Genomic DNA, 52,968 nt, shown 5'->3' on the forward strand with positions numbered 1-52,968 from the left:
GAGCCGACCGGCACGGGGAGGCCGATCCTGGCAAGGGGCAAGCCTTGCCCTCAGTTATGGATGGCGGCCCACACGTTCAGGGTGGAAGCGAACACCAGCCAGGCAACATAGGGCAGCAGCAGCAACCCGGCCGCCCGGCTGATGGGGCCGAAGTACAGGACAGTCACGGTGACAGCCGCGATCAGCGCAAGGATGATGGCCAAAGCCAGCCACAGCGCGGCGGTGCCCAGGACGGGGTACAGGCTAAAGAACACCGGAGTCCAGGCAAGGTTCAGGCCCAACTGGACCCCATAGGCCGCCAGCGCGGGCCTGGTCCCGGAAGTCCGTCTGCGCCACACCAGCCAGGCGGCCACCGCCATGGCCGCGTACAGCACCGTCCACACCGGCCCGAACAGCCAGTTGGGCGGCGACCACGGCGCCTTGTCGGCTGTGGCGTACCAGCCGTCCACGTTGCTGACGGTGGAAAACCCGCCGAGCGCCGCGACCAGGAAGGACGCCGCCAGGAAGCCGGCCAGCGCTGCCGCCTGGACACCTGCGCCGTATGGCTGTTCCGTTCGCTCCGGCGAGGACTCCACCCCATCATTCGGCTGCATGGTTCCACCCTTGCCAACGGCCCGACCCCAGTCAAGGCAGGCACGGGCGGGGCCCTGCTGGAAAGCCGGGACGGCATCAGGCTTTAGACTTGAGGCTGCATGTCCGCACGCAGACACGAGTACCGAACCGCGCACGAAACCGATTGGACACGGCCCCCTTGCGAGAATTCACCGCACGATTCGCCACAGCCGAGGAAATTGAAAACTGGGACAAGCACGTCACGGCCAACCCCAACGGGGGCAACATGCTGCAGTCCGCCGCGTATGCCTCGGTCAAGAACGGCAGCGGCTGGAAGGTCCGGTTCCTGGTGCTGGAGGACGGGGAAACAGCCAGCTACAACCTGGTGCTCGAAAAGAGTTTCCCGCTGCTCGGCCGCCTTTGGTACCTCATCAAGGGCCCGGACCTGGCCGCAGCGGGCGACCTGAAGGCTGCGCTGGAAGCGTGCGCAGCCTTCGTCCGCAGCCGGAAGCTCAACGTCTTCACCATCAAGATCGAGCCGGACTTCGTGGACTCCGAAGAGACCCGGGCGGACCTGCGTGCCGCCGGGCTGGTCAAGGCACCGAACATCCAGTCCAACGACTCCACCGCGCTGCTGGACATTTCCGGCCCGGAAGAGGCCGTGTTCAAGGCCATCTCCTCCCGCGCCCGCAACGCCATCCGCCGCGCCGAACGGGAAGGCTGCGACGTGGTCCGCAAGGAACATGGCCCGGAAACCTACCGGGCCCTGTATGACCTCATGGCGGACACCGTCAACGCCAAGGGCTCCATGCCACTGCGCAGCTACGAGTACTACGCCGCTTTCTGGGCCGAGTTCTGCAACCGCGGCCAGGGCAATTTCTTCTTCACGTACGAGGACGGAAAGCCCAGTGTGGGAGCGTTCGTCATCAATTACGGGGCAAAAGCCACCTACAAGGACGGCGGCTCCACCCAGAACCGCAAGCAGTACGGCGATTCCCACCTGGTGCAGTGGGCAGCCATCCGGCGCATGCAGGAGCTGGGCTGCACGGAATACGACTTCTGCGGCACACCGCCCGCTGCCCGGATCAAGGACAAGACCCACAACCTGTACGGCATGGGGATGTTCAAGACCAGCTTCACCAAGACGGTCACCGATTTTGTGGGATGCCACGACTACGTTCTCTCCCCATTGAAACACCGGCTCTGGGTTAGCGGAGCCGAGAAGGTGTTCCGCCGGATCGAAACCGCCCGCACCGGCCAGCAGTTCTACTGACCGTGGGCAGGAGCGCCGCTGGCTGCCTGCCCAACCCCGACCGACCCCGCCCGCTGCCCGCCGTTGCCAGGCCACCTATCCGTGAAGAAGGTAACTCCTTGAATGCAATCCCCGCCGCCGATCTCGAGTTCGCCCTGCTCAGCGACGCCGAATTCGAGCAGTTCGCGCTGAAGCACCCGCAGAACAGCTTTCTCCAGTCCGTTGACTTTGCCCGGTTCCAGCGCGCCAGGGGACAGCTGGTTGAGCTCTTCGGAGTCCGGCAGGACGGTGAACTGGTGGCAGCAGGGAAGCTGAACTACACCACCACCCGGCTGGGGTACACAGTGTGCGAATGCGCCAAGGGACCCCTGATGGACTACACGGACGCTGACCTGGTGCGCGCCGTCGTCGCCCTCCTCCGCAAACGCGCGGCGGAGCGCAAGGCCGCCGAGCTGCGGATCTCCCCGAACCTCAGGTACATCGCGCGTGACGCCGACGGCGCCGAACATCCAGAGGTCGAGGACAACAGGCCGCTGGTGGCGCAGCTCGGCGGGCTGGGCTTCCGGCACCAGGGCCTGGACATGGACTTCGTGAACGTGAACTGGATGTTCATCAAGAACCTCGAAGGCATCCAGGACGCGGAAGAACTGATCATGGGCACCAGCTACCGGACCCGGAAGGCCATCCGGAAAGCCGAGAAAAATGGCGTCTTCCTGGAACAGGCAACCCTGGATACCCTGGACGAGTTTTACGGCGCACTGAGCCGGGCCGGTGATGAAAAGGGTTTTGTATACCGGGAGCGCGCCTACTACGAGCAGTTGCTCCGGACCACATCGCCTGAGTTCACCAAGCTGATGATGGCCAAGATCGACATCCCCGCATACCGGAAGTCCATCACGGAGCGGCTTGCCGCGGAATCGGCCACCGCCGATGAACTGCGCCAGGACGTAGCAGCCACCGGCAGCAAGAAAAAGAACAACCGGCTCAAAGTGGTCCAGGACCTTGTGGACAGCTACGAACGAAGCCTGAAGGACATCGAGCGCTTTCCTGATTCCGTGGGTGTGGCCACGGTGGCTGCCATCCACTTCGTCTGCTACGGCGACGAGGTGGTCTGCGTTATCGGCGGCACCGTCCAGGACTACATCTACTTCAACGGCGCTACCTCCCTCTACTGGGGGATGATGCTCCACGCCCTCGAAAAGGGGTACCCGCGGTATAACTTCTACGGCACGTTCGGCATCTCCGGCCAGGACGAAGAAGGCCACGGGGGCTACGAGTTCAAAAAGGGCTTTGGCGGGGAAGTTGTGCAGCTCGTCGGTGACTTCGTGCTGCCCGTCCGCCCCGCCGTGTTCCATGCCAACAGGCTGGCCCGGACGGCGGCAGGCGCGGCGCGCACCGTGCTGGGCAAGCTGCCGCCCAAGCGCTCCGCCTGACGCCGCCTGCACACCACCAACGGGAGGAGGGACCATGACTGACCGCCCCGAACACCCCGGCTCCGGATCCCCGAAGGCCAGGGCGCATACGGACGGCCTGCCCAAAACCGAGCCGTTGACCCCCTCCCAGCTGCGGCAGAACGCTGCGGCCAGGAGGATGCTGCGGCGCCTGGTCCAGGGCGAAAACCCGCCCACGGCGCCCTTGAGCATCGTGGACAGGCTCACCGGCAGCCCCTATGCGAATCCGATGATCCAGGTGGGAGGGGTGGACACCTCCGCCCGCAAAACACTGGACTTCGCCCTGCACCTGGCGGAAACCATGTTCCGCTACGGGGCGGGCGCCCTGGAGGTGGAAACCAGCATCATTGCCGTCACCGCGGCGCTGGGGCTGAAGAACATCGAGGTGGACATCACCAACCAGTCCGTCGGCATCAACTACGCCCCCAAGGACCAGACGCCCATAGCACTCCTGCGGGTGGTCCGCTCCTGGACCAACAACTACGCCGGCCTGGCCAAGGTCCACCAGCTGGTGACCGACATCGTCGCCGGGGGAGTGGGCAGGGACGAGGCCATCCGGCGGCTGGATGAGGCGATCACCAGCCCCAAGCCGTTCCCGCGCTGGATGGTCACGGCGGCCTTCGGCATTTTCGCTGCGGCATTCGTCGCCGTGCTGGGCGGCGGGCCGGCCTCCTCTGCCATTGCGTTCGCAGCCAACATCGGCATCAGCCTGCTGGCCCGCCAACTGGGCCGCTGGCGGGTGCCGGACTTCTTCATTACCGCCAGCTGCTCTTTTGTGGTGACGCAGCTGGCGCTGGTGCTCTGGCAGTTCGGGCTGACCACATCACCGGCCATTGTGGTGGTGGGCGGCATCCTCCTGCTCCTGCCCACGGGACGCCTTGTCTCCTCGGTGCAGGACGCCATCAACGGCTTCCCCGTCACTGCGGCGGGGCGTTTCCTGTCCACCCTGCTGACATTCGGTGCCATCGTGGCGGGCATCGCCGTCGCCTTCGTGGTGGGGGAACTGACGGGGATGCAGCGGATCGACGTCACGCAGACGTTCCCGCCCGCCTACGACCTGTGGGTGCTGGTCATCCTGGTGGCGGTGGCGGTGATGGCCATCGGGGTCACGGAACAAACCACGTGGCACCTCCTGCTTCCCACCGCGGCGGTGGGGGTCGCCGGCTACTTTGTCCTCCTGGGCGGTGGACTGCTGGGCATCGGGGACCGGTTCTCCCCAGCCCTGGCCGCCGTGGCCATTGGCCTGCTGGCCCGCGTCGTCGCCCTGAGGATGGGTGCACCCCAGCTGGTGGTGGCCGTGCCCGCGGCGCTGATCCTGCTGCCCGGCCTTACCATTTTCCGGTCCATGTACGTGCTCACCATCGAGGAAGCCGAGATCCTGCTGGGCGCCGGCGGGATGCTCAACGCGGGAGCCATCGTCCTGGGAACAGCCGGCGGGATCGTCCTTGGCGACACGCTGGCGCGGCCGCTGACCCGCAGCCTTGCCAGCAACGAGCGGCGGCGCGCACGCCGCCGCTGACCAGGGGTGGAGGCTAGATCTGCCCTACGGGGAGTTTCTTCTCAGCCTGGAAGTCGTCCTCAACGCGGCCCTTGGCCCAGTACCCTGACAGGGACACCTGCTTCCGGTCCAGGCCGCGCTGCTTGAAGAAGACGTCGCGCAGCTGCTTCATGTACCCGCGCTCGCCGTGGGCGAAGACGTCCACCCGGCCCTCGGGCCACTCCGCGTCCGCTACCGCCTGCACCAGGAGGCCGCTCTCGCCTGCAGGGACGCCGTTACGGAAAAGCCAGTTCAGCTTCACTCCTGCTGGGGCGGCAAACTGCTGGATGTCGGCGCCGGAATCAACTTCAAGGAAGGCGACGCCGGCGGCTTCGGCAGGCAGGGATTCGATGCATGCCGCGATGGCGGGCACCGCCGCCTCGTCCCCGGCGAACAGGTACCAGTCAGCGTCGGGGTTGGGGTTGTACGCCCCTCCCGGCCCCGTGAAAGTCAGGGTCTCGCCCGGCTGGGCCTTCGCCGCCCACGGTCCTGCCAGTCCTTCCTCGCCGTGGACCACAAAATCGATGGCAAGCTCCCTGGCCACGGGATCCACCCAGCGGAGGGTGTAAGTGCGCGTGAACGGCCATTGTTCCCGCGGCATGGTCTCCCGGATGCTCCACAAGTCCAGCGGGGAGGGGTACGTGACGCCCGGCTGCGGGAAAACAATCTTCACGTAGCGGTCCACGAAGCCGTTGTTGACGAAGTCCGCAAAACCGTCGCCGCCGGCAACAATCCGCACCATGTGGGGCGAGAGCTGTTCCCGGCGCAGCACTGCGAGGTTGACCTGCGGGCGGCTCTTCTTGGTGGCGCTGGTGGTGGCGGGAACAATGCTCATAAGGCAAGCCTAAGCTAGGCTACCGGCGGAAGCTCCCAGGTTACGTCCGGGGCACCCTGCTCCCGCAGCAGCGCGTTGACGCGGCTGAACGGCCGGGAACCAAAGAATCCGCGGGAGGCGGAGAGGGGGCTGGGGTGGGCGCTGGACACGGTCGGAACCCCGGGCAGCAGCGGACGCACGCTCTCTGCGTCCTTTCCCCACAGCACGGCAACCAGCGGCAACGGCGACCCGTCCGGGGCCCGCCGGCCGGCCACGGCCTTGACAGCCGCCGTCGTAATTTCCTCCCACCCCTTCCGGCGGTGGGAGCCTGCAGCGCCGGCCCTTACAGTCATCACGCGGTTCAGGAGCAGGACGCCCTGGCCAGCCCAGGCGGAGAGGTCGCCGTGGACCCGCGCGGGAATTCCCAGGTCCGCTTCCAGCTCCCGGTAGATATTCGCCAGGCTCCGAGGGATGGGCTGCACGTGCGGGTCAACGGCGAAGGCCAGCCCGACGGCGTGCCCCGGCGTGGGGTACGGATCCTGCCCCACCATCAGGACTTTCACGTCGGCGAGGGGCTGGCGGAATGCCCGCAGGACGTTCGACGGCGCCGGCAGCACCGGGTGCCCGGCCGCTTCTTCCCGGGCAAGGAAGGTGAGCACGTCCCGGAGTCCGCTTTCCACGCCCGCCAAGGCAGCTGCCCAGTCAGGCGTCATCAGCTCCGTCAGGGGCAGCTGCGCCAGCTCGGCGAAGCCTTGCCCGCGCGCCGGATCCTGCGCCAGTTCGAAAAGGGCATCTGATTCAAACACCGTCCCATTCTCGCAGGAGGACCGCCGGCCCGGTCCGGCAGGCCGCCCGGCGCGCAAATGACAATGGTGTTATTCGCCCGTAGCATGGGGGTCAGACATTTTACGTAACCAGCAAAGGAGAGTGCGCCGTGGCGGAACCAGCTCGGGAGCACCTGCCGGAGCAGGACCAACGGAACGTCCTCCTGCCGGATTTCGCGCTGCGGGATTCGCCGCTCAGCGAGCGTGACCAGCAGATACTCGCCCTGGAACGGCAGTGGTGGAAGTACGCCGGTGCCAAGGAACAGGCCATCCGGGAACTCTTCGATCTCTCCGCGACGCACTACTACCAGATCCTCAACGCGCTGATCGATACCGAGGATGCGCTGGCGCATGACCCCATGCTGGTCAAGAGATTGCGTAGACTACGTACGTCGCGTCACCGTGCACGCACTGCACGGCGCCTGGGGTCCGACGCATAAGACGCCCGTACTGAGTCTCAGCAGCAACACGCAAGGATGTCTCTTTCCCATGACCAAATACGCCCGCGATGAATTCGACAAGGTCCCGGAGACCGCGTCGCGACAAGGTGTCCATCGCACAGCCTCTGCTCCGTCACGGGTCCGGCTGTGGCCCATCCTGGCGGTGGGTTGCGTTGCCCTGGCCATCGGGCTGGTGTCCTTCCTGATCCTGCCCAAGCTCGGGTTCAGCGGACCGGCAAGCCAGGCCTCCTCAAGCCTCGAATCAACGCCGCTCGCCGGAACCGGGTCTACGCCCTCCGCCACCCCGGACACATCCTCCACCCCCTCGACGGAGCCTGAGCCCTCCGCCACGACAGAAGCCGCGGGGCCAGGGACGGTTCCCGCCGCCGGGGCTGGGTCCAGCATCCAGCCGACGCCGCAGGCTGCGTCCGTGGACAAGACACAGGCCGTGGCGGTCTACAACGCCGCCGGAACCGCCGGACTGGCAAGCCGCGTGGGCGGAACCGTGCGGGCCGACGGCTGGTCCCTGGGCCAGGTAGGGAACTGGGCAGGGGCGCCGCAGCAGGGCTCCACCATTTTCTACTCCGGGACAACCCAACGGGCCAACGCCGAAGCCCTCGCGGAACTCCTGGGCGTCCCTACCGTGGTGAACAGCACGGAATTCCAGGTTCCGCTTGTGGTTGTGCTGGGCCCGGGGTACCGCTAATCCCGGCACGCATTGGCTAGAGTAAATTCCAGGCTTCGGCCCCGGAACGGCGGCGCCGGCAGCATCCCGGACCTAACGGAAAGAGTGGTCACCATGGCACGAGGAACCGTCAAGTGGTTCAACGCGGAAAAGGGCTACGGCTTTATTACCGTTGACGGGTCCGGCGACGATGTCTTCGTGCACTGGTCCGCCATCCAGGGCGAAGGCTACCGGGCACTGGATGAAGGACAGCGCGTGGAACTTGAAGTGGGCGAAGGCGAAAAGGGCCCCCAGGCGGAAAGCGTCCGGCCAGCCGAGTGAAGCGTCTGTTTGTTCCCGCCGGGATGCGTCGTCCTGTTTTCGCCGCAGCCCTCTGCTGCACACTGGCCCTCACCGCCTGTTCCGGCGTCACCGGAAATGCACGCGTGGAAACAGCGGAGGCATCCGGGGACGGCACGCTGCGGATTGGCCTCATCCTGGACAACACCGGGGACAGCAGCTTCCTGAACCCGCCCCAGGCGGCCGCCGCCAAGCTCGCCGTCAAGGAAATCAACGCGGCCGGCGGGCACAAAGGCCGGCCCGTGGAACTGCTGCCCTTCGAGGCCGGCCAGGACGCGGCAGCACAAGCCCAGGCTTTGGTCCAGGCCAAGGCGGACGTGGTGATCGGCCCCACCGACTCCAGCCACGCCAAATCGGCCGTGGACATCCTCTCCAGGGCCAGGACGCCGCTGATCTCGCCGGCCAACACCGCGGCGGGGCTCAGCACCATCCCCAGCGGCGGGTACTACTTCCGGACGGCGGCCGCCGACGTCGCACAGGGGCCGGTGCTGGTTAAGCTCGCCAAGGACGCGGGCGCCGCCACCATCTCCGTCATGTTCCAGGAAGGTGCCTACGGCAGCGATGTCTCCGCCGCCGTCGCCGATTCCGCCCAACAGGCCGGCCTGGAAGTGGTTGCCACGGCGGGCTTCAAGCCGGGTGAAGCGGGAAACGCCGCCGCGGCCGCCCGCGCAGCGGACCCTGACGCCGTCATCCTGGTGGCGCGCGACGGCGCGCAGGGTGCCCTGGCTGAACTCAACAACGCGGCCGTTGCCGGTTCCAGGATCATCCTCAGCGACGGCGCATTCGGCCGGTACGCGTCCAAGCTGGGAACCAAGGCCCTGGAGGGTGCCCGGGCCGTGGTCCCCGGTGAGCTGCCAGCCGCAGCATTCCAGGAAAGGCTCCTCGGCATCGATCCCGGCCTGAAGGACGTGTCCTTCGCAGCGGAGACATACGACGCCGCGATCCTCGCGGCCCTGGCGGCGGCCAAAGCCGAGGACGACTCCGGCCGCTCCATCGCAGCAAACCTGGTTGCCGTCTCAGGCGGGACGGCTGCCGGGACCGCTGGCGGGACTGAATCGGCGCCGGGCACGCCCTGCCCCAGCTACAAGGAATGCCTGGCAGCGAAGGCTTCCGGTACGGGCATCAACTACGACGGCGAATCCGGCCCGGTTGCCTTCGACGCCAATGGCGACATCACCTCGGCAACGTTCACTGTGTTCACCTACGGGGCAGACAACAACCCGACGCCCAGCGGCCGCGAAACGGCGGGCCGCGCCGGCTGATCGCCCTCGGCGTAGAGGTGCCTGCCGCAACGCTTTAGGCGGCCTATTCGCTTGCACTCTCACGTGGGGAGTGCTAATTATTGACTTAGCACTCTGACGTACCGACTGCTAAGCAAAGCCTGGTTCCGGCCGGCGGCGCGCGGCACCGGGCGAGGAGCGAAGAAACACCTTACTGGAGTGAGACCCGCACCCGGAGGCATACAGAGGCCGCCGGCAAAGGGTCGTCCGTCGCGGGCACTGCAGCGAAGGTTCATTCTTAACGACTGTCCCGAAAGGACTATTGCCGTTATGGCCAAGATCATTGCATTTGATGAAGAGGCACGCCGCGGCCTTGAGCGGGGCCTGAATATCCTCGCCGACGCCGTTAAGGTCACCCTCGGCCCGCGTGGACGCAACGTCGTCCTCGAAAAGAAGTGGGGCGCCCCCACGATCACCAACGATGGTGTTTCCATCGCCAAGGAGATCGAGCTGGACGATCCCTACGAGAAGATCGGCGCCGAGCTGGTCAAGGAAGTTGCCAAGAAGACCGACGACGTCGCTGGCGACGGAACCACCACCGCTACCGTGCTGGCCCAGGCCCTGGTCAAGGAAGGCCTGCGCAACGTCGCCGCCGGCGCCGACCCGCTGTCCCTCAAGCGCGGCATCGAGAAGGCCGTTGAGGCCGTCACCGCCGAACTGCTGAACTCCGCCAAGGAAATCGAAACCAAGGAAGAGATCGCCGCCACGGCGTCCATCTCCGCCGGTGACGAAGAAATCGGCGCCCTCATTGCCGAAGCCCTGGACAAGGTGGGCAAGGAAGGCGTCATCACGGTCGAGGAATCCAACACCTTCGGCCTGGAGCTGGAGCTCACCGAAGGCATGCGCTTCGACAAGGGCTACATCTCCGCCTACTTCGTGACTGACGCTGAGCGCCAGGAGACGGTCCTCGAGGATCCGTACATCCTGATCGTCAACTCCAAGATCTCCAACGTCAAGGAACTGGTTGCAGTCCTCGAAAAGGTCATGCAGTCCAACAAGCCGCTGCTGATCATTGCCGAGGACATCGAGGGCGAGGCCCTGGCCACCCTGATCGTCAACAAGATCCGCGGCACCTTCAAGTCCGTCGCCGTCAAGGCCCCGGGCTTCGGTGACCGCCGCAAGGCGCAGCTTGCCGACATCGCTGTCCTCACCGGCGGCCAGGTCATCTCCGAGGAAGTCGGACTCAAGCTGGAAAACGCCGGCCTGGAACTCCTGGGCAAGGCACGCAAGGTTGTTGTCACCAAGGACGAGACCACCATCGTCGAAGGTGCCGGCGACGCCGACCAGATCGCTGGCCGCGTGTCCCAGATCCGCGCCGAGATCGAGAACTCCGATTCGGACTACGACCGCGAGAAGCTGCAGGAACGCCTGGCCAAGCTGGCCGGCGGCGTCGCAGTCATCAAGGCCGGTGCCGCAACCGAGGTTGAGCTCAAGGAGCGCAAGCACCGCATCGAAGACGCAGTGCGCAACGCCAAGGCTGCTGTTGAAGAAGGCATCGTTGCCGGTGGCGGCGTGGCCCTCATCCAGGCCGGCGCCAAGGCATTCGCCAACCTGCAGCTGTCCGGCGACGAGGCCACCGGTGCCAACATCGTCCGTGTTGCCATCGATGCTCCGCTGAAGCAGATCGCCTTCAACGCCGGCATGGAGCCGGGCGTTGTGGTGGACAAGGTCCGCGGCCTGCCCGCAGGACACGGCCTGAACGCCGCAACCGGCGAGTACGTCGACCTGCTGGCTGCCGGCGTGAACGACCCCGTCAAGGTAACCCGCTCTGCCCTGCAGAACGCGGCTTCCATTGCCGGCCTGTTCCTTACCACCGAAGCTGTGGTTGCCGACAAGCCGGAGAAGAACCCGGCCCCCGTTGGCGGCGGCGATGACATGGGCGGCATGGGCGGCTTCTAAGCCCTCCTGCCGGACTGTGTCCCGCTGAAACGAATGCGGCCCCCCTCTTTTGAGGGGGCCGCATTCGTGTTCCTTGGAAGCTGCTTACTTTTACTTCCGGGCACGGCCGTGCACCGGCTGCGCTGAAAGTCCGGATTGTCCGTCCGGTCTGGGAGGATGGACCGGTGACAATTACTGCAGCGGCCGACGGTTCGGCCTTGGGAAACCCCGGCCCGGCCGGCTGGGCCTGGTACGTGAACGATGATTGCTGGCGCGCCGGAGGGTGGCCCCACGGGACGAACAACCAGGGCGAGCTGATGGCGGTCCTGGATCTGCTGAGGGCCACGGCACACCTTCCCCAGGAGGACCTGCGGATCCTTTGCGACAGCCAGTATGTCATCAACTCGATCACCAAGTGGATGCCGGGATGGAAGCGCAAAGGCTGGCGCAAAGCCGACGGAAAGCCGGTCCTGAACGTGGATCTGCTCAAGGAACTGGACCGGGAGCTCGCCGGCCGGAAGTACACCTTCGAATGGGTCAAGGGGCATGCCGGGCATGACCTGAACGAAGCCGCGGACGAGCGGGCCCGGGCGGCAGCCACCGCCTTTCAGCAGGGGGTGGCCGCCCGCTCCGGGCCCGGTTTCCCCGGCGCGCACCATGCCGCATCGCACGCACCCCAGGCATCCCACGCGCCGGCGGCCAAAGACGCTGCGCGGGCACCCCGTGTTGCCGCCGCAGCGCCGGGCGCCTACGAGGAACCGGATTTGTTCAGCCAGCTGGACAACGGCACTTTCGGCGGGCCGGACACAGCGGTCCAGCCCGCCGCCGCCGTGCCGGAGGCCTTGGTGGAAGAACTGGAGCGTGAGCTGTTGGGCCCCTTGGTGCGCGGGGACATCGGCCGGACTGCTGTCCTGCTGCACCCCGATTTCATGGAAATTGGCAGCTCGGGCCGGGTGTGGACCCGGGACGCCATGATGATGGCGCTCGAAGACGACCCGGGGGAGCGCACGGAGATTGAGATTCTGGGCGCTGACCGTATTGGCGGTGACGCCGTCCTGCTGACGTACCGCAGCTACGCTCGCTCCGGCACCACCCTCCGAAGCTCACTGTGGGTGCTTGACGGAGGCCGCTGGCGACTGCGGTTCCACCAAGGCACTCCGGAGGCCTAGCCCCGGTTCAGCTGGCCGCTGGGTGTTTCCCCGTTCAGCTGAACCGCTGGGTGTTGCCCTGCTCCGCTTGGGCATAGGTGGCCGCGGCGGAGGCAAGCGCTGTGTTGATGGACGCCAACGAGGCTTCCACCCGTCCCTGGGTGATGGTCCATTCCGTGATGAGCGCCTGGAAATTGGTGGCGGCGGTGCCGCGCCACGACCCCTGGAGCTCGTCCAGCCCGCGTTTCATCGCCTGGACATCGGCGCTGATCCTGTCCACGGTCGCCTGGACGCTGGCGGACTTCAACTGAAGGAGTTCGGTATCGACGGAGATGATGCTCATGGCCGTGCCTTTCGCTCTAGCGGCAGCTTTTGCCTGGGGGCCCGGCTGGCCCGGGCCGCTGGGATCGAGCCTAGGGAGCAAACTCCTGGCACCGCCACGGTCCGGGGCTATATGTGGACAACTTCGCCGTCGCTGCCCTGTCCCGCCTCAGCGGTCTCGCCGCTATTCGCTGCGTCATCACGGTGCGGAAGGCTGACCACCAAGGTGGCGCCGCCGCCGTCGGTATTTTCCACCCTGACGGAACCGCCGTGGGACCCTACGATCGCAGCCACAATGGCAAGGCCGAGTCCGCTGCCACCGGTTTCCCTGGTCCGGGAGGTGTCCGCCCGGTAGAAGCGCTCGAAGACCTTGGAGGCGTCCGCCTCGGAGATGCCGGGTCCATGGTCGCGCACTTCAATGACCGAGCGCGGCTGTCCGTCCTCCCCTGCACGCACCCCCACAGCCAGTTCGATGGGGCTGCCCTCCGGCGTGTAGCGCAGGGCGTTGCCCATCAGGTTCCCCACCACCTGGCGGAGTTTGGCTTCGTCTCCCAGCACGGGGGCAGCCGTGGCAGGGCCGCCGTCGAGCCCGGTCAGCGAAATCGCCCGCGAGCGGGAGCTGGCCTGCGTGTCCACCACGGCGTCGTGGGCGAGCAGCTGAAGGTCCACGGGCTTCTGCTGCAGCGGCCGCTGCTCGTCGAGGCGGGCCAGCAGAAGGAGGTCTTCCACCATGGAACCCATGCGCTTGGCTTCGCTTTCAATCCTTCCCATGGCGGTGGCCACGTCTTCCTCGGTGGCAAGGGCGCCATGCCGGTACAGCTCGGAGAACCCACGGATGGTCACGAGCGGGGTCCGCAGTTCGTGGGACGCGTCCGCCGCGAAGCGCCGCATCCTTGCCTCCGAGGCGGTGCGGGCCGCGAAGGCCGTTTCAATATGGGCGAGCATGGCATTCAATGACCTACTGAGCCGTCCCAGTTCAGTGCCGGGGTTTTCGACGTCGACACGGCGGGAGAGGTCGCCGGCGGCAATGGCCGCCGCCGTCTTTTCCACCCTGGCCAACGGGCGGAAGGAGCGGGACACCGTCCAGCTGGCAATGAGGGAAGCCAGCAGCAGGGTCAGCAGGCCCACCCCGGTCACCACCAGGGAGGCGTGCTTGAGGACATCGTCCACGCTCTGCAGTGGCAGCCCGATCACCACCACCGCGGTGGTCTGGTTGTTCTGCACCGGCACTGCCACAACCCGCCAGTTCTGCCCGTCCGTGCCGCGCACCTGGTAGGGAACGGCACCGCGTTCCTGGGCCTGCTGCACCGTGATGGAGCTGATGTCCGGGCGGCTTTCAGGGTCGCCGCCAAACGGGTACGGTTCCTCGCCCGGCGCGAAGAGAATGAGCGAGTAGTCGGTGGGGACCATCGGATTGGGCGCCTGCAGCGGGGTGAAGGAGCGCTGCTGCCGGGCCAGGTCCACTGCCGCGGTCAACTTGTCGTCCACCTGTGCCTGCAGGTAACTGTGGAGCAGTGCCAGCGTTCCCGCTCCGGTCACCGTCAGGGCGACTATGAGCAGCGCCATGATCATGGCCACGAGCTGCGTCCTGAGGGAGGCCGACTTCCATCGCTGCAGCAAGGTCAGCGCTTTTCGGCCGTCCGAAGCACGTAACCCACGCCGCGCTTGGTTTGGATCAGGGCGGGAGCGTCGGGGTCGATGTCCACCTTCCGGCGCAGGTAGGAGATGTACGACTCGACGATGGAGGCATCACCATTGAAGTTGTACTCCCACACATGGTCCAGGATCTGGGACTTGGACAGCACCCGGTTGGGGTTGAGCATGAGGTAACGGAGGAGCTTGAACTCGGTGGGGGAGAGCTCGATCACCGTGCCGCCGCGGCGCACTTCGTGCGCGTCGTCGTCGAGCTCCAGGTCGTCGACGCGGATGACGGCGTCGTCATCCAGCAGCGGCTGCGTCCGGCGCAGGACGGCGCGGATCCGGGCCACCACCTCGTCAAGGCTGAACGGCTTGGTGACGTAGTCATCTCCGCCGACGGTGAGACCTGTGACCTTGTCCTCGGTATCGTCCTTCGCGGTCAGGAACAGTACCGGGAAGTGCTTGCCCGAGGCCCGGAGGCGGCGGGTGACGGTGAAGCCGTCCATGTCCGGAAGCATGACATCCAGCACGGCCAGGTCCGGGGCATGGGTTTCGGCCGCCGCGAGGGCGTCGCGGCCGTTCGCTGCCGAGACGACCTCAAAGCCGGCGAAACGCAGCGATGTGGAGAGCAGCTCCCGGATGTTGGGTTCATCGTCAACAACAAGGAGCTTTGCCTCGGGACCGTTCTTGTTCATGCTCCCATTCTGCTCCCAGAGTCTGTGAGTTTTCTGGATGCATGGTGAATGTTGCATGGGCGTCCGCGGCGCGCAGTAAAGTTGGCGGCGCCGCCAGGATCCCCCGCACGGGAGTGCGGAGAACCCTGGCTTTGGGAATCACTTCAAAGTGATCAACTGGTCAGGTGCCAGATTTCCCTGTCTACTGCGGGATGTCCACATTCGCGGGGTGAGCGCCGTAGCTCTTGTCGTCATACGCAGCGCCGCCCAGGCTGCAAAGCTGGGCGGCCGTGGTACCGGAGGGAGCCGTGGCCAGCGAGTCCTTGTTGACGCCATCAACCGTGACTTGGCTCGAGTACAGCGAGTTGTCAGCCTCTTTGCACACCAGCACGATGATCTTGAAATCCCGGGGATTCACGAAAGTCAGACTGACGTTGGTGCCTCCCACGACGGTCACTGCTTGGGGCGCTGCCGTGTCGTGTCCCGTCGGAGTGGTGGTCTCAACCACCCAGTAATTGCCTTGGAGAACCTGGCTGAACGAGCACTTGCCGTCGGCTCCGGTGGTGCACGTGGTCGCCGGAGTCACCGCGGTGTCTGTGGCCGGATCAAAGGTTCCGCCTACCGGTGCGGCATCGTTGTACAGGGTGAAGACGGCACCCGCCAGGGCGGAGGCAGGCGAGTCGTCGTCAGTCTTGAGGATGTTGATGTCTGCACACTTCGATGTGGCGACGGAAATCGGTGCGATGAAGTCCTTCAAGGCCGCCGTAAATGAATCTGAGGAGCGGCTCTTCAAGTACGCACTGCTGAACGGCAGGCAGGGGTCCGTGCCGACGATCTTGGCATCGGTCAGGTTGATGGCTGCTTCGCCGAAGGTCCGGACACTCAGATCTCTTGGAGCGTTGGGTGCAATGGGGTCCGTCACCACAACGGTGTTGATTGAGCCTTCGAAGTTGCCGGCCAATGGCTGGACTTTGCTCCAGCAGGGGGTCGCGTTGGCTGCCTCGCAGAGCGTCCGGGCACCAGTGGTGATCCACCGGTGGAATCCAAGAACCGGGGTTACGCCGCCTTGGGAGAGATCGTACTTAATCAGGACATCGCCCGCCGTACGGACGGGGGTCACACCGTTGGAGGACAGCACGGACGACTGGTTGAATTCGAAGTCCATGTTGGTAGTGCCGCTTGGTTCCTGGACGCGCTCCCAGGCAAGGTAGGCGTACGTCTTGCCGTTCGATTCCTCCACGAACTTGGCATAGAAGCGTGTCAGGTCACTCTTGTTGTTTGGGATGGAACCGTCGACGACGGACGGTACTGCGGTATCTTCCTTTGTACCTGTTCCGAATGAATCGTCCGTCTGGCCGGTGGCTTTATCAAGCCCGCATCCCGCGACGGGAACTTCACAGCTGATGCCGATGTTCGCCCAGTCTTTGATGTCGCCTGTGTCGACGACCAAGTTGCCGTCCTGAGCGTTTAGTTCGGCTCCGGAGAGCGTGGCCTGAGCCGACGTAACTCCGGAAAGGATCAATGCCAGACAAGCCAAGCCTGCGCCCCAGCGGGCGCGCGTTATATTCTCCATTGAATAACTCACTTCTTAGAGTGGCGGATGGTGTGACGGTCGGCGCGGAGCTCTGGTCCGGCACCGGGAGGTCCCCCAGCATCCCTCTCCAAGAATCTGATCGGATGGCGCCCGCGCGTCGGGTGCCCGCCGGCTACTCGGTGGTCGCGTCTTTGCGGCACGGAGCGGGCAGGCAGCACGGAGCCAAGTGTTATGGCTTGGGGGTGCGCGGGTGGATCGGCTGGGGCGACTGCGCATTCACGCGTCCTCATACACGGGGAAGGCCGTGAGGCTTCGCCCATCCTGATCTGAGTTCAGGACCTGTTACCAATGTGACACCCAGCGCTCTGAGTGTAGCCCGGGGATAACGGGGTGACAACGTCCGGAAGAGAGATTCACCAATAAAGCCCGGGCACCCCTTGTGCGCGCCGTTGCGGACCACGAGGTTCTCGGTCCGGCCGGTGAACAAGTCCGTGGCGGTCAGGATCCTGGGCCCCGCGGGCACGCCTTCCACCACCACTACGCCCTCGCCGCAGCGAAAAGACGTGCATTGGAAGCATCAGCCACGCGGGCCGGTGCGGCACGGACAACACGTTTGTGGGCATCCCGTTACATACCCGGTAGGTGGCTGTTAGGTGCCAGTGGGTTTCTGTTCCACGTCCTTGGCGTCCATGATCCGGTAGGCATAGCCCTGTTCGGCCAGGAACCGCTGGCGCTTTGCCGCGAATTCCTGGTCCAGGGTGTCCCGGGCCACGAGCGAATAGAAGCGTGCAGCCCGGCCGTCCTTCTTGGGCCGCAACAGCCGGCCCAGCCGCTGCGCCTCCTCCTGGCGCGACCCGAAGGAACCCGATACCTGGATGGCCACCGAGGCTTCCGGCAGGTCGATGGAGAAGTTGGCCACCTTGGAGACCACCAGCGTCTGGATGTCACCGGCGCGGAACGCATCGAAGAGCTTCTGGCGCACCTTCACGGAGGTGTCGCCCTTGATCACCGGGGCCTTCAGGCGCTCGCCGAGGTCGTCCAGCTGGTCGATGTACTGGCCGATGACCAGCAGCTGCTCCCCGGCATGCCGGGCCACCAGCTGTTCCACCACCTGCGTCTTGGACTCGGAGGTGGAGCATAGCCGGTACTTGTCCGTGTCCTCCGCCATGGCATAGGCAACCCGTTCGTCCTTGGGCAGGTCGACGCGGACCTCCACGCAGTCGGCAGGGGCGATGTAGCCTTGGGACTCAATGTCCTTCCAGGGGGCGTCGTAGCGCTTGGGCCCGATCAAACTGAACACCTCGCCCTCGCGGCCGTCCTCACGGACCAGGGTGGCCGTGAGTCCCAGCCGGCGCCGTGCCTGGAGGTCGGCTGTCATCCGGAAAATCGGTGCGGGCAACAGGTGCACTTCGTCGTAGATGATCAGTCCCCAGTCATGGCCGTCCACCAGCTCCAGATGCGGGTACAGGCCGCCGCGCTTGGTGGTCAGCACCTGGTAGGTGGCGATGGTCACCGGGCGTACTTCCTTGACCGCTCCCGAATATTCGCCGATCTCGTCCTCGGTGAGGGACGTGCGCCTGAGCAGCTCGTCCTTCCACTGCCGGGCGGCCACCGTGTTGGTGACCAGGATCAGTGTTGTGGTTGAGCCGGTTGCCATGGCAGCGGCGCCCACCAGGGTCTTTCCGGCTCCGCAGGGAAGCACCACCACGCCGCTTCCGCCGGACCAGAAGTTGTCGCTGGCCATCCGCTGGTACGGCCGCAGCTTCCAGCCGTCCTCATTGAGCGCGATCAGGTGCGGGGTGCCGTCCACATACCCGGCCAGGTCCTCTGCCGGCCAGCCGATCTTCAGCAGGAGCTGCTTGAGCTGGCCGCGCTGGGAGGCGTGCACCACAACGGTCTCACCGTCGATCCGGGGCCCCAGCAGGGGCTGGATCTTCTTGGCCCGGATCACTTCCTCGAGGACGGGGTAATCGTCGGTGCGCATCACCAAACCGTGCTGCGGGTCCTTCTCCAGGCGCAGCCGCCCGTACCTGGACATGGTTTCCTCAACGTCGATCAGCAGCGAATGCGGGACCGGGAAGCGCGAGTACTTCAGGAGCGTATCCAGCACCTTCTCCGCGTCCAGCCCGGCGGCGCGGGCATTCCAGAGCCCCAGCGGTGTCAGCCGGTAGCTGTGCATGTGCTCCGGAGCACGTTCCAGCTCGGCGAAGGGCGCGATGGCGTGGCGGGCCTCGGTTGCCAGTTCATGGTCCACTTCAAGCAGGATGGTTTTGTCGCTCTGGACGATCAGGGGTCCGTCGTTCACGCAGGGAAGTCCTTCACTGGCGCAGTTCCTCTGCAGCCTCAATGTCGATGATGCGGTGGATTGACAGCACGCGTTCCGTTTCCTTTGCGGGATCAAACACCCGGACGCGTCCGCCGCTTACTGATAGCGGAACAACAATTTCCAGGTTGGCATTCCCCAGCCCGTCCACCACGTTCATGCTGATCCGCTGCTTGAGCCTGATGGCGCGCTGCAGCGCCTCAAGCCCCAGCTGCGTCCCTGCCTCGCCGTCCGGGTGTCCTGCACCTCCGCGGTGTCCGACGGCGGGCCCCACTTGGCGCAGGACCGCAAGCTGGGCGTCCACCTCCTCAGCCCCGGGCGCCGTCCGCGGGGCGGTGTAGACAGGGCGGAGGTGGTCTTGCGTTGCCGGGGTTCCCCGGAGCCGGACCACGGGTTCGTCCGCGCCGTCCACCGAGGGGGAGAGCCCCAGGCTCCGGAGAACCTGGGCGGTTTCCCGCGGCGGTGCGGAGGAAACCAGGACGGTGGGCGCAATCTTCACCAGGTTCAGGCCGGACGCCTTCGGTCCGGAGAGAAGGTCCAGGAGCGCTGCTTCGTCTTCGCTCTGGACAAAGCTGGCTGCCGCCCCCACCCGCAGCCTTCCGTGCCGTGAGGCGGTGTCCTCCACGAGGTATTCGAGCGGCTGGGGCACCGCGGTGGCCGAGTGCTCCCGGAGGAACTCCAGGATGCCGGCGGCGCTGTGTCCGGTGTCCAGGGCACGCTTGATGGAGCCGGCCGAGAAGCGGTAGATGGTGGCGGGTCCCTGGCCTTCCGGGTCAGCCATCAGCAGGAGTTTCCCGGCGAGTTCGGGGGCGAGGTACCCCGGGGCGACAGCAGTGAGGTCGGCCTGCAGCAGGACGTGGGTTACAGCTGCCGGCAGGTGCTCTCCCAGGATGGCAAGGGCGGCATCAGGGTTGTCTTCCGCCAGCGCACTTCCCAGCTGGCTCAGGGCCCCGGACCCCACCAGGCCAAGGAGTTCGGCTTCCGCGAGCACGCCGCGGATCATGGAGCTGAAGCGCCTGGCCATCCTGGGCTGGGCCCACTCTGCGCGCTGGAGGACAGTCGCCGCATCCAGTACCGGGGCAGTCCCGTCGGGGGAGCCTGCCTCGACGGTCAGTTCATTCAGGATCTCCAGGATGCGTTTGCGGACCACCGGGGCATCGGGCCGCTGCGCTTCGGCTGACAGCGCGATGATGGTGCTTCCGGAGGCGGAACGGTGTGCTGCCGGCGCGTTCCGCGTTCCGGTGATGGGCTGGCCCACCAGGGACGGCACGCGCTCGCTGGACAGCCAGGCGTTCACCAGCCAGAGCCACTGTTCCTGCCGCGGGAGGATAAGCCATTCCAGCTGCGGAGGCTGGACCCAGCAGGAGGAATCGACGTCCAGGCGAATGAGGCCGGCCAGTGCGGACAGCTCCAGCAGGACCCCGGCGTGCTGCAGGTCGATCCGGAGCAGTTCGGCCAAACGCCTCATCTCGCGCACCCCCACTCCGCCGCTGCGGAGCGTGGCCAGCGGCTGGTCCCCTACCGCGTGGAGCAGATCGCCCACCAGGCGCAGCGTCTCCGAGATGGCACTGAGGGCTGCGTTCCTGCGCAGCGCCGCCGAGGTCCGGCCGAGGTGGGGGACCGGTGGCGACAACGTGAAATCGTCAATCACCGCACCGCCGCGCAGGGAGATCCCCACGCTGTGCGGCAGCTCGACGTGCGCCGCGTCCAGCGGCACCAGCAGGCCGCGCGCAAGGAGCCAGTCCACGGGCCCGACGTCGGATCCTTCCGTGGTGATTGACGCCTTCCGTTGCGCCTGGGGGACGGCACCCATGGCCCAGTTCCGGAACCTGGCGAGCAGCGCCGTCGTCCGCTCCGGGGCGGTGGCCAGAATACTCTGGAGGGCCTCCGGGGAGGACGTCCAGTGTTGCAGCGCGAGCGCTGCCTCCATTGGCGTGGTGGCATCGTGGATGGCTACACCGCTGCGGTGCAGCTCGGACACCAGCTGCACGGCGCGCTGGGCGAAGGCCGGCTGGAGGCGGACCAGTTCGGTGTAGCTCCTGCCCAGCCCGGCGGGATAGATGCCCACCACGTCCTTCAGCGAACCCACCGGGAGGTAGTAGTGCTGTTTCGCCGCGGACGCGGGGGTGCCGTGCGGCGGCTCGGCGCGGTGCACCAGAGCAAGTTCCTGCAGCGAATGAAGGATCCGCTCCACAGAGGCTGCCGACGATCCGGAAATCATCTTGCGGAGCCCGGAAGCGGACGCGCTGTGGCCGGTATCCGTATTGGTGCACAGGTGGAGGGTTTCGAGGACCTGCATCTGCGGCCGGTTGAGGCGTTCAAGCGCCCGCTGCACGCTGAGCCTGGCACTTGCCCGGGCGGCAAGGGCAGGGAAGTCCGGAACAGGGGGCGAGATGAGGTCCGGCCGCGCATCGAACAGCGCACGCAGTGAATCGTCGCTGCGTGCCTCCAGCTCCTTGCTCAACGCACGAATGAGGGACATCAGTCCAACGTTACCGCCGGTCCGCGTTTCCTGCCCGGCGGCGCCCGGCAACGCTGTCCAGAACCAGGAAGAGCATCAGGAGGAAGGCCAGGGGCAGGCCGTACAGCGCCGTGTAGGTGACCCAGGCCGGAGCCACGGAACCGGCGAAGGCAAGGGCCATCACGGCGCCTACCGCCACCAGGGAAAGCACGGCGACAGCCGCGGCGAGGATCATCAGGGCACGCCGGTAGCGCGAGGGTGTCATGGACGTAACGCTACCGCTCCTGCAGCGTCGGGAGTGAATGGTGTTGGAGGGTGCCGCCGGAAGGCTGCACGGAGCCATTGAAAGCATGAATAGGGCGGCGGGCAGGATAACCTTGAGGGATAGACCAACACGGTTACAGCCGTCATGCCCTAAACCCGCACAGCAATGCGGATGCGGTGAGGGCTGGCCGTGTCAGAAGACGTCAGAACGAAGAAGGTTGATTACGTGCCTACCGGCAAGGTCAAGTGGTATGACAAGGACAAGGGCTTCGGGTTCCTCGCAGGCGAAGATGGCCAGGAGGTATTCCTGCCCAAATCGTCGCTGCCCGAAGGCGTAACAGAGCTCAAGGCCGGCACCCGGGTTGAATTCGGGGTAGCTGATGGGCGCAAGGGCGCCCAGGCCCTGGGGCTGCGCGTGCTGGACAAGACGCCCTCGATCGCCAAGGCCAAGCGGCCGAACGCCAAGGAACTCGCCCCGCTGGTCCAGGACCTGGTGACCGTGCTGGACAATCTCTCCGGAACGCTCTCCGCCGGCAAGTACCCGGAAGGCAACAAGGGCAAGGCCATCGCCGCGGCCCTGCGTAAGGTTGCCGACGAGCTGGACGTTTAGGCGCCGATGAACCCGGAAGCTGAACAGCCGGTGCCGGCCGCCCCGGACCAGGACGGTCCGACGGCGGGGGGTGCTGCCGTTGCCAACCCTGCAGCTGCGGGGGCTAAGGCCGTGTCCAGGCGCCGCGCGGGAGTTCCGGTGTGGCGGACGGGGAAGCCCGATGCCTTCCTGGCTGCAGCCGTGGACACGGCCCGCACCGCCATCGAGGGCATCACGCCGGCGGCAACAATCGGCCAGCACCTCGCGGCGAAAAGCGAAGGCGACCGCCTGGTGACCCATCTGTTTGAGTCCAGGCTGCCGGGCTACCTGGGCTGGCAATGGTATGCGGTGCTGACCCGCAACTCCCGCTCCAAGGTGGTCACGGTCAACGAACTCGGCCTGCTGCCGTCGGAAGATTCGATCCTTGCCCCGGAGTGGGTGCCGTGGGCAGAACGCGTCCGCCCCGAGGACGAGCAGGAACCCGAACAGACCCGGGAACCAGCCCAGGCACAGGAACATGAACAGGGCCAGGAACCAGTCCAGGCACAGGAACCTGAACAGGGCCAGGTGCCCGGGGGCGGGGAGCCTGACGACGACGGGCAGCCTGACGACGACGCACGGACTTAATGACCACACACGAACGGCGCCGTCCGGGATGAACCCGGGCGGCGCCGTCGTACGTTAAGGCACTTCCGCTGCTTGCGCAGTCCTACTTGCGCAGTTCGCCCACCACGTAGTCGATGCTGGCCAGCAGGGCGGAGACATCGGATGGCTCGATGGCCACGAACGTGGCGATGCGCAGTTGGTTGCGCCCCAGCTTCCGGTACGGCTCGGTGTCCACGATGCCGTTGGCGCGCAGGACTTTGGCCACCACTGCTGCGTCCACGGAATCATCGAAGTCGATCGTGGCGATGACGTTGGAGCGCTCGTCCGGGTTTGCGACGAACGGCGTAGCGAATTCGGAGGTCTCGGCCCAGCTGTAAATGCGTCCGGCGGAATCAGCAGTCCGCGCCGCAGCGAAGTCCAGGCCGCCGTTCCCGTTCAGCCACTGCACCTGGGCGTCCAGGGTCACCAGGGTGGACAGTGACGGGGTGTTGTACGTCTGGTTCAGGCGGGAGTTGTCAATGGCTGTCTGGAGGTCCAGGAAGTCCGGGATCCAGCGGTCCGTGGCCTTGATCCGCGCCGCGCGTTCCAGGGCAGCAGGGGAGAACAGGCCAAGCCAGAGCCCGCCGTCGGAGGCAAAGTTCTTCTGCGGGGCGAAGTAGTAGACGTCGCTCTCCGCCACGTCGACGTCCAGGCCGCCGGCAGCCGACGTCGCGTCCACAAGGACCAGGGCGCCCTCATCCGCTCCTGCCACGCGCTTCACGGGGGCGGAAACGCCGGTGGACGTCTCATTCTGCGGCCAGGCGTAGGCGTCAACGCCCGCCTCAGCCTGTGCGGCCGGGCGGGTGCCAGGCTCGGATTTGATGATGGAGGAGGCATCCAGGAACGGCGCCTTGTTGGTGGCCGCGGCGAATTTCGAGCCGAATTCACCGAACGAGAGGTGCTGGGCCTTCTTCTCCACCAGGCCGAAGCTGGCGATGTCCCAGAACGCCGTGGAGCCGCCGACGCCCAGCACCACTTCATAGCCTTCGGGTGCGCGGAAGAACTGGCTGAGGCCTTCGCGTACAGATCCCACCAGGTTCTTGACGGGGGCCTGCCGGTGGGACGTTCCCAGGATGGTCTTCGATGCGGCGGACAAAGCATCGATCTGCTCCTGCCGGACCTTGGACGGACCGGCGCCGAACCGCCCGTCCTGGGGCAGGAGGTCGGCGGGAATAGTGATGCTGTTTTCGCTCACAGGTGCTCCAATTTCGGCGTGGACGGGCTGTTGGTCCGGACGGATGGTGGGCGGCAGGCAGTCGGCGGCGACTGTGGCCCGGGCCCTCCCTTATTCTGCCCGAACAGCTGTTTCAGCGGGAACCTGGACCGTCATAGTCCAGACATTGAGACAGGGCCCGCCCTCGCCGTCAACTATTCGGACAAACTCAAAATAGGCTAAGCTTTCCAACGGACCACGCCGCATGTGAAGGCGGTACGGTGGGACAACGCAAGGTACTGCGCTCGAGGAGCTGAGCTGGATGACGGATCTGATCGACACTACGGAGATGTACCTTCGGACCATCTTGGAGCTTGAGGAAGAAAACATCGTTGCCCTCCGCGCCCGGATTGCGGAGCGGCTGCGCCACTCCGGGCCCACTGTGTCACAGACCATCGGCCGGATGGAACGGGACGGGCTGGTGGTGGTTTCGGGGGACCGGCACCTTGAACTTACGGAAGTGGGACGGAAGCGCGCCACGGAAGTCATGCGGAAGCACCGGCTGGCCGAGCGGCTCCTTGCCGACGTCATTGGCCTGGACTGGGCCTACGTCCATGATGAAGCCTGCCGCTGGGAGCACGTGATGAGCGAGCGGGTGGAACGGCGCATCTACGAAATGCTGAACCACCCCACCGAGTCCCCGTACGGCAACCCCATCCCCGGCCTGGCGGCCCTTGGCGGCCAGGCGCAGGCCTCCGCGGACGCGGCCGTCAGCCTGCTTGAGGCCATGAAGTCCTATGGCCCGGCCTCGGAAGTGACCGTTAGCCGCCTGGCTGAGCCGATTCAGGTGGAACCCGAGCTGCTGGTCCAGCTGGATGAGGGCGGAATCCGGCCCGGCGCCTCCGTATCGCTGGAGCGGGTGGGGGAGTACATCTCGGTCCGCGTCCCGGGCATCGAAGGGGCCCTGGAACTGCCGCCCGAAGTCGCGGCGCACGTCTTCGTGGCCGTACGCTAGGGGCGGCTTGGGGCCTCCGGGCTACCCCATTGGGCGCCGGTTACGCAAAGATAACGGAATTGTTACTTTGGGACTTATGGCCCTATAGTTAAACCCAAGCGTTGATACTAAAGCGTTACCTGATCCGGAGCCGAGCTCTGCCAGCGGACCAGGTGCACGAGTCATTACTGGCAGAGGCGGGGGAACCACAAGCGGCAGCCGGGGGACTGCCTTGGGGTGAAGTCCGTCAGCAGCAAGCCTCTTCCAGTGAAGGATCCTCCGTGGATACCTCCTGTGCCGAAGCTTGCTTACGGCGGACCGGGTCTTTGAACTCTCTGACCCGAATCCGACAGCTAACTTCGCAGGCTTTCCAGAGAGGAACCCTTCTTGTCCATGCAGACCCCCAGGGGACGCCGCCGCGCCGCGGTACCCGCTGCGACGCCGCGGGTTGTCGAAGTCATCACCACGGAACGCCCCCGCGATCCGCACCGTGATGCGCGCCGCCGTCGTGGTCCCTTCCGCCAGGTCACCGAGTTCGCGGCAGCCAGCGGGATCGGCCAAAAGGCCGGAATCGCACTCGCCGCCACAGGCCTGGTATTGACCGTGACAGTGCCGGCCACCAGTCCCGTGATGGCAAACAACGCTCCCGGTGTCACGCCGGTCGCAGCTTCAGCCGTCACTCCGCAGCCCCAGGTCTCAGCGGAGGCCGGCGCCCAGATCGATTTCAGCCGCTCGGCCGTCGTCACCCAGGCGGATCCGGACGGCAAGCTCAAGCAGCTGCTCAGTGCCCAGTCCGCCGGCTCTGTGTCACGGGCCGCCTCGGCCGGAAGCCTCGGCGCGCCGCTGGCCACACTGACCACGGCATCCCCCTTCGGCTACCGCGTCAGCCCCATTACTGGCGGCTCAGGCGACTTCCACCGCGGCCAGGACTACGTGGCCCAGTGCGGCACGTCCGTCCTCGCTGCCGCCACCGGCACGGTGACCTTCGTGGGCTGGCACCAGTTCGGCGGCGGAAACCGCGTTGTGGTGGATCATGGCAACGGACTGGAAACCACGTACAACCACCTCTCCTCCTTCAGCGTGAAGGAAGGGCAGACGGTCTCCCGCGGGGACGTTGTTGCCCTCAGCGGGACCACGGGCGCCTCCACTGGCTGCCACCTCCACTTCGAGGTGCAGGTCAACGGTGAAGTAGTCGATCCCACCGGCTGGCTCTAGTCAAATGACGGTTAACTATCAGATCGTCGTGACATGCCGTGACCTGAATGTGACATTCACTCAAAACTGCTGTACCGTCTAACTCGCGTCAACTTTTCCGAAGTTGACGCTCTTGTGCGGATTGCCTAACTCTGCCACCGCTCAAGGTCCGTTCGCATTTCATCGTCTGGCAGGGGCGGGGGAACCAATTTTGGTCTTGGCTTTGGCTAAGACCTTGGGGTTAAGTCGCAAAGTTTCCTTGGAAGCAGCGCGGCCGGGTGACTCCCATCCGAATCCGACAGCTCACCTCGCAGGCATTGGGAGAGGCTACCTTCGTGTCTTCACGCAATAATTCTGCGCGCCACCGTGCGCAAACGGTTCGTACCAACCCCTTGGACGGCATGTCCAAGGCTGTTAGTGCCAATGCCGGGACAGTAGGTCGCCAGGCTGCCGTTATCGCCGCAGCTTCCGGTCTTATCCTCAGCATGGGCCTGCCCGCCAACGCAGCGGACACCACCGCTGGTGTTTCCGCTTCCACGGAGTCCGGTTCCGCACAGGCTGCCCTGGCAGTCACCGCAGCACCCACGGCTACCGTTTCCTTCGAACGCCCGGTCGTCAAGACCACGGCCGCGCCGAAGCCGGCGCCGGTGCGGGCGCAGTCCACCGCCACGGAAACCGGCGCGGCCTCCACCGCGGGCACTACGGAATCCGCAGCGGACAAGCTGGCCAAGACTGTCTCTTCCGCTTCCACCTCGGGCATCGCTGGCATCGCCTACACCGGCATCGGCAGCCCGTACGTCTGGGGCGGCACCAGCCCTGTCACCGGGTGGGACTGCTCGGGCTTCACCCAGTGGGTTTACGCCCAGGCCGGCATCAGCATCCCCCGGGTCAACGCCTGGACCGCCATGACGCCCACCTCCACCCCGCAGGCCGGCGACCTGGTCATGCAGAACGGCGGAGCGCACGTAGGCATCTACGTCGGCAACGGCATGATGATCAGTGCACTCAACCCCTCCCAGGGCACGCTGCTCCACGCCGTAGCTGCGACCGGCAGCTCCTCGTTCTTCACCGTCAGCAAATAGTTCTTGGACCCTCGGGTCCAGGAACTATTTCTTTGCTCCACACTTCCCGCTAACACCACATCCCCGTTCGGGGCGTGCCGGCGTACCCCCAAGATGCCGGCGCGTCCACATCCCTTGGTGCCCACAACGGCCCTGAGGAAAACGAAAGAGAGAACTGATGACTACTCGTGCTACCGCACGGCATCGCGCCGAGGTCACCAAAACCAACTCAATCGCCATCATCGCCAAGGCTGTCGGCGAGAACGCCGGTGGCGTAGGCCGCCAGGCGGCGGTCATCGCCGCTGCTTCCGGCCTGGTGCTGACCAGCGGCATTGCGGCAAACGCTGCCGACTCCAACGTCCAGCGCGATTCCGCTCCTTCCACCCTGGAAGTTGAATCCGCCGTCGAGGCACCCATCTCTGCTGCTTCCACCATCGCCATCACCTTCGAGAAGCCCGCCGTCACCACCACGCCGGCCCCGGTCATCGAAGAGCCTGCCCCTGTTGAGGTTCAGGAGGCCGAGCCGGCTCCCGCCGCCCAGCCTGCTGCTGCTCCCAAGGTCACCGCCAAGGTTTCCACGGCTTCGGCCCCCGCAGCCGCTCCTACCGCTTCCGCCAGCGGCAAGGGCGCAGCCATCCTGTCCGCTGCCTACGCCCAGCTGGGTGTTATGCAGGACTGCACCATGCTGGTCACGAACTCCCTGGCAGCAGTGGGGATCAACTTCCACGACTGGCCTGCAGGCTACCTCTCCCTGGGCCGCACGGTCAGTGCAGCAGAGGCCCAGCCGGGCGACCTGATCTACTACGCAGACGGAGGCGCCGGCATGGCGCACATCGCTGTCTACGCGGGCAACGGCCAGGCCGTCCACGGCGGCTACAACGGAAACCAGACGGTGGTCTTCAGCGCCAACGTCGGCTCCGGCCCCGTCTTCATCCGCGTGAACTGATTCCGGTATTCGGCTGTCCACCCGGGACGCAAAAGGACCCCTGCCCCACGGCAGGGGTCCTTTCCCCTTTAAGGGCCCGCTGCTTAAGGGCCGCTGGTCCGGCCGTTCTGCAGGGGCCCTCGGCTGGGCCGACACGACAGTTCCGGAACAGGAATTAGCCGATAGCGCGCTTCTGTGTTTACTCTTGTGGTGTCGATCCATAGCCCGGACATGCCGAGGGCAGCCGGCCCTCGTGCCCCTGGACGGGTGCGGCCGTGAAGAGGTACGTGCATGCGCACTCTCGTTCTGAATGCTGGGTATGAGCCCCTGGCGGTGATCACTTTCCGCCGGGCGCTGGTGCTTGTGCTCACGGGCAAGGCCAGTGTGGTTGCCGAAGGCGATGATCCCGTGGTGGGACCGCAGGAAATCCTGGGCCGCCCGTCCGTGATTCTCCTGAACCGCTACATCCGTCCGAGGTACAACCAGGCCACGGCAGTCAGCCGCCGCGGAGTGCTCAGACGCGACGGGCACAGATGCGCCTACTGCGGAAAGGCGGCCCACACCATCGACCACGTCCAGCCCAAGTCCCGGGGCGGCGAGGACTCCTGGGAGAACCTGGTGGCGGCCTGCCTGCGCTGCAACAACGTCAAGGGCGACCATACGCCGGCTGAAATGGGCTGGAAGCTGCGTTTCGTCCCGGAGCCACCGCACGGAACCATCTGGCAGATCAAGGAACTCGAGAAGCCCACCCCCGCCTGGGACCCGTTCCTGCTGCCGGAGCGCGCAGCCTGACCGCAGCCCCCGGCGCGCCGACAGCGCCAACGATGGCTAGGCTGGGGGAATGGAACAGAACCGGCTGGACTTCGATGCGGTGATCCTGGCCGGCGGCCGGTCTTCCCGGCTCGACGGTGTGCCGAAGCAGGATTTGGTTTTCCGCCGGGACACGCTCCTCCAGCGCGCGCTGGCGGCTGCAGCAGGTGCTTCGCGAACGGTGGTGGTGGGCCCGGGGCCCGGACATACTGTTCCGGGGGTGCTGTTCTGCCGGGAACAGCCCGAGTTTGCAGGCCCGGCAGCGGCCATCTCCGCAGGGCTTGAGGCCCTCGCCCAGGAAGGGCGCGCGGCCGAGTTCACCCTGGTGCTGGCCTGCGACATGCCGCTGGTCCGGGACGCCATCGGGGCGCTGGCGGCTGCAGTGGCGCTGGGGGAGGCAGACGGCGCCGTGGCCCGCTCGGAAGACGGGCGGCTCCAGCCGCTTGCTGGTTTTTACCGCACGGCAGCGTTAAAAAGGTCGGCAGCGGAGCTCTCGTCCCGGGGTGCCCTTATTAACGGCTCGGTGCGCTCCCTCCTTGCTAGTCTGGAAGTGCAGCCTGTCACCGTCCCTGCAGGTTCCACGGCAGACGTGGATACCTGGGATGATGCCGCCGCACTAGGGATTGCCGCCGGAAACCAGGACAAGGGCCAAGGACCGGCGCAGCCGCAGTTAAATAGGGAGGCACGTTCGTGAAAAGCCAGGATGAAACGCTGGAGGAGTGGTGCAGGTCCCTGCTCCAGGCCTATGAACTGGAGGACGTCCAGGTGGACGTTAATGCCATCCTTGCCCTCGCTGGTGTGGCCGCCCACGCGGTGGTACGTCCGGCAGCGCCGCTGACTACCTTCATTGCCGGTTACGCTGCCGGCCTTGCCTCCGGCTCGGGCCAGTCACCCAATGCTGCTTCCATGGAGTCCGCGCTGGCCGTGGCCCGTTCCCTGGCTGCCGACTACGATGCTGAAGCCGCCGGGGCTCCCGGCGAATGACGAAGGAGTCCCAAGAGGAAGCGGGCGCCTCCGAAACCGGGCAGCCGCGGCACCTCGACCACACGTGGGAAGAAGCCAGGCAGGCTGCCTTTGACGCCGGCACTCCGATCCCTGCCGGTCCCGTCCCCCTGGAGCTGGCCCTTGGGCGTCGGCTGGACCAGGACATTGTGGCCCTGCAGGAGATGCCCCACTACGCGTCGTCGGCGATGGACGGCTGGGCCGTTAGCGGCACCGGGCCGTGGATCCTGGTGGACGCAGGTGCGCCCCTGGCTCCGCACCAGGCCAGTCCCATCGCCACGGGGGGACTCATCCCGCCCGGCGCCAAGGCGGTCCTGCGCAGCGAAAGCGCCCGCCTGGACAAGGACGACGACGGACTGCCCGTCCTGGTGACCGGCGGCACCGCACGCCCCGGCGAACCCCGGACGGGCCAGCACGTCAGGAAAGCGGGGGAGGAAGCCTCGGCAGGGGACATCCTGGTCAAGGCCGGGGTGGTGCTGAACCCCGCGCACCTGGCCCTCGCCGCCCTTGCCGGTTACGACGAGGTTGTGGTCCAGGGGAAGCCGCTCGTGCGGCTGCTGCTGACAGGTTCTGAAGTGGTGGAACGCGGCCTGCCCGTTCCCGGCCAGGTGCGTGACACTTTCGGCCCGCAGCTGCCGGCCGTGGTGGGCATGCTGGGCGGGCTTGCGGGCGGGCAGCAACGGATCGGCGATTCCTACGCTGAATGGCTTGCTGCCCTGGAGGACGTGGTCCCCGAGGTGCCGGGCACGCCGGACCTGCCGGCCGACGTCGTCATCACTACGGGCGGGACGGGAAAGTCCGGCACAGACCACCTCCGCCGGGCAGTAGGCGAGCTGGGCGGGCGGCTCATCATCGACGGAGTGGCCATGCGTCCCGGACACCCGGCCGTCCTGGCCGAACTTCCGGATGGGCGGTTCGTGCTGGGACTGCCGGGAAATCCCCTGGCCGCCATGATGGCCCTGTCCACGGTGGGGGCCCCGCTGCTCGCGGCGCTGGGACACCGGGCCCTGCCGGCCGTGCAGGAGGTCCCCTGCGGAACCACCCTCGACCCCGAACCCGGGCGCACGCGCCTGCTCCCGTTCCGCCTGCTTTACGGCATGGCCTCGCCGGCCCAGCACACGGGCCCGGGCATGATGCGCGGACTGGCCTCGGCCGACGGCGTCATGGTTGTGCCTCCCCACGGGGTGCAGCTGGGAGAACCGGTGCCCGCCTTTGCCCTTCCCTGGGGGCCGCCCATCCCCGCTCCGCCGGACCCCGCCGCCAAGCCGAAGGCGCGCAGCGGCGGACGGACAGGCCTGCCGGCCGCAAAGCCGGCGCCGGCAGGCCCCGTAGACTGGAGTGCACTCCTTGGCTGAGGCATGCCCGGATGGCGCAGCCCCGCTGGCATCGCCCCAATACGGTTGCGATGATGGAGAGATGAACAGGAACGGTGGGATATGGGACGCGTGACCCAGCGCCGCAAGGTGCACAAGTATGTGCTGGACGGCTCCCCGAATGCCCTTGAGTTCCCGGTCCGGTACCGGGAGGACGTCCTGGCGGTGGAAGAGCCGCTGGAAATCCGGCTGGGAAGCCTGTCCTTCTCGGTCACCATGCGCACCCCAGGGGACGACTTCGACCTGGTGGCGGGATTCCTGGTGTCCGAGGGCGTGATCTGGGAGTCCGGGCAGCTCGTTTCGCTGCGCTTTTGCGCCGGGGAAGACGAAAACGGAGTGCAGACCTTCAACGTCGTGGAGGCCCAGCTGCGGCCTGGCGTGGAGCTTCCGTCCATCGGCCGGCACGTCTACACCTCCAGCTCCTGCGGCATCTGCGGGACGGATTCCATAGAGTCCGTCCGGAAGTCCTCTCACTTCAGCCCCGCCGGGGATCCCCTGAATATCTCCGCGGAGGTCCTGGCCTCGCTTCCGGACATCCTCCGGGAGTCCCAGCGCCTTTTTGACGACACTGGCGGCGTCCATGCCGCCGGGCTCTTCAAGATAGGGGACGACGGCGGCGCGCAGCTTCTCTGCCTACGCGAGGACGTGGGGCGGCACAACGCGGTGGACAAGGTTGTGGGGTGGGCCCTCCGCGAAGGTCTGCTCCCGCTGCGCGGCACCGTGCTCCAGGTTTCCGGCCGGGCATCCTTCGAACTGGTCCAGAAAGCCGCACTTGCCGGAATCCCCGTCCTCGCGGCGGTCAGTGCGCCCTCGAGCCTTGCAGTCGAACTCGCCGAGGCCAGCGGAGTCACCCTCGCCGGTTTCAGCAGGGGAACAAGCCTCAACATCTACGCCGGTGACGGAAGAATCCGGCGGCCGGTGGCTGCGGCGCCGCCGTCATAGGCTTGGTTTGCGCGCAGGACACTGTCCGGGATGCGTTTTCCGAAAGGGTTGGTAAACGGGCTACCAGCGGGTAGATTTATCCATCGAATGGACAGCATCGTCCAGTCCCAAGCGCTAAAGAGGGCCCACATTGCATGACGACCGCCGGATAACGGAAGTCCGCCTCCAAAGGTTCGTGCGTGAGCGGATTAGCCCGGCGGTCTACAGCCGGAGCATTCCCCTTACCCTGAGCAGCTGGGACGCGCCCGATGAGCCTGTCCCCGCGCTGGAGGCAATGCGACAGGACTTCCAGCCACAGGAGCACGGGGCCCCATGGGGGAAACCTTGGGGGACCAAATGGCTCCGGCTCCAGGGCGAGGTCCCGGAATCATGGGGCACCGACCCCGACACCACCGTTGAAGTGTTGGTGGACCTGGGTTTCACGATCGAAATTCCCGGCTTCCAGTGCGAAGGCATGGCGTGGCGCCCGGACGGCACCATCATCAAGGCGGTCTCGCCCAGGAACCAGTACATACCGCTGAAGCTGCTGGGCGGCGGGATGGCGGTGGACTTCTACGTCGAGGCCGCTGCGAACCCGGACGTGGCGCAGGGCTGGACCTTTGCCCCCATGCCGTACGGCGACAAATCCACGGCCGGGACAGCGCCACAGTACCGGCTGGGGACCATTGCCATTGCTGAACTGAACCAGGCGGTCTGGGAACTCCAGCAGGATATTTGGACGCTTTCGGGCCTGATGGCTGAACTGCCCCTGGAACTGCCCCGGCGGCATGAGATCCTCCGGGCCCTGGAACGCATGATGGACGTTATGGACCCGGACGATGTTGCCGGCACCGCGGCAGCAGGACGGGAAGCGCTTGCCGAAGTACTGGCCCGGCCGGCCTACGCCTCCGCGCACCAGTTGGTGGCTACCGGCCACGCGCACATCGACTCCGCCTGGCTCTGGCCGGTGCGTGAGACTGTCCGCAAGTGTGCCCGGACATTCTCCAACGTGGTGTCCCTGATGGATGAACATCCGGACTTTGTGTTCTCCTGCTCCTCAGCCCAGCAGCTGGCCTGGATAAAGGAGCTCTACCCCGAGTTGTTCAGCCGCATCCGCGAGAAGGTCCGCTCAGGCCAGTTCATCCCCGTAGGCGGCATGTGGGTCGAATCGGACACCAACATGCCCGGCGGCGAGGCCATGGCGCGCCAGTTCGTGGAGGGCAAAAGCTTCTTCATGGCGGAATTCGGCATTGAATGCCACGAGGCCTGGCTGCCTGATTCATTTGGCTATTCCGCCGCGCTGCCGCAGATCGTCAAATCCGCGGGCAGCCGCTGGTTCCTGACCCAAAAGATCTCCTGGAACCAAACCAACAAGTTTCCCCACCACACCTTCAACTGGGAGGGCATCGACGGCACCCGGCTCTTCACCCACTTCCCGCCGGTGGACACCTACAACTCGGAGCTGACCGGCCGTGAACTGGCCCACGCGGAACGGAACTACCGCGACCATGGGCGCGGCACCGTGTCCCTGGTGCCGTTCGGCTACGGCGACGGCGGCGGCGGACCAACGCGGGAAATGCTGGCAGCAGCGGCCCGCACCGCCAACCTCGAGGGCTCGCCCAAGGTCCGGATCGGCTCAGCCGAAAGCTTTTTCCGGCAGGCGGAGGAGGACTACCCCGTCCTGCCCGTCTGGGTAGGCGAGATGTACCTCGAACTGCACCGCGGGACCTACACCAGCCAGGCCAGGACCAAGAAGGGCAACAGGCGCAGTGAGCACCTGCTGCGGGAGGCGGAACTGTGGTGCACCACGGCCGCCGTCCGTACCGGCGCCTACGCCTACCCGGCCGCCGAGCTCAAGCGGCTCTGGCAACTGGTGCTGCTCCAGCAGTTCCACGACATCCTGCCGGGCAGCTCCATTGCCTGGGTACACCAGGATGCCGAGCGCAACTACCAGGCAATCGGTGAAGCCCTTGATGCCATTATCAGCCAGGCTGCCGCCGCCGTGCTTGGCAGCGGCGAACGCACGTTCCTGTTGAACGCGGCGCCGCATGCCAGGGCCGGCGTGCCCGCGCTGGCTGCGGGCGAACCGGCGCTGCCGGCGGAACAGGTCCACGCCAAGGCCCATGACGGCGGCTACATCCTGGACAACGGCGTCATCCGCGCGGTGCTGGACGGTAACGGGCTCCTCGCCTCGCTCGTAGACCATGCCACCGGCCGCGAAGCTATTGCCCCGGGCCAGCGCGGCAACCTCCTGGAACTGCACCGGGACACGCCCAACGAATGGGACGCCTGGGACATCGACGAGTTCTACAGGCGCAACGTCACGGCGCTGACGCAGGCCACATCCCTGCAGTTGAACCGGGAAGGGGCAGCGGCGACTGTAACCGTAGAGCGGCTTGCCGGTACATCCGCCGTTACGCAGTACATCAGCCTTGCGGCCGGCAGCCCGTCCCTGTCAATCACCACCTCCGTGGACTGGCAGGAACGCGAAAAACTGCTCAAGCTGGGCTTCGCACTGGATGTCCGTGCGGACAGGTCCGCCGCCGAGACGCAGTTCGGCCACGTCTTCCGGCCCACCCACACCAACACCTCATGGGAAACGGCCAAGTTCGAAATCTGCGCACACCGATGGATCCACGTGGCCGAGCCCGGATATGGCGTGGCCATTTCCAACTCCTCCACCTACGGGCACGACGTCATGCGGAACATCAGGGATTCCGACGGCGGCACCACCACTACCGTGCGGCTCTCACTGCTGCGCGCCCCGAAGTACCCGGATCCCGACGCCGACCGCGGGCTGCATGAACTTACCGTCACCATCCGTCCCGGTGCCGGCATTGCCGATGCTGTGGAGGAAGGCTACCGCACCAACCTCGTTCCCCGGCTGGTCCGCGGCGCAACACCTGTGGAACCGCTCTTCTCCATAACGAACCCCGCTTTGGTCATTGAAGCCGTAAAGCTGGCGGAGGACGGGTCCGGCGATGTGGTGGTCCGACTGTACGAGTCGCTGGGCGAGCGCTCTGCGGGAAAACTTATGACGAACTTCCCGGTGCGGCGCGTCACTGCCGTCGACCTGCTGGAGCGACCACTCCCGGCCCCAGGAGTGGAAACGCGCCAGGACGGTGCGGATCTGGTTTTGCGGCCGTTCCAGCTGGTGACTCTCAGGGTGTCCCGGGCGTCCGGCCCAGCGGCAAAGTGAGCTGAAGCGGCAAGGCCGGCAGGCAGCGGCAAAGTCAGCCCGCCGCCAAGGAGTAAGCCAAAGCAGTAGGGGCCTGGGCCCGGCAAAAAGGGCCTTAAATAGGCTGAGTGGGGGCGGTCCCCAACGTCCCGCCACCACTCATCCCCCCAATGCGTGCGTAGGCCCCCGGAGCGCTCGCGTTCAAGAATTTATCCCCGTTCGAAAACGCTTCGCGCTCCACCTTCACACATTCATGATTGTTTCACATTCTAATGATTTTGTGAAAGCAAGCCTTGTTACTTTTCGGTATATGTCCTTTTGCTGGACAAAGGCTTGCCGCTGCGCACCCGGGCGGCCCAGATCAGCGCCAGCCCCACCAAGTAACACAGCACAGCCGTGTAGTTGACCACGAACATGATGGCGGCCCACCCGGGAGGCACCAGGGGAAACAGCAGGCTGAGGCCGATCGCCACGCCGCCCAGGGCAAGGAGGCCGGCCGCCACCCGCACCAACACGGGCAACCGGCTCCGGACGGCCCGCACCATGGCGGGCAGCAGGACGAGGCCCACATACGCCGGGTAGGCGCGGCCGGCGGCGCCGTAGTACTGCGCCAGTATGGCGTTGTACCCGCTTTTTTCCGATAGTGCCGATAGTCCTGCCGAAGAGCCGGTGGTGTCCATCATGAAGAACACCACCGTCGTCACCAGGGAAACGGCCGCCAGCACAACCATGCCCGCCTTCCCCGTGATGAGCCGGTGGGCACCTTCAGCGCCGAAGCCGCGCGTGACGCGTATCCCGATGAAATAGATGGCGGCGAAGATGATGAAGCGCAGCAGCAGGTTGGCAAGGTTGATGCCGCCCAGCGCCTGGTCGATGGCCACGTACGGCGCCTCGATGCTCAGGAGGATTGCCGCAGTCATCAGGGCGAAGATGTAGAAGAGGGACCTGTTCTCGCCGCGCAGGGCGCTGGGGATCCGGGCAGCCGCAACGAGGGCGCAGGTGGCAAGAGTGGACCACTGAAGAATTTCGATCATCCCAGGTTCTCCCAGATCTTTTCGGTCTGCGCCTGGTCCTGCTCCTGGCGCCGCAGCACCTTGCCCAGTGCCTGGAGCCTGTCGCCCGCCAAGGCGGTGAGGTCGCCGTCGGACAGGCTGTCCAAGGCGCCCTGCCGGGCGCCGGCCGGCCACCCGGCTTCTTCCTCCGTGATGAGGCCGGTGGCCACCAGCCCGCCGGTGGGTCCGACGCCGGCGGCGAGGGACGTGGCGATGGCCAGTTCGGGGGACAGCCGGTTCGCCGTCAGCTGGGCGGAGTAGTTCTGGGGCGCAACCCCGGTGGCAGCCGAGACGCGGTGCCGCACCTCGCCGTCGTCGATTGCATCAACCCAGTTCTTGACCGAGGTGGAGTGCGGGGCAGCGGAAAGCGGCGGCGGTTCCTTCCCCGGGGCGGCGGCCTCCATCGCCGGCCGGGACAGCAGTGCCCTCAGGAGGTCCGCCGTGGAAATCTGGCTCACCAGTTCGGAGCGGGTGGGCAGGGGCTGGGGGCCGGCCAGGTCCCGGTAGGCCTCGAAGGTGGCCAGGGCCGCAACAGGATTGACGCCGTAGGCGCGGCTGATGCTGACCACAGTGCCCACCGCGACTTTCCCGCGGACCAGCTGCTGGGCGAGCGTTGTCCGCTTGATTCCGGAGATCCTGCAGACATCTGCCGTACTGGCATCCGGCGCAATGCCTTGCAGCCAGCGCTGGAACGCCTTGGCGGGGATGGTCATGGAGGGCTCTCTGCAGAACGGGTGTTTCGTCGATTTTAGCCTGCCCGCGGCAGCCCAATTTTACCCGGGCCGCCCTTTCGACTATGCTTGATGGTCGAGCCCGTTGGTCCGTACACCCCCCAAGTCCGGACCAGCGGGTTCTTTTATGTCCTGCGGCCCGCGCGCCTTCCTCCCGGGCAATCGGCATGGTCCCGCCGGCCGGTTTTTGGGCAGGAAACCCGCTGCGGACGCAGCGGCGAAAGGATGGATCACATGACTGCAACCCTTGTAGCCAAGGACGTCTCCGGCGGTCATGACCACCGGCAGCTTTTCTCCGGGCTTTCCCTGACCGTCGCCCCCGGGGACGTGGTGGGCGTGGTGGGCGCCAATGGAGCCGGGAAATCGACGCTGCTCCGTCTCCTGGCAGGCGTGGACGAGCCGCAGGACGGCTCGGTCAGCCTTGCCCCTGCCGATGCCTTTGTGGGGTGGCTTCCGCAGGAGCATGAACGGGTGCCGGGCGAAACGGTTGCGGAATACGTTGCCCGCCGCACGGGATGCGCGCAGGCCACGGTCGAGATGGAAGCGACGGCGGAAGCGCTCGGAGCAGGTGCCCCGGGAGCAGATGACGCCTATGCGCTCGCTTTCGACCGGTGGATGGCTTCCGGTGCAGCCGACCTGGACGACCGGCTTCCCGCCGTACTGGCGGACCTGGGGCTGGAGACCGGGCCGGACGCGGCCATGACCGGCCTTTCCGGCGGGCAGGCCGCCCGCGTGGCGCTGGCTGCGCTGCTCCTGAGCCGGTTCGACGTGGTGCTGCTGGACGAACCCACCAATGATCTCGACCTGGAGGGCCTCGCCAAGCTCGAGGACTTCGTCAAAGGCCTGCGGGGCGGGGCCGTGCTGGTGAGCCACGACCGCGAGTTCCTGGCCCGCTGCGTTACCACGGTGGTGGAACTGGACCTGGCGCAGAATGCCGTGGCCGTTTACGACGGCGGCTATGACGCCTTCCTGGAGGAACGCGCCGTTGCCCGGCGGCACGCCCGCGAAAAGTACGAGGAATTTTCCGCCACAAAAGCGGACCTCGTTTCCCGGGCCCGGACGCAGCGTGAATGGAGCTCCCAGGGCGTGCGGAACGCCATGAAGAAAAGCCCGGACAATGACAAGATCCGCCGGGCCGCAAGCACCGAGTCCTCGGAGAAGCAGGCCCAGAAGGTGCGGCAGATGGAATCACGCATCGCAAGGCTGGATGCGGTGGAAGAGCCGCGCAAGGAATGGCAGCTGCAATTCTCCATCGGCAAGGCGCCCCGCTCCAGCTCCGTGGTTGCCACGCTCCGCGATGCGGTGGTCCGGCAGGGCGGCTTCACCCTCGGACCCGTCAACCTCCAGCTCAACGCCGGGGAACGGATTGGCATCACGGGGCCCAACGGAGCTGGAAAGTCCACCCTGCTGCGGCTGCTGCTGGGCGCCGTCGAGCCCGATTCCGGCAGTGCGGCCATGGGCGCCTCCGTGGCTATCGGCGAGATTGACCAGGCCCGCGGGCTGCTGGCCGGCCACCTGACCCTGGGAGACGCCGTCGAGGCAGTCCTGGTGGATATGGCCGCGGCCGAGGTCCGCACCCTGCTCGCCAAATTCGGACTCAAGGCCGGCCACACGTCCCGGACCGTTGACTCGCTGTCGCCGGGCGAGCGGACCCGGGCTGCGCTCGCGCTGCTCCAGGCCCGCGGCGTCAACCTCCTGGTCCTGGACGAGCCCACCAACCACCTTGACCTTCCCGCCATCGAGCAGCTGGAGGAGGCCCTGGAAAGTTATGACGGGGCGCTGCTGCTGGTGACCCACGACCGGAGGCTGCTGGAAAACGTGCGGCTGGATGTACGTTGGAATGTGGATAACGGCCGCGTCACTGAAGTGCTGGCCGCCAGCGCCCCGAAAGGCACCAAAAAATGAGTATGGACAGGGTTGCCTGGAGCTCCCTCTACAACATCACCCGCGCCTCCAGCGGATCCAAGCCGTTCTCGAAGGAGCTCCTCAAACGGGTGTTTGGTTTCGCGCGGCCGCACCGCGGCCGGCTGGTTGCCTTCGTGCTGCTGTCCATCGTGATGGCAGTCCTGGCCGTGGCAACACCGGTGCTCGCCGGCCAGGTGGTGGACGCGATCATCGCCAAGACGGACGCCGGAACGGTGGCCTGGCTCGCAATACTGATTGCGATCGTGGCTGTGGCCGAGGCAGGGCTGGGACTCGTAACGCGGTGGTTGTCCGCTTCGATTGGCGAGGGCGTGATCCTGGACCTGCGCACCAAGGTGTTCGACCACGTGCAGAAGATGCCTATCGCCTTCTTCACCCGGACCCGCACCGGTGCGCTGGTGAGTCGGCTTAACAACGATGTGATCGGGGCCCAGTCCGCCTTTGCCGGCACGCTCTCCGGCGTGGTCAGCAATGTGGTGGCGCTGGCCCTCACCCTTGTTGTGATGCTGAACAAATCCTGGCTCGTGACTGTGCTGGCCATGATCCTGCTTCCGATCTTCCTCATCCCCGCCCGCCGGATGGGTTCCAGGCTGGCCGAGTTGCGCCGTGAGGCCGCCGAGCACAACGCCACTATGGGCACGCAGATGACTGAGCGTTTTTCAGCCCCCGGCGCCACCTTGGTGAAGCTCTTCGGGCGCCCGGACGAGGAGTCCCGGGAGTTCGCACTCCGGGCCGGGCGGGTGCGGGACATCGGTGTCCGCACGGCGATGCTCCAGTTCACCTTCGTTACGGCCCTGACCCTGGTCTCCGCCCTGGCCCTGGCCTTGGTCTACGGCCTGGGCGGTTGGCTGGCGCTGGAAGGGCAGCTGGCCGCGGGCGACGTCGTTGTGCTCGCTTTGCTGCTCACCCGCCTTTACGCCCCGCTCACCGCACTCTCCAACGCACGTGTGGAAATCATGAGTGCCCTGGTCAGCTTCGAGCGCGTCTTCGAAATCCTGGACCTCAAGCCGCTCATCCGCCAGAAGCCGGATGCTGTGGAATCGCCACGCGGCCCGCTCTCCGTGGAGTTTGACGACGTCCGGTTCTCCTATCCCTCGGCGGACAAGGTCTCGCTGGCCTCCCTCGAGGACGTTTCCACCCTGGACACCCGCGGCGGGGAAGAAGTCCTGCATGGGGTCAGCTTCCGGGTTGAGCCCGGACAGACGGTGGCGCTGGTGGGCTCTTCGGGCGCCGGCAAATCCACCATCGCGCAACTGCTGGCCCGGCTTTACGACGTTGATTCCGGCGCCATCCGTTTTGGCGGCGGGAGGCCAGGAACAGGGGTGGATGTCCGCGACCTGACCTTCGACTCCATGCGGGAAACCCTGGGCATGGTCACCCAGGACGGCCACCTCTTCCACGAATCCATCGCCTCCAACCTCCGGCTGGCCAGGCCGGACGCCACGGAAGCGGACATGTGGGAAGCCATCCGGCAGGCCAGGCTGGAAACCATGATCCGCTCCCTGCCGGACGGGCTGGACACCGTGGTGGGGGAGCGCGGCTACCGGCTTTCCGGCGGTGAACGGCAGCGGCTCACCATCGCGAGGCTCCTGATCGCCCAGCCACGGGTGGTCATCCTCGATGAGGCAACGGCCGCTCTGGATTCCACCAACGAAGCCGCCGTGCAGGCAGCCCTCGGTGCCGCGCTCGAGGGGCGCACCGCCGTCGTGATTGCGCACCGCCTGTCCACCGTCCGCGCCGCGGACGCGATCCTGGTGGTGGAGGGCGGCCGGATCGTGGAACGCGGAACCCACACCGAACTGCTTGCTGCCGAAGGGCGGTACGCGGACCTGTACCGGACGCAGTTCGCCGAAGCCACCGCCGTGGTCCAGGAAGCAGTTCCGGAGTTCTAGGCTCCCAAAGGAGCGCTGCCGGGCCTGGCGGCGAGTTCCGGCAGGATGTGGTCCGTCAGCAGCGGTGCCAAGTCTTCGCCGGGTTCTGCGCCGCTGGCAAGGGCAGCCAGGTCCAGCCAGCGGATTTCTTCGATTTCCGCGGAGGGACGGGCCGTCCACGTGCCCGGCGCCAGGAAAACGGTTGCCTCGATATCCGTGGCGGCCTCGTTCGCGGCATCCGCAATCCAGACGCCCATCAGCTGCAGTTCGCCGGGATCGAGGACGATCCCAACCTCTTCAGCCAGCTCCCGGGCTGCCGCCTGGACGGCTGATTCGCCGGCCTCCGGCTTGCCGCCCGGGTGCATGAACATGGCTGTGCCACGCTTCCTCACCGTGAGGAGCCGGGCGGCGTCGTCGAACACGCAGACAGCGGAGACCACAATGCGGTCCTTCATGCGGCATCGCCGCGCATCCGGACCAGGCGGGAGGACAGGAGCAGGTCCTTCTTTGGCCCCTGCACGTCCCAGATGTAGCTGAACCGGTCGGCGTCCCCGTACGTGTAGGCGACGCGGTAGGTATCGGGATCGCACCAGTGCTTGTCGAGGTTGGCTTCCGGAGTGAAGCTCATGCTGTGGAAAGGGCGGCCGTCCGGGAAAAAGACGTCCAGTGCATCCGGGCGGGCTGTGCTTTTCAGCAGGTATTCGCGGGAGGCGGGCCCTGTAAAGGATGGCCAGCGCATGGTGCCTTCTTCGCGCAGGGACAGGCCGGCGTCGTCCGTGGGAACAAATTGCACGACGCCGGAAAAGGTGCCGCGGATGCCTCCGGCCCGGTCCAGCAGGTCCCGCTGGACGGTCCACAGCCCCGCCTTTGCGGTGCCAAGGTCCTCGGCACCAACGTGTCCGGGCCCATTGGGCCGGCTGGTGCCAAGGAGGTAGGCGCGGAGCTGGAACCCCGGGGAAGGATAGTTCAAGTGCCCTCGATTGGAATCGAACCAACGACACCGGCTTTAGGAGAGCCGTGCTCTATCCACTGAGCTACGAGGGCTTGCGTCCGTAGGATCGGCGGGCCAGTCCGGCCGGACACGGATACAAGCATACAAGGTGCTGGGCCGTACTACGCTCAAGGCATGAGTTCAGCGCCGTCCGCAGCCCCCGCCGTCGCCTTCATTCCGGACACTACGTCCACACGGCAATACATCGGCGCGTGGTCGGTGCTGAGCGTGCTGCAGTATTTCGCGGCCGAGGCCGCAGTGATCGGGGCCTGGGCAGGACCCACGGCCTACGACCTCCGGACTGGCTATATCAGCGACCTGGGTGCGCTGAACTGCGGCGTCTATGACGGCCGCCAGGTGTGTTCCCCGCTCAACTGGCTGATGAACGCCTCGTTCGTGGTCCAGGGGCTCGGGATGCTGCTGGGTGCTGTTCTGCTGACTTCCGGGCTGCTGTGCGTCGCGGCCCGGGCGGACCTGCGGGTTCAGCCGCGGCGGAGGCCCTGGCTGGCGGCCGCGTGGGTGCGGATCCTGACCGGGGCCGCCGGGGCAGGGACTGTGATCGTGGGGCTGGTCCCCGAGGACGCCGGCTCCAACTGGCATCTCGTGGGCGCCGTGGTGTACTTCCTTGCCGGGGCGGCTGCCCTGCTGCTCCTGGGCATCCTTTGGCTGCGGAAAACAGCTTTCGCCTGGTTCATCCTGGCCTGCGGTGCTGTTTCGTCCGCTGCTTTGGTGACCGGCGGACTGACGCGCATGGAGGTGCCGGAGCCCGGCACCCTGGAGCGGCTGATGGGCTATCCCGTCACGGTGGGCATGGCCACCGCGGGCCTGGTGATCGCGCACCGGGTGCACCGGCACCGCAAGGAGGTCCGGGCCCGGGCCGCGGCCGCGGTCAGCTAGCGGCCTTCGGCTTCCGGGAACCGAGGATGACTGCGGCGGCGCCCGCGAGGAGGCTGAGGACCAGCAGGACCCAGCCGGAAACGGTCAGTCCGGATGCAAGTGCCACCTGGCTGGCGTCGGCCGTGTCCGAGGCCAGCACGCCGTCGATGGCCACGTTGCCCCAGAGCCGCACCACGACGAAGAGCAGCGGGATGGCCCAGAGGGCCCAGCGTAGCGCCTTCCGGGCTGTGTTGGTCCCGATCAGCAGCAGCCAGGTGAACCCGAAGATCAGCGGAAACAGGGTGCCCGCCGTCTTGTGCACGTAGTTGAGCTGCCCCCGGGCGTCACCGTCCATGGCGGCGTGCAGGGTGCCGATGTAGGCGGGGTCGAAACCGCCAATGAGCGAGTCCGGCATGGCCAGGCCGCCGGAGAGCTGCCGGAGCTGGTCCAGGGTCAGCAGGTGGAGGTACCAGAAGAGGAACAGGCTGGCCACCACGCCCGCGATGAGGATGAGGTTGCTGTTGGTTTGGGCTTTTTGCGGGGTACGGGCCGTGGTGGGGTTCACCACGGGCGGGAGGTGGTGCTGGGGTACCGCCGCCTTGGAACCATGCTTCTTGATCCGCTGGGCAGGTGTCTTGGCCATGGCACCATTATCGCGCCCCATAAACTGATGCCATGACCATTGGCAGGCACAGCGCTGTTGAACTTGACCCTTCACTTGACGACTACCAGCTTGCAGCAGCCTTGGTGCGGGAGGCCGGCCAGTTGGCGCTCCTCATGCGGATGGCAGGGTTGCAGTCGCAGCAAAAGACGTCCATTTCGGACGTGGTGACCGCGGCCGACCACGCCGCCGAAGCCTATGTGCTGGAGCAGCTGCAGCGCTGCCGGCCCCAGGACGGCATCCTGGGTGAGGAAGGCGCGTCGGTGCAGGGGAGCAGCGGCCGGACGTGGGTGATTGATCCCGTGGACGGCACCTACAACTTCCTGCACGGCTCCACGTACTGGTGCTCGGCCATCGCCCTGAAAGACCAGTCCGACGTTGTGCTCGGCGCCATCTTCCAGCCGGAGGAGGACAAGCTCTGGCTGGGCGGGCGGGGGCACCCCGCCAGCCTGAACGGTGAACCGCTGACGGTGTTCCAGGACAACAAGGGTGAGCGGAACGCCACCGCCGTTGCCGAGCTGGGGGCGGCCACCTACATCCACCCCAGCTGGCTGATGGACCCGCTCTGCGCCATGCCCTGGCATGCGGCGGCGACGTCGGCCGCAGCACTGCGGATGCTCGGCTCCGGCTCCTGTGACCTTGGCCGGGTGGCGGACGGACAGATCGGTTGCTGGTTCCAGCACAGCTGCCCGGAATGGGACTGGCTGCCCGGCAAGGCGATTGTGCGGGCCGCCGGCGGCGCTGTGGACACCGTGCGCGTCAACGGCCTGGAATGGTTCATGGCTGGGGGCACGACGGCGGTACGCGAGCTCCGTGCAGCCCTCCAGTCGGGCTCCGTGGCCTAGGGTCCAGCCGTGGCCGTGGCCGGGACCAAGGGCTTAGGCGGTGCGACGTTGCCAAGGACGAGGACGGCCGGCTGCTTGGGACTGGGGAACTGTGCGGTTCCGGGCAGTGGTGGTGCGGTGGAGTGGTAGGTGTGGCCGGTGGGTGTTCGGAGTTCGACTGAGTGGCGTTGCCCTGGTTGGGTGACTGGCCGGGCGGTCCAGCCGGGGTTTTCTTTGGTGTGGTTGCAGGCTTCGCAGAGGCCTTGGCCGTTGTGGCTGGTGGTGGGTCCGTTGGTGTGCCAGGGGATGATGTGGTCGTGGTGGCGGATCGGGGCGTCGCAGTAGGGCGTGCGGCAGGTGTCGTCCCGGACCTGGAGGAAGCGGCGGAGTCCTGGCGGGAAGAGCCGGGCCTTGGAGTCCATCGCGACCAGTTCACCCTCCGCCGGGGCCGTGTAGAGCCGGCGCAGCCAGACCTGAAGCCCGGTATTCTCCGCGCTGCCCGCGGACCCGGAATCAGTTGCCGGACCACCCGCCCCGGGGCCGGCAGACTCCGGCCCGGCTGCTGCGCCGAGCACTGCTTTCCGTGCCCATTGGGCGGGGACGGTGCCGTAGCCGGTGAGGCGGGCTGGTTCGGCGTCGGCCTGGAGGAGGGTGCGGTCGGTCATGACGAGCTGGAGGTCGATGCCGGTGATCCCGGCCGGGGTCCCGGTGAGGCACTCAACCAGGCGGTCGGCCATGATCTGGCCCTTGCCCCGGCCGTCCCGCGTGGCCCGGCCGTCCCGCGTGGCCCGGCCGTCCCGCGTGGCCCGGCCGTCTCCGGTGGCCCGGACGGTGTCAGCGTGCCGGGTCAGGGCCGTGTAGGCGGCAACGCCCTGGGCGACCGGAAGCAGGGCGGTCAGCCGGGTCATGGTGTCCGGTGCCGGGCGCAGCGTCACGGTCCGCTCGTTGGCGGCCAGGGATGCCCGCTGCGCGACCGAGGCCGGGTCCCGCCGGTACGCCGCGGCCCGGACGGCCGCGGTCACGGCCCGGTCCCCGGCACCGGCCAGGGACCCTGTATCGGCGGCGAGTTCCTCGTCCACGGCGCACCGGTCCTCCGCGGACAGGCACGCGGTTTCCTTCACCACGAGGGTGGCGCGCCATTCGTTCAGCTGCCCGGACTCCAAAGCGGCCAGGGTCCGCGGCATCTCGGTGGCCAGTGCCCTGGCAAGGCCCAGGAGCCTGCTTCCACGGGCAGGGGACTCCCGCCGCGCCAGCGCTATCTCGGCCCCCACACCCGCACCCCGGTCAGCGGCAGGGATACCGGCGGCGGCCTGTTCCTGCCGCACGTCGTGATCGTAGGCCACGGCGATCCGTGCCTGCTTCGCGGCAACCGCGGACTTCACGTCCTCGAATTCCCGTATCTGGCTGATCTTTCCCGGACCATCCTTGACGACGGGAACAGCAGCCAGCAACGCAAGGACATCCGCAACACAAGGCCCAGGGAGGCCTCCCGCGTCCGGGCCAGAGCCCGTCTGTAGACCCGCCTCTGTTGCCAGACCTGCCCCCGTCTGCTTGCCCGCTTCGGCATCCATCCGGGCCGCCGCCGTCGTTTCCGCTTCCATACGCCGAGCCTTCCAGCCCATGCCGCACTCGGCACGCACTCCTCAGCGCTATGTGGATAAAGCCTTGTAATCCACAGCCTGGAACCGGGTGTCGGCCCCACCGCCTAGACTTGTAGGCACCATGGATATGTTGTTTGACCCGTACTCTGACGGACCGTTCAAGGCCGCTTCCGCAACGGCTGCCCGCACCAAGTCGCGCCCTGAAGGCGCTACGGCGGCTGGTCCTGGCGGTGCCGCGCCCTGGGAGAACCTGCAGCGTCCGGGGCTGCCCGGTGGCCAGAATGGTGAAGATCGGCCCCAGGCGGAAGGTCAACACCACGGCAGTCGGCGGCCGGATGCGGCCCAGCTGCTGGAGGGGCTGAACCCCCAGCAGGAAGAGGCAGTCAAACACGTCGGTCCGGCGCTGCTGATCGTGGCCGGCGCCGGTTCGGGCAAAACCCGCGTGCTGAGCAACAGGATCGCCTACCTCATTGCCACCGGACGGGCCCACCACGGCGAAATCCTGGCCATCACCTTCACGAACAAGGCCGCCGCGGAAATGCGGGAACGCATCGAAAAGCTCGTGGGTGGACGTGCCAAGATCATGTGGATCTCCACCTTCCACTCATCCTGCGTCCGTATCCTCCGGCAGGAGGCGGCCAATGTTGGCTTGAAGTCGAACTTTTCCATCTACGACTCCGCGGACTCGCTCCGCCTGGTCACCCAGGTATCGAAAGCCCTGGACCTGGACCCCAAGAAGTTCGCGCCCAAGGCCATCCAGCACAAGATCTCGGCGCTGAAGAACGAACTCATCGATGCTGACTCGTACGCCTCTGCGGCGAACTATAACGATCCCTTTGAGCAGGCCGTCGCCGACGTCTTCAAGGGCTATACCCAGCGGCTGCGGCAGGCGAACGCCATGGACTTTGACGATCTCATCGCGGAAACCGTCTACATGTTCCGGGCTTTTCCCGCACTCGCCGAGTCCTACCGCCGCCGCTTCAGGCACGTGCTTGTGGACGAGTACCAGGACACCAACCATGCCCAGTACGCGCTGGTCCGGGAAATCGTGGGGGAAGGACCGGGTGCGTCAGAGCTGACGGTGGTGGGTGATTCCGATCAGTCCATCTACGCGTTCCGCGGCGCCGACATCCGCAATATCGTCGAGTTCGAAAAGGACTACCCCGAGGCCCGCACCATCAAGCTGGAGCAGAACTACCGTTCCACCCAGAACATTCTCAACGCAGCCAACTCCGTCATCTCAAGGAATCCCAACCGTCCCGAGAAACGGCTGTGGACGGCCGAGGGTGACGGCCACAAGATCATCGGCTACGTCGGCGAGAACGAGCACGACGAAGCCCAGTTCATTGCCAAGGAGATCGACCGCCTGCAGGACGAGGACAACCTCCGGCCCGGCGATGTGGCCATTTTCTACCGCACCAACGCCCAGTCCCGCTCCATCGAAGACGTTTTGGTGCGTGTGGGCCTGCCCTACAAGGTGGTGGGCGGCACGCGGTTCTACGAGCGCAAGGAGATCAAGGATGCCCTCGCCTACCTGCGCGTCCTGGTCAACCCCGACGACGACGTCAACCTGCGGCGGGTGCTTAACGAACCAAAGAGGGGCATCGGGGACCGGGCCGAAGGTGCCGTAGCGGCGCTGGCCCAGCGTGAGCGTACCTCCTTCATGGCTGCTGCGCGCCGGGCAGACCAGGCTCCCGGAATGGCAACCCGGTCCGTCAATGCCGTCCTCGGCTTTGTGAAGCTGCTGGATGACCTGGCCGAGGTGGCTGCTGGTTCGGGCGCGGCGGCGGCGCTGGAGGCAGTCTTGGAGCAGACCGGCTACCTCGCTGCCCTGCGCGCAAGCACCGACCCCCAGGACGAATCCCGGGTGGAAAACCTGGCCGAACTCGTTGCCGTGGTGCGTGAGTACGAGCAGGAGAACCCGGAAGGGACACTGGAAGCGTTCCTCGAGCAGGTTTCCCTGGTGGCAGACGCTGACCAGATCCCCGACGCACCCGGGGCGGACATTGATGCTGCCGTCGCCGAGGCCAAGCGGCTTGGAGTGGTGACCCTGATGACGCTGCACACCGCGAAAGGCCTGGAGTTCCCGGTGGTGTTCCTGACCGGCATGGAGCACGGACTGTTTCCACACCAGCGCTCAGCCACCGATCCCAAGGAACTGGCCGAGGAACGCCGGCTTGCCTATGTGGGGCTCACCCGCGCGCGGAAACGGCTCTACGTCACCCGCTCCGAGGTCCGCAGCATGTGGGGACAGAGCCAGTACAACCCGGCCAGCCAGTTCCTCGAAGAGATTCCCGCCGAGCTCCTGGAATGGAAGCGCGAAGGAACCAGCAGGCAGGGCGGCTGGGGGAGCAGCGGTTCCATTGGCTCCAGCCGCTACAGCGGGTCTTTCTGGGGCGCCGGGACTGCGCGCGGCGCGTCGGCGGATGCCTCGGCCGGGTTCAATGCCGATGTTCCCGCCGCCATCGCCCGAAACAGGGTGCAGCCGCAGAAGGAAATTGTGGCAGTCAGCGTGGGGGACAAGGTCAACCACACCAGCTTCGGCAACGGAACAGTCCTGGCGCTTGAGGGAGCGGGAGACAAGACGGTGGCCAAGGTGAAGTTCGACGTCGGCGAGAAGCGGCTGCTCCTGCGGTACGCGCCCTTGACGAAACTCAGCGCCTAAAAACCGGAACGGGGCGCTTGCCCGTCTCCGCCCTCGGTACTACAGTTCAGGAACCCTTCCCCAGCAGCCGCATCCGAAGTCGGAGTGGGACCATGAACATCCTGTTCGCGAGCCAGGCAATTGACGGCCACTTCAATCCGATGACCGGAGTGGCCATGAAGCTGAAACAGCGCGGCCATGACGTCCGCTGGTACACGGGCCCGGTGTTCGCCGGCAAGCTCCGGGATCTCGGGATTCCCTTCTTTCCCTTCAAGCGGGCCATCGAACACCGCGCCGACAACCTCTTTGATCTGTATCCGGAACGGGCGAAACTCAAGGGACCCCGGGCCATCGGTTTTGACGGTGAAAAGATCTTCGCCAGCAACATCAGCAACTTCTTTGAGGACATCCGGGAGCTGGACCAGGAATTCCCCTTCGATGCCCTGGTGGTGGACCACTCCATGTTCGTCCAACGGCTTGTTGCGCACTTGCTGGACAAGCCGGTGGTCAATGTAGTGGTGATCCCCAACATGGAAAGCGATCCGCTGGTGCCACCGCTCTTCTTCGGCTTCCGGCCGCCGCGGAACCCTGCCGAGAAGGCTCTGCAGGGCACCGCCGGGCTGTTGTCGGACAAAGTCATTCTCCGTCCGGCCCACAAAAGTTACCGGCGCCAACACAGCTTCTATGGCCAAGAGGTGCCCAAGGGGGCCAGGCTCACCGACGATGCCTACCGGTGCTCGGATGCTGTCATCCAGGCCGGCACCGAGTCCCTTGATTTTCCGCGCCGCAACAGGAACCCGAAGGTGAGATATGTCGGGGCGCTCCTGCCATACCGGCGTCCCGGCGCTGGAGACCGGGAGGAGCTGCCGGAGGGATATCAAAGGACCATTGTGGTCACCCAGGGCACACTGGATAACACGGACCAGAACAAGCTCATCATTCCCGCGTTGGAGGCGCTCAAGGACATGGATGTACTGGTCATTGTGGCAACAGGCGGCAGGAAGTCCGCGGAACTGCGTGCGCGCTACCCCCAACCGCATATCCACATCCGGGACTACGTGGATTTTGCCGCGGTGTTTGACTCCACGGATGTCTTTATCACCAACGGCGGTTTCGGCGGGGTGCAGCTTGCCCTTTCCGCGGGCGTCCCGCTGGTGGTGTCCGGCATCAATGAAGGCAAGAGCGACGTCAACGCAAGGGTGGAGCATGCCGGAGCCGGCATCAACCTCCGGAGCGAGGCTCCCGCGCCGGAGAAGATCCGAGCGGCCGTGCGTTCCATCCTGGCCGACCCGCAGTGGAAGAACCGTGCCCAGCAGATGCGGGAGGACTTCGCACGGCAGGACCCGGCACAGGCAGCAGCAGAAGTCGTCGAAAATGTTCCTGGCTCCAGGCGGCCGCCGGTGTGAAGCATAATGGAGCCCATGCGACGGACCATGTGGGGGATACTCGCCGCCCTGTTCCTGCTGGGCGCCACCGGGTGTGCTGTGACGGTGGAGGACCCGGCGTATGTGGCCCCGCCGCCGCTGCCACCCATGGAACAGTTGGAGCAGGCAGCCCTGGCTGACCCGGAGGACTTCAGCGGCGGAGCTGATGACGTCATCTCGTTCATCACGGAGGACCGGACAGTGGCGTGCTCCCTCACGGCAGCCAGGGGGCCGCACATCAACCTCCCGTATGAGCAGAACAGCTTCGGCGACAGCGAAAACAACAAACTGGCCATCGTGCCGGTGGCCCACTGCGAACTGGCAAGGTACCCCAAGCCGCAGACGGACGACGTCAAAGACAACTGTGCCGGAACGGACCTCGGCTACCTGGGCGGGGTTGCCCTGCTGACGCCTGACACCGCAACCTACGGCGAGTGCCGTTCCGGCGTCACACAAATGGAGGCAGCGTACGGCCCCCGAGGCAGCAAGGCAGGACCGCTGGCGCAGCTGCAGGTCCTGGTAGGCGGGAAAAACCTCGAACGCAACGGGCTGCGCTGCTCTGCCTACAACGGCGGCGTAGCGTGCGGAAACGTCTCTGCAGGCGTCGGTTTCTTCGTGTCGCCGGATCATTACGAACTGATCCCAAAGCCGGCCGAAACCGCCCCGGCGGCCACGGCAGGGGCCTCAAAAACCCCGTAATTCCGCGGTTTTTCTACGCTTCATAGAATAGTGTCCTTACTCACATAAGGGGTACTCTGGGACGGGCCGGTCCCTTCAAAGGACTAGAGTTCCCAATGGAGCATCACGCCGCGTGGCTCGTTTCCAACAGGCCGCCGGTGCGTGCAATTCCGCAGCCCGGTCATCGTCTTGCGATGGTGTCCGACTGTACAGAAACTACTTCGACGTAGAAGGACACTAAACCGTGGACCTGTTTGAATACCAGGCGCGCGATATGTTCGAGGCGCACGGTGTACCCGTGCTTGCTGGCATCGTGGCGTACACCCCAGAAGAAGCAAAGGCAGCTGCCGAGAAAATCGGCGGCGTTACTGTCGTTAAGGCACAGGTCAAGGCTGGCGGCCGCGGCAAGGCCGGCGGCGTCAAGGTGGCAAAGTCCGCGGATGAGGCACTTGAACACGCCACCAACATCCTGGCCATGGACATCAAGGGCCACACCGTCAACAAGGTGATGATTGCCCAGGGTGCGGACATTGCCGAGGAGTACTACTTCTCCGTCCTGCTGGACCGGGCCAACCGCAACTACCTGGCCATGTGCTCGGTTGAGGGCGGCATGGAAATCGAACAGCTCGCCGTCGAACGCCCCGAGGCGCTCGCCAAGATCGCCATCGACCCCGCAGTGGGAATCGACCAGGCAAAGGCAGACGAAATCGTCGCAGCCGCAGGCTTCGCTGAGGAACTGCGCGGCAAGGTCGCCGCTGTGATCCTCAAGCTCTGGGACGTCTTCAAGAAGGAAGACGCCACCCTGGTGGAGGTCAACCCGCTCGTCAAGACCGGCGCCGGCGAAATCGTAGCCCTCGACGGCAAGGTCTCCCTCGACGAGAACGCCGAGTTCCGCCACGCCAAGCACGCCCTCCTCGAGGACAAAGACGCTGCTGACCCGCTTGAGGCCAAGGCAAAAGCGCAGGACCTCAACTACGTCAAGCTGGACGGTGAAGTAGGCATCATCGGCAACGGTGCAGGCCTGGTGATGTCCACCCTGGACGTCGTCGCCTACGCCGGCGAGAACCACGGCAACGTGAAGCCCGCCAACTTCCTGGACATCGGCGGCGGAGCATCCGCAGAGGTCATGGCCGCCGGACTGGACGTCATCCTCGGTGATGAGCAGGTCAAGTCCGTCTTCGTGAACGTCTTCGGCGGCATCACCGCCTGTGACGCCGTGGCCAAGGGCATTGTTGGCGCGCTGGCCGAATTGGGCCACTCCGCGAACAAGCCGCTGGTAGTCCGTCTCGACGGCAACAACGTCGAGGAAGGCCGCCGCATCCTGAACGAGGCCAACCACCCGCTGGTAACCCTGGCCGCCACCATGGACGAGGGCGCCGACAAGGCAGCCGAGCTCGCCAACGCAGCTAAGTAAAGGGACGCACCATGTCTATCTATCTGAACAAGGACTCCAAGGTCATCGTCCAGGGCATCACCGGCGGCGAAGGCACCAAGCACACCGCCCTGATGCTCAAGGCGGGCACCAACATCGTGGGCGGCGTCAACGCCCGCAAGGCCGGCACCACCGTCCTGCACGGGGACAAGGAAATCACCGTCTTTGGCACCGTGAAGGAAGCCATGGCGGAAACCGGTGCCGACGTCTCCATCGTCTTCGTGCCGCCGGCATTCACCAAAGCCGCAGTGGTTGAAGCCATCGAGGCCGGCATCGGCCTTGTCGTCGTCATCACCGAAGGCGTTCCGGTCCAGGACTCCGCCGAGTTCTGGGCGCTGGCCCAGTCCAAGGTCGACGCCGACGGCAACCAGGTCACCCGCATCATCGGCCCGAACTGCCCCGGCATCATCACCCCCGGCGAATCCCTGGTGGGCATCACCCCTGCCAACATCACCGGCAAGGGCCCCATCGGCCTGGTTTCCAAGTCGGGCACCCTGACCTACCAGATGATGTACGAACTGCGCGACCTGGGCTTCTCCACCGCGATCGGCATCGGCGGCGACCCCATCATCGGCACCACGCACATCGACGCCCTGGCGGCGTTCGAGGCTGACCCCGAGACCAAGGCCATCGTCATGATCGGTGAGATCGGTGGCGACGCCGAAGAGCGCGCAGCCGACTTCATCAAGGCCAACGTCACCAAGCCCGTGGTTGGCTATGTTGCCGGCTTCACCGCTCCCGAGGGCAAGACCATGGGCCACGCCGGCGCCATCGTCTCCGGTTCCGCCGGAACCGCCCAGGCCAAGAAGGAAGCCCTTGAAGCCGCTGGCGTGAAGGTCGGCAAGACGCCGTCCGAAACCGCCAAGCTGCTGCGCGAGGTTTACGCAGCCCTCTAGGCTGCGAAGCAGTACAGCTGTAAAGCGGGGCAACCTGCCGGCCTTCGGGACGGCAGGTTGCCCCGCTTTTTTCTGTCAAGTACGACGACGGCAGGCCGCCTCCG

47 protein-coding genes, 1 tRNA gene and 2 riboswitches are annotated in these 52,968 nt (G+C 66.1%); of the genes, 30 read left to right on the forward strand and 18 right to left on the reverse strand.

Going from position 1 to position 52,968, the window contains the following annotated elements:
• Positions 1 to 50 precede the first annotated feature (50 nt).
• The gene (locus FHJ30_RS04550; RefSeq protein WP_139028121.1) at positions 51 to 593 is read right to left on the reverse strand and encodes a TspO/MBR family protein; all 543 of its coding nucleotides are present in this window, start codon (positions 591 to 593) and stop codon (positions 51 to 53) included.
• A 158-nt stretch (positions 594 to 751) separates the two neighbouring features.
• On the opposite strand from FHJ30_RS04550, the gene FHJ30_RS04555 reads away from it, so the two are divergent.
• The 3 genes from FHJ30_RS04555 to FHJ30_RS04565 all read left to right on the forward strand — a co-directional run bounded on the left by FHJ30_RS04555 (position 752) and on the right by FHJ30_RS04565 (position 4,774).
• A complete protein-coding gene (locus tag FHJ30_RS04555) occupies positions 752 to 1,825 on the forward strand; it encodes a peptidoglycan bridge formation glycyltransferase FemA/FemB family protein (protein WP_139028123.1) in 1,074 nt (357 codons plus the stop codon).
• A gap of 98 nt (positions 1,826 to 1,923) precedes the next feature.
• Positions 1,924 to 3,237 (forward strand): peptidoglycan bridge formation glycyltransferase FemA/FemB family protein, encoded by a 1,314-nt coding sequence (locus FHJ30_RS04560; RefSeq protein WP_139028125.1) that lies wholly within the window; start codon positions 1,924 to 1,926, stop codon positions 3,235 to 3,237.
• Positions 3,238 to 3,271: 34 nt separating this feature from the next.
• Positions 3,272 to 4,774, forward strand: coding sequence for a threonine/serine exporter ThrE family protein (locus FHJ30_RS04565; RefSeq protein WP_139028127.1), 1,503 nt, complete (start codon positions 3,272 to 3,274; stop codon positions 4,772 to 4,774).
• Between the two features lie 13 nt (positions 4,775 to 4,787).
• On the opposite strand, the gene FHJ30_RS04570 is transcribed toward FHJ30_RS04565, so the two are convergent.
• Together FHJ30_RS04570 and FHJ30_RS04575 are read right to left on the reverse strand one after the other, a co-directional pair.
• Positions 4,788 to 5,627: a siderophore-interacting protein gene (locus tag FHJ30_RS04570; protein ID WP_139028129.1), complete on the reverse strand. Its 840-nt coding sequence runs from the start codon at positions 5,625 to 5,627 to the stop codon at positions 4,788 to 4,790.
• 14 nt (positions 5,628 to 5,641) lie between these two features.
• Complete coding sequence (locus tag FHJ30_RS04575; RefSeq protein WP_139028130.1) at positions 5,642 to 6,412, reverse strand: uracil-DNA glycosylase; 771 nt, start codon at positions 6,410 to 6,412, stop codon at positions 5,642 to 5,644.
• Between the two features lie 128 nt (positions 6,413 to 6,540).
• Between FHJ30_RS04575 and FHJ30_RS04580 the strand changes: the two genes are divergently transcribed.
• From FHJ30_RS04580 to FHJ30_RS04605, 6 genes are all read left to right on the forward strand, one after another.
• A complete protein-coding gene (locus FHJ30_RS04580) occupies positions 6,541 to 6,870 on the forward strand; it encodes a DUF3263 domain-containing protein (protein ID WP_139028131.1) in 330 nt (109 codons plus the stop codon).
• A 49-nt stretch (positions 6,871 to 6,919) separates the two neighbouring features.
• The gene (locus FHJ30_RS04585; RefSeq protein ID WP_139028132.1) at positions 6,920 to 7,576 is read left to right on the forward strand and encodes a LytR C-terminal domain-containing protein; all 657 of its coding nucleotides are present in this window, start codon (positions 6,920 to 6,922) and stop codon (positions 7,574 to 7,576) included.
• A 93-nt stretch (positions 7,577 to 7,669) separates the two neighbouring features.
• A complete protein-coding gene (locus FHJ30_RS04590; protein ID WP_139028133.1) occupies positions 7,670 to 7,876 on the forward strand; it encodes a cold-shock protein in 207 nt (68 codons plus the stop codon).
• Between the two features lie 23 nt (positions 7,877 to 7,899).
• Positions 7,900 to 9,156, forward strand: coding sequence for an ABC transporter substrate-binding protein (locus FHJ30_RS04595; RefSeq protein ID WP_139028166.1), 1,257 nt, complete (start codon positions 7,900 to 7,902; stop codon positions 9,154 to 9,156).
• Positions 9,157 to 9,444: 288 nt separating this feature from the next.
• Positions 9,445 to 11,073: a chaperonin GroEL gene (gene groL / locus FHJ30_RS04600; protein ID WP_133352119.1), complete on the forward strand. Its 1,629-nt coding sequence runs from the start codon at positions 9,445 to 9,447 to the stop codon at positions 11,071 to 11,073.
• A gap of 164 nt (positions 11,074 to 11,237) precedes the next feature.
• Positions 11,238 to 12,221 (forward strand): ribonuclease HI family protein, encoded by a 984-nt coding sequence (locus FHJ30_RS04605; RefSeq protein ID WP_139028134.1) that lies wholly within the window; start codon positions 11,238 to 11,240, stop codon positions 12,219 to 12,221.
• Between the two features lie 34 nt (positions 12,222 to 12,255).
• On the opposite strand, the gene FHJ30_RS04610 is transcribed toward FHJ30_RS04605, so the two are convergent.
• The 7 genes from FHJ30_RS04610 to FHJ30_RS04640 all read right to left on the reverse strand — a co-directional run bounded on the left by FHJ30_RS04610 (position 12,256) and on the right by FHJ30_RS04640 (position 21,416).
• A complete protein-coding gene (locus FHJ30_RS04610; RefSeq protein WP_139028136.1) occupies positions 12,256 to 12,543 on the reverse strand; it encodes a WXG100 family type VII secretion target in 288 nt (95 codons plus the stop codon).
• 107 nt (positions 12,544 to 12,650) lie between these two features.
• Positions 12,651 to 14,141 (reverse strand): cell wall metabolism sensor histidine kinase WalK, encoded by a 1,491-nt coding sequence (locus FHJ30_RS04615; RefSeq protein ID WP_139028138.1) that lies wholly within the window; start codon positions 14,139 to 14,141, stop codon positions 12,651 to 12,653.
• 2 nt (positions 14,142 to 14,143) lie between these two features.
• A complete protein-coding gene (locus tag FHJ30_RS04620; protein WP_139028140.1) occupies positions 14,144 to 14,854 on the reverse strand; it encodes a response regulator transcription factor in 711 nt (236 codons plus the stop codon).
• A gap of 181 nt (positions 14,855 to 15,035) precedes the next feature.
• Complete coding sequence (locus tag FHJ30_RS04625) at positions 15,036 to 16,283, reverse strand: prealbumin-like fold domain-containing protein (RefSeq protein ID WP_139028141.1); 1,248 nt, start codon at positions 16,281 to 16,283, stop codon at positions 15,036 to 15,038.
• A gap of 733 nt (positions 16,284 to 17,016) precedes the next feature.
• On the reverse strand, positions 17,017 to 18,672 hold the full coding sequence (locus FHJ30_RS04630; protein ID WP_139028142.1) for a DNA repair helicase XPB: 1,656 nt from the start codon (positions 18,670 to 18,672) through the stop codon (positions 17,017 to 17,019).
• Positions 18,673 to 18,685: 13 nt separating this feature from the next.
• The gene (locus FHJ30_RS04635; protein WP_139028143.1) at positions 18,686 to 21,172 is read right to left on the reverse strand and encodes a helicase-associated domain-containing protein; all 2,487 of its coding nucleotides are present in this window, start codon (positions 21,170 to 21,172) and stop codon (positions 18,686 to 18,688) included.
• A 10-nt stretch (positions 21,173 to 21,182) separates the two neighbouring features.
• A complete protein-coding gene (locus tag FHJ30_RS04640; protein WP_139028144.1) occupies positions 21,183 to 21,416 on the reverse strand; it encodes a hypothetical protein in 234 nt (77 codons plus the stop codon).
• A 225-nt stretch (positions 21,417 to 21,641) separates the two neighbouring features.
• Between FHJ30_RS04640 and FHJ30_RS04645 the strand changes: the two genes are divergently transcribed.
• Together FHJ30_RS04645 and FHJ30_RS04650 are read left to right on the forward strand one after the other, a co-directional pair.
• Complete coding sequence (locus FHJ30_RS04645) at positions 21,642 to 22,025, forward strand: cold-shock protein (RefSeq protein WP_104996883.1); 384 nt, start codon at positions 21,642 to 21,644, stop codon at positions 22,023 to 22,025.
• A 6-nt stretch (positions 22,026 to 22,031) separates the two neighbouring features.
• Positions 22,032 to 22,631, forward strand: a complete 600-nt coding sequence (locus tag FHJ30_RS04650; protein WP_139028145.1) for a DUF3027 domain-containing protein — start codon at positions 22,032 to 22,034, stop codon at positions 22,629 to 22,631.
• An 82-nt stretch (positions 22,632 to 22,713) separates the two neighbouring features.
• Here FHJ30_RS04650 and serC read toward each other — a convergent pair whose 3' ends face one another.
• Positions 22,714 to 23,844 (reverse strand): phosphoserine transaminase, encoded by a 1,131-nt coding sequence (serC, locus tag FHJ30_RS04655; RefSeq protein WP_139028146.1) that lies wholly within the window; start codon positions 23,842 to 23,844, stop codon positions 22,714 to 22,716.
• 280 nt (positions 23,845 to 24,124) lie between these two features.
• On the opposite strand from serC, the gene FHJ30_RS04660 reads away from it, so the two are divergent.
• The 10 genes from FHJ30_RS04660 to FHJ30_RS04700 all read left to right on the forward strand — a co-directional run bounded on the left by FHJ30_RS04660 (position 24,125) and on the right by FHJ30_RS04700 (position 35,281).
• A complete protein-coding gene (locus FHJ30_RS04660) occupies positions 24,125 to 24,817 on the forward strand; it encodes a metal-dependent transcriptional regulator (protein WP_139028147.1) in 693 nt (230 codons plus the stop codon).
• A gap of 118 nt (positions 24,818 to 24,935) precedes the next feature.
• A riboswitch (cyclic di-AMP (ydaO/yuaA leader) is annotated at positions 24,936 to 25,179 on the forward strand.
• 10 nt (positions 25,180 to 25,189) lie between these two features.
• Positions 25,190 to 26,011 (forward strand): M23 family metallopeptidase, encoded by an 822-nt coding sequence (locus tag FHJ30_RS04665; protein ID WP_139028148.1) that lies wholly within the window; start codon positions 25,190 to 25,192, stop codon positions 26,009 to 26,011.
• A 112-nt stretch (positions 26,012 to 26,123) separates the two neighbouring features.
• Positions 26,124 to 26,321, forward strand: a riboswitch (cyclic di-AMP (ydaO/yuaA leader).
• A 70-nt stretch (positions 26,322 to 26,391) separates the two neighbouring features.
• A complete protein-coding gene (locus FHJ30_RS04670; protein WP_139028149.1) occupies positions 26,392 to 27,072 on the forward strand; it encodes a C40 family peptidase in 681 nt (226 codons plus the stop codon).
• A 157-nt stretch (positions 27,073 to 27,229) separates the two neighbouring features.
• Positions 27,230 to 27,997: an NlpC/P60 family protein gene (locus FHJ30_RS04675; RefSeq protein WP_139028150.1), complete on the forward strand. Its 768-nt coding sequence runs from the start codon at positions 27,230 to 27,232 to the stop codon at positions 27,995 to 27,997.
• Between the two features lie 270 nt (positions 27,998 to 28,267).
• A complete protein-coding gene (locus FHJ30_RS04680; RefSeq protein WP_139028151.1) occupies positions 28,268 to 28,768 on the forward strand; it encodes an HNH endonuclease in 501 nt (166 codons plus the stop codon).
• Positions 28,769 to 28,817: 49 nt separating this feature from the next.
• Complete coding sequence (locus tag FHJ30_RS04685; protein WP_240793585.1) at positions 28,818 to 29,480, forward strand: molybdenum cofactor guanylyltransferase; 663 nt, start codon at positions 28,818 to 28,820, stop codon at positions 29,478 to 29,480.
• Positions 29,477 to 29,770 (forward strand): DUF6457 domain-containing protein, encoded by a 294-nt coding sequence (locus FHJ30_RS21295; RefSeq protein ID WP_171058918.1) that lies wholly within the window; start codon positions 29,477 to 29,479, stop codon positions 29,768 to 29,770. The genes FHJ30_RS04685 and FHJ30_RS21295 overlap by 4 nt, the downstream gene beginning before the upstream one ends.
• Positions 29,767 to 31,143 (forward strand): molybdopterin molybdotransferase MoeA, encoded by a 1,377-nt coding sequence (locus FHJ30_RS04690; protein WP_139028152.1) that lies wholly within the window; start codon positions 29,767 to 29,769, stop codon positions 31,141 to 31,143. The genes FHJ30_RS21295 and FHJ30_RS04690 overlap by 4 nt, the downstream gene beginning before the upstream one ends.
• 81 nt (positions 31,144 to 31,224) lie before the next feature.
• Positions 31,225 to 32,103, forward strand: coding sequence for a formate dehydrogenase accessory sulfurtransferase FdhD (gene fdhD / locus FHJ30_RS04695; protein ID WP_139028153.1), 879 nt, complete (start codon positions 31,225 to 31,227; stop codon positions 32,101 to 32,103).
• A gap of 130 nt (positions 32,104 to 32,233) precedes the next feature.
• Positions 32,234 to 35,281: a glycoside hydrolase family 38 C-terminal domain-containing protein gene (locus FHJ30_RS04700; RefSeq protein ID WP_139028154.1), complete on the forward strand. Its 3,048-nt coding sequence runs from the start codon at positions 32,234 to 32,236 to the stop codon at positions 35,279 to 35,281.
• A 275-nt stretch (positions 35,282 to 35,556) separates the two neighbouring features.
• On the opposite strand, the gene FHJ30_RS04705 is transcribed toward FHJ30_RS04700, so the two are convergent.
• Both FHJ30_RS04705 and FHJ30_RS04710 read right to left on the reverse strand, forming a co-directional pair.
• Positions 35,557 to 36,294, reverse strand: coding sequence for a hypothetical protein (locus FHJ30_RS04705; protein WP_139028155.1), 738 nt, complete (start codon positions 36,292 to 36,294; stop codon positions 35,557 to 35,559).
• Positions 36,291 to 37,025, reverse strand: coding sequence for a hypothetical protein (locus FHJ30_RS04710; protein WP_139028156.1), 735 nt, complete (start codon positions 37,023 to 37,025; stop codon positions 36,291 to 36,293). Before FHJ30_RS04710 ends, FHJ30_RS04705 begins: the two co-directional genes overlap by 4 nt.
• A gap of 252 nt (positions 37,026 to 37,277) precedes the next feature.
• On the opposite strand from FHJ30_RS04710, the gene FHJ30_RS04715 reads away from it, so the two are divergent.
• Both FHJ30_RS04715 and FHJ30_RS04720 read left to right on the forward strand, forming a co-directional pair.
• A complete protein-coding gene (locus FHJ30_RS04715) occupies positions 37,278 to 38,948 on the forward strand; it encodes an ABC-F family ATP-binding cassette domain-containing protein (protein WP_139028157.1) in 1,671 nt (556 codons plus the stop codon).
• Positions 38,945 to 40,858, forward strand: a complete 1,914-nt coding sequence (locus FHJ30_RS04720; RefSeq protein WP_139028158.1) for an ABC transporter ATP-binding protein — start codon at positions 38,945 to 38,947, stop codon at positions 40,856 to 40,858. The genes FHJ30_RS04715 and FHJ30_RS04720 overlap by 4 nt, the downstream gene beginning before the upstream one ends.
• On the opposite strand, the gene FHJ30_RS04725 is transcribed toward FHJ30_RS04720, so the two are convergent.
• The 3 genes from FHJ30_RS04725 to FHJ30_RS04735 form a co-directional block, all read right to left on the reverse strand.
• Complete coding sequence (locus tag FHJ30_RS04725; protein WP_139028159.1) at positions 40,855 to 41,292, reverse strand: NUDIX domain-containing protein; 438 nt, start codon at positions 41,290 to 41,292, stop codon at positions 40,855 to 40,857. The two genes, FHJ30_RS04720 and FHJ30_RS04725, sit on opposite strands and share 4 nt — an antisense overlap.
• Complete coding sequence (locus FHJ30_RS04730) at positions 41,289 to 41,807, reverse strand: DUF6314 family protein (protein ID WP_171058919.1); 519 nt, start codon at positions 41,805 to 41,807, stop codon at positions 41,289 to 41,291. The genes FHJ30_RS04725 and FHJ30_RS04730 overlap by 4 nt, the downstream gene beginning before the upstream one ends.
• A gap of 1 nt (position 41,808) precedes the next feature.
• Positions 41,809 to 41,881: transfer RNA gene (locus tag FHJ30_RS04735), tRNA-Arg, on the reverse strand.
• An 82-nt stretch (positions 41,882 to 41,963) separates the two neighbouring features.
• On the opposite strand from FHJ30_RS04735, the gene FHJ30_RS04740 reads away from it, so the two are divergent.
• Positions 41,964 to 42,725, forward strand: coding sequence for a DUF998 domain-containing protein (locus FHJ30_RS04740; RefSeq protein WP_139028160.1), 762 nt, complete (start codon positions 41,964 to 41,966; stop codon positions 42,723 to 42,725).
• Here FHJ30_RS04740 and FHJ30_RS04745 read toward each other — a convergent pair.
• Positions 42,718 to 43,347: a hypothetical protein gene (locus FHJ30_RS04745; RefSeq protein ID WP_139028161.1), complete on the reverse strand. Its 630-nt coding sequence runs from the start codon at positions 43,345 to 43,347 to the stop codon at positions 42,718 to 42,720. The two genes, FHJ30_RS04740 and FHJ30_RS04745, sit on opposite strands and share 8 nt — an antisense overlap.
• A 32-nt stretch (positions 43,348 to 43,379) precedes the next feature.
• On the opposite strand from FHJ30_RS04745, the gene FHJ30_RS04750 reads away from it, so the two are divergent.
• Positions 43,380 to 44,210, forward strand: coding sequence for an inositol monophosphatase family protein (locus FHJ30_RS04750; RefSeq protein ID WP_139028162.1), 831 nt, complete (start codon positions 43,380 to 43,382; stop codon positions 44,208 to 44,210).
• Here the strand turns inward: FHJ30_RS04750 and FHJ30_RS04755 are convergent.
• The gene (locus FHJ30_RS04755; RefSeq protein ID WP_139028168.1) at positions 44,207 to 45,760 is read right to left on the reverse strand and encodes an HNH endonuclease signature motif containing protein; all 1,554 of its coding nucleotides are present in this window, start codon (positions 45,758 to 45,760) and stop codon (positions 44,207 to 44,209) included. The genes FHJ30_RS04750 and FHJ30_RS04755 overlap by 4 nt on opposite strands.
• Positions 45,761 to 45,911: 151 nt before the next feature.
• Between FHJ30_RS04755 and pcrA the strand changes: the two genes are divergently transcribed.
• The 5 genes from pcrA (at position 45,912) to sucD (ending at position 52,864) form a co-directional block, all read left to right on the forward strand.
• Entirely contained in the window at positions 45,912 to 48,455 is a 2,544-nt protein-coding gene (gene pcrA, locus FHJ30_RS04760; RefSeq protein WP_139028163.1) for a DNA helicase PcrA, read from the forward strand.
• 92 nt (positions 48,456 to 48,547) lie between these two features.
• Positions 48,548 to 49,840, forward strand: coding sequence for a glycosyltransferase (locus FHJ30_RS04765; RefSeq protein ID WP_139028164.1), 1,293 nt, complete (start codon positions 48,548 to 48,550; stop codon positions 49,838 to 49,840).
• Positions 49,841 to 49,846: 6 nt separating this feature from the next.
• Entirely contained in the window at positions 49,847 to 50,557 is a 711-nt protein-coding gene (locus FHJ30_RS04770; RefSeq protein WP_171058920.1) for a hypothetical protein, read from the forward strand.
• Between the two features lie 223 nt (positions 50,558 to 50,780).
• Positions 50,781 to 51,950 carry an ADP-forming succinate--CoA ligase subunit beta gene (gene sucC, locus FHJ30_RS04775; RefSeq protein ID WP_139028165.1) on the forward strand — a complete coding sequence of 390 codons (1,170 nt, stop codon included), beginning with the start codon at positions 50,781 to 50,783 and terminating at the stop codon, positions 51,948 to 51,950.
• 11 nt (positions 51,951 to 51,961) lie between these two features.
• Positions 51,962 to 52,864 (forward strand): succinate--CoA ligase subunit alpha, encoded by a 903-nt coding sequence (gene sucD, locus FHJ30_RS04780; protein WP_013599990.1) that lies wholly within the window; start codon positions 51,962 to 51,964, stop codon positions 52,862 to 52,864.
• The last annotated feature ends 104 nt before the right edge of the window (positions 52,865 to 52,968 follow it).

It is taken from the genome of Arthrobacter sp. BB-1, assembly GCF_006151685.1.
In the GTDB taxonomy this organism is placed as follows: Bacteria; Actinomycetota; Actinomycetes; order Actinomycetales; family Micrococcaceae; genus Arthrobacter.

Excerpts from the sequence above, each read along its gene's own strand:
- FHJ30_RS04610 (WP_139028136.1), bottom strand. The coding sequence starts at position 12,543 with ATGAGCATCATCTCCGTCGATACCGAACTCCTTCAGTTGAAGTCCGCC.
- FHJ30_RS04650 (WP_139028145.1), top strand. The coding sequence starts at position 22,032 with ATGAACCCGGAAGCTGAACAGCCGGTGCCGGCCGCCCCGGACCAGGAC.
- fdhD (WP_139028153.1), top strand. The coding sequence starts at position 31,225 with ATGGGACGCGTGACCCAGCGCCGCAAGGTGCACAAGTATGTGCTGGAC.
- groL (WP_133352119.1), top strand. The coding sequence starts at position 9,445 with ATGGCCAAGATCATTGCATTTGATGAAGAGGCACGCCGCGGCCTTGAG.
- FHJ30_RS04595 (WP_139028166.1), top strand. The coding sequence starts at position 7,900 with ATGCGTCGTCCTGTTTTCGCCGCAGCCCTCTGCTGCACACTGGCCCTC.
- FHJ30_RS04745 (WP_139028161.1), bottom strand. The coding sequence starts at position 43,347 with ATGGCCAAGACACCTGCCCAGCGGATCAAGAAGCATGGTTCCAAGGCG.
- FHJ30_RS04675 (WP_139028150.1), top strand. The coding sequence starts at position 27,230 with ATGACTACTCGTGCTACCGCACGGCATCGCGCCGAGGTCACCAAAACC.
- FHJ30_RS04635 (WP_139028143.1), bottom strand. The coding sequence starts at position 21,172 with ATGTCCCTCATTCGTGCGTTGAGCAAGGAGCTGGAGGCACGCAGCGAC.
- FHJ30_RS04765 (WP_139028164.1), top strand. The coding sequence starts at position 48,548 with ATGAACATCCTGTTCGCGAGCCAGGCAATTGACGGCCACTTCAATCCG.
- FHJ30_RS04720 (WP_139028158.1), top strand. The coding sequence starts at position 38,945 with ATGAGTATGGACAGGGTTGCCTGGAGCTCCCTCTACAACATCACCCGC.
- FHJ30_RS04710 (WP_139028156.1), bottom strand. The coding sequence starts at position 37,025 with ATGACCATCCCCGCCAAGGCGTTCCAGCGCTGGCTGCAAGGCATTGCG.
- FHJ30_RS04690 (WP_139028152.1), top strand. The coding sequence starts at position 29,767 with ATGACGAAGGAGTCCCAAGAGGAAGCGGGCGCCTCCGAAACCGGGCAG.
- FHJ30_RS04685 (WP_240793585.1), top strand. The coding sequence starts at position 28,818 with ATGGAACAGAACCGGCTGGACTTCGATGCGGTGATCCTGGCCGGCGGC.
- FHJ30_RS04715 (WP_139028157.1), top strand. The coding sequence starts at position 37,278 with ATGACTGCAACCCTTGTAGCCAAGGACGTCTCCGGCGGTCATGACCAC.
- FHJ30_RS04640 (WP_139028144.1), bottom strand. The coding sequence starts at position 21,416 with ATGACACCCTCGCGCTACCGGCGTGCCCTGATGATCCTCGCCGCGGCT.
- FHJ30_RS04660 (WP_139028147.1), top strand. The coding sequence starts at position 24,125 with ATGACGGATCTGATCGACACTACGGAGATGTACCTTCGGACCATCTTG.
- FHJ30_RS04680 (WP_139028151.1), top strand. The coding sequence starts at position 28,268 with ATGCGCACTCTCGTTCTGAATGCTGGGTATGAGCCCCTGGCGGTGATC.
- FHJ30_RS04550 (WP_139028121.1), bottom strand. The coding sequence starts at position 593 with ATGCAGCCGAATGATGGGGTGGAGTCCTCGCCGGAGCGAACGGAACAG.
- FHJ30_RS04770 (WP_171058920.1), top strand. The coding sequence starts at position 49,847 with ATGGAGCCCATGCGACGGACCATGTGGGGGATACTCGCCGCCCTGTTC.
- FHJ30_RS04570 (WP_139028129.1), bottom strand. The coding sequence starts at position 5,627 with ATGAGCATTGTTCCCGCCACCACCAGCGCCACCAAGAAGAGCCGCCCG.
- sucD (WP_013599990.1), top strand. The coding sequence starts at position 51,962 with ATGTCTATCTATCTGAACAAGGACTCCAAGGTCATCGTCCAGGGCATC.
- FHJ30_RS04585 (WP_139028132.1), top strand. The coding sequence starts at position 6,920 with ATGACCAAATACGCCCGCGATGAATTCGACAAGGTCCCGGAGACCGCG.
- FHJ30_RS04740 (WP_139028160.1), top strand. The coding sequence starts at position 41,964 with ATGAGTTCAGCGCCGTCCGCAGCCCCCGCCGTCGCCTTCATTCCGGAC.
- FHJ30_RS04590 (WP_139028133.1), top strand. The coding sequence starts at position 7,670 with ATGGCACGAGGAACCGTCAAGTGGTTCAACGCGGAAAAGGGCTACGGC.
- FHJ30_RS04665 (WP_139028148.1), top strand. The coding sequence starts at position 25,190 with ATGCAGACCCCCAGGGGACGCCGCCGCGCCGCGGTACCCGCTGCGACG.
- FHJ30_RS04725 (WP_139028159.1), bottom strand. The coding sequence starts at position 41,292 with ATGAAGGACCGCATTGTGGTCTCCGCTGTCTGCGTGTTCGACGACGCC.
- pcrA (WP_139028163.1), top strand. The coding sequence starts at position 45,912 with ATGGATATGTTGTTTGACCCGTACTCTGACGGACCGTTCAAGGCCGCT.
- FHJ30_RS04670 (WP_139028149.1), top strand. The coding sequence starts at position 26,392 with ATGTCCAAGGCTGTTAGTGCCAATGCCGGGACAGTAGGTCGCCAGGCT.
- FHJ30_RS04755 (WP_139028168.1), bottom strand. The coding sequence starts at position 45,760 with ATGGATGCCGAAGCGGGCAAGCAGACGGGGGCAGGTCTGGCAACAGAG.
- FHJ30_RS04750 (WP_139028162.1), top strand. The coding sequence starts at position 43,380 with ATGACCATTGGCAGGCACAGCGCTGTTGAACTTGACCCTTCACTTGAC.
- FHJ30_RS04620 (WP_139028140.1), bottom strand. The coding sequence starts at position 14,854 with ATGAACAAGAACGGTCCCGAGGCAAAGCTCCTTGTTGTTGACGATGAA.
- FHJ30_RS04565 (WP_139028127.1), top strand. The coding sequence starts at position 3,272 with ATGACTGACCGCCCCGAACACCCCGGCTCCGGATCCCCGAAGGCCAGG.
- FHJ30_RS04705 (WP_139028155.1), bottom strand. The coding sequence starts at position 36,294 with ATGATCGAAATTCTTCAGTGGTCCACTCTTGCCACCTGCGCCCTCGTT.